This window comes from Achromobacter sp. ISS7 (assembly GCF_056523125.1).
The window spans coordinates 3,441,895-3,497,340 of sequence record NZ_JAWRZD010000001.1 but is presented as its reverse complement, the minus strand read 5'-3'; the positions used below and the strand labels follow the sequence as shown (position 1 = coordinate 3,497,340).

Annotated in this window: 51 protein-coding genes, 1 tRNA gene and 1 pseudogene (2 of these 53 cut by a window edge); 25 read left to right on the top strand and 28 right to left on the bottom strand. The window is 67.3% G+C overall.

What is annotated here, in order from left to right; all coding sequences use genetic code 11:
• Together AC1HFW_RS15545 and AC1HFW_RS15540 are read right to left on the bottom strand one after the other, a co-directional pair.
• Positions 1-856, bottom strand: the 5' portion of a protein-coding gene (locus tag AC1HFW_RS15545; RefSeq protein WP_479284245.1) for a zinc-binding alcohol dehydrogenase family protein. 158 nt of this gene lie to the left of the window's left edge; the window shows 856 of its 1,014 coding nt (coding positions 1-856); it begins with the start codon at positions 854-856; its stop codon lies off the left edge, out of view.
• A gap of 38 nt (positions 857-894) precedes the next feature.
• Positions 895-1,689, bottom strand: a complete 795-nt coding sequence (locus AC1HFW_RS15540; RefSeq protein WP_006390404.1) for an SDR family NAD(P)-dependent oxidoreductase — start codon at positions 1,687-1,689, stop codon at positions 895-897.
• A gap of 112 nt (positions 1,690-1,801) precedes the next feature.
• Here AC1HFW_RS15540 and AC1HFW_RS15535 point away from each other — a divergent pair, with 112 nt between their 5' ends.
• The gene (locus AC1HFW_RS15535) at positions 1,802-2,713 is read left to right on the top strand and encodes a LysR family transcriptional regulator (protein ID WP_479284243.1); all 912 of its coding nucleotides are present in this window, start codon (positions 1,802-1,804) and stop codon (positions 2,711-2,713) included.
• Positions 2,714-2,805: 92 nt separating this feature from the next.
• Here the strand turns inward: AC1HFW_RS15535 and AC1HFW_RS15530 are convergent, their stop codons facing one another.
• Positions 2,806-3,312: a DUF6496 domain-containing protein gene (locus tag AC1HFW_RS15530; RefSeq protein WP_006390402.1), complete on the bottom strand. Its 507-nt coding sequence runs from the start codon at positions 3,310-3,312 to the stop codon at positions 2,806-2,808.
• 190 nt (positions 3,313-3,502) lie between these two features.
• Here AC1HFW_RS15530 and AC1HFW_RS15525 point away from each other — a divergent pair, with 190 nt between their 5' ends.
• The gene (locus AC1HFW_RS15525; protein WP_006390401.1) at positions 3,503-3,721 is read left to right on the top strand and encodes a dodecin; all 219 of its coding nucleotides are present in this window, start codon (positions 3,503-3,505) and stop codon (positions 3,719-3,721) included.
• A gap of 968 nt (positions 3,722-4,689) precedes the next feature.
• On the opposite strand, the gene AC1HFW_RS15520 is transcribed toward AC1HFW_RS15525, so the two are convergent.
• Together AC1HFW_RS15520 and hpxZ are read right to left on the bottom strand one after the other, a co-directional pair.
• On the bottom strand, positions 4,690-5,244 hold the full coding sequence (locus tag AC1HFW_RS15520) for an NADPH-dependent FMN reductase (RefSeq protein WP_061073833.1): 555 nt from the start codon (positions 5,242-5,244) through the stop codon (positions 4,690-4,692).
• An 81-nt stretch (positions 5,245-5,325) separates the two neighbouring features.
• Positions 5,326-5,703, bottom strand: a complete 378-nt coding sequence (gene hpxZ, locus AC1HFW_RS15515) for an oxalurate catabolism protein HpxZ (RefSeq protein WP_238891439.1) — start codon at positions 5,701-5,703, stop codon at positions 5,326-5,328.
• 207 nt (positions 5,704-5,910) lie between these two features.
• On the opposite strand from hpxZ, the gene AC1HFW_RS15510 reads away from it, so the two are divergent.
• Positions 5,911-6,456, top strand: a complete 546-nt coding sequence (locus AC1HFW_RS15510) for an antibiotic biosynthesis monooxygenase (protein WP_479284239.1) — start codon at positions 5,911-5,913, stop codon at positions 6,454-6,456.
• A 38-nt stretch (positions 6,457-6,494) separates the two neighbouring features.
• On the opposite strand, the gene AC1HFW_RS15505 is transcribed toward AC1HFW_RS15510, so the two are convergent.
• From AC1HFW_RS15505 to AC1HFW_RS15480, 6 genes are read right to left on the bottom strand one after another with little or no spacing between them, the layout of a single operon-like run.
• Positions 6,495-7,202: a GntR family transcriptional regulator gene (locus AC1HFW_RS15505; protein ID WP_006390397.1), complete on the bottom strand. Its 708-nt coding sequence runs from the start codon at positions 7,200-7,202 to the stop codon at positions 6,495-6,497.
• A gap of 20 nt (positions 7,203-7,222) precedes the next feature.
• Positions 7,223-8,608 carry an AtzE family amidohydrolase gene (locus tag AC1HFW_RS15500; protein ID WP_479284237.1) on the bottom strand — a complete coding sequence of 462 codons (1,386 nt, stop codon included), beginning with the start codon at positions 8,606-8,608 and terminating at the stop codon, positions 7,223-7,225.
• A complete protein-coding gene (locus tag AC1HFW_RS15495) occupies positions 8,605-8,787 on the bottom strand; it encodes a DUF4089 domain-containing protein (RefSeq protein WP_006390395.1) in 183 nt (60 codons plus the stop codon). The genes AC1HFW_RS15500 and AC1HFW_RS15495 overlap by 4 nt, the downstream gene beginning before the upstream one ends.
• Positions 8,788-8,828: 41 nt before the next feature.
• A complete protein-coding gene (locus AC1HFW_RS15490) occupies positions 8,829-9,650 on the bottom strand; it encodes an ABC transporter ATP-binding protein (protein WP_006390394.1) in 822 nt (273 codons plus the stop codon).
• Between the two features lie 2 nt (positions 9,651-9,652).
• On the bottom strand, positions 9,653-10,525 hold the full coding sequence (locus AC1HFW_RS15485) for an ABC transporter permease (RefSeq protein ID WP_479284234.1): 873 nt from the start codon (positions 10,523-10,525) through the stop codon (positions 9,653-9,655).
• Positions 10,526-10,528: 3 nt separating this feature from the next.
• Entirely contained in the window at positions 10,529-11,536 is a 1,008-nt protein-coding gene (locus tag AC1HFW_RS15480) for an ABC transporter substrate-binding protein (protein ID WP_061073837.1), read from the bottom strand.
• Positions 11,537-11,820: 284 nt separating this feature from the next.
• Between AC1HFW_RS15480 and AC1HFW_RS15475 the strand changes: the two genes are divergently transcribed.
• The 8 genes from AC1HFW_RS15475 (at position 11,821) to AC1HFW_RS15440 (ending at position 21,268) form a co-directional block, all read left to right on the top strand.
• Positions 11,821-12,732, top strand: coding sequence for a LysR family transcriptional regulator (locus AC1HFW_RS15475; protein ID WP_006390391.1), 912 nt, complete (start codon positions 11,821-11,823; stop codon positions 12,730-12,732).
• Positions 12,733-12,854: 122 nt separating this feature from the next.
• On the top strand, positions 12,855-13,523 hold the full coding sequence (locus AC1HFW_RS15470; protein ID WP_061073838.1) for a DUF4286 family protein: 669 nt from the start codon (positions 12,855-12,857) through the stop codon (positions 13,521-13,523).
• A 43-nt stretch (positions 13,524-13,566) separates the two neighbouring features.
• A complete protein-coding gene (locus AC1HFW_RS15465) occupies positions 13,567-14,886 on the top strand; it encodes an MFS transporter (protein WP_479284231.1) in 1,320 nt (439 codons plus the stop codon).
• Between the two features lie 288 nt (positions 14,887-15,174).
• Positions 15,175-16,473, top strand: a complete 1,299-nt coding sequence (locus AC1HFW_RS15460) for an imelysin family protein (protein WP_006390388.1) — start codon at positions 15,175-15,177, stop codon at positions 16,471-16,473.
• A complete protein-coding gene (locus AC1HFW_RS15455; protein ID WP_479284228.1) occupies positions 16,470-17,987 on the top strand; it encodes a di-heme oxidoreductase family protein in 1,518 nt (505 codons plus the stop codon). Before AC1HFW_RS15460 ends, AC1HFW_RS15455 begins: the two co-directional genes overlap by 4 nt.
• On the top strand, positions 17,987-19,084 hold the full coding sequence (locus tag AC1HFW_RS15450; RefSeq protein ID WP_241075952.1) for an imelysin family protein: 1,098 nt from the start codon (positions 17,987-17,989) through the stop codon (positions 19,082-19,084). Before AC1HFW_RS15455 ends, AC1HFW_RS15450 begins: the two co-directional genes overlap by 1 nt.
• On the top strand, positions 19,065-20,276 hold the full coding sequence (locus tag AC1HFW_RS15445) for a DUF1513 domain-containing protein (RefSeq protein WP_479284226.1): 1,212 nt from the start codon (positions 19,065-19,067) through the stop codon (positions 20,274-20,276). Before AC1HFW_RS15450 ends, AC1HFW_RS15445 begins: the two co-directional genes overlap by 20 nt.
• Before the next feature lie 158 nt (positions 20,277-20,434).
• A complete protein-coding gene (locus tag AC1HFW_RS15440) occupies positions 20,435-21,268 on the top strand; it encodes a mechanosensitive ion channel family protein (RefSeq protein WP_006390384.1) in 834 nt (277 codons plus the stop codon).
• 109 nt (positions 21,269-21,377) lie between these two features.
• Here AC1HFW_RS15440 and AC1HFW_RS15435 read toward each other — a convergent pair whose 3' ends face one another.
• On the bottom strand, positions 21,378-22,139 hold the full coding sequence (locus tag AC1HFW_RS15435; RefSeq protein WP_006390383.1) for an IclR family transcriptional regulator: 762 nt from the start codon (positions 22,137-22,139) through the stop codon (positions 21,378-21,380).
• Positions 22,140-22,300: 161 nt separating this feature from the next.
• Between AC1HFW_RS15435 and AC1HFW_RS15430 the strand changes: the two genes are divergently transcribed.
• Positions 22,301-23,290 carry a Bug family tripartite tricarboxylate transporter substrate binding protein gene (locus AC1HFW_RS15430; protein ID WP_061073845.1) on the top strand — a complete coding sequence of 330 codons (990 nt, stop codon included), beginning with the start codon at positions 22,301-22,303 and terminating at the stop codon, positions 23,288-23,290.
• Between the two features lie 69 nt (positions 23,291-23,359).
• On the opposite strand, the gene AC1HFW_RS15425 is transcribed toward AC1HFW_RS15430, so the two are convergent.
• Positions 23,360-24,151 (bottom strand): RNA methyltransferase, encoded by a 792-nt coding sequence (locus AC1HFW_RS15425; protein WP_085943697.1) that lies wholly within the window; start codon positions 24,149-24,151, stop codon positions 23,360-23,362.
• A 121-nt stretch (positions 24,152-24,272) separates the two neighbouring features.
• On the opposite strand from AC1HFW_RS15425, the gene AC1HFW_RS15420 reads away from it, so the two are divergent.
• Positions 24,273-25,058, top strand: a complete 786-nt coding sequence (locus AC1HFW_RS15420; protein ID WP_006390380.1) for an inositol monophosphatase family protein — start codon at positions 24,273-24,275, stop codon at positions 25,056-25,058.
• Positions 25,059-25,459: 401 nt separating this feature from the next.
• Positions 25,460-26,626, top strand: a complete 1,167-nt coding sequence (locus AC1HFW_RS15415; protein ID WP_479284220.1) for a PDDEXK nuclease domain-containing protein — start codon at positions 25,460-25,462, stop codon at positions 26,624-26,626.
• 49 nt (positions 26,627-26,675) lie between these two features.
• On the opposite strand, the gene AC1HFW_RS15410 is transcribed toward AC1HFW_RS15415, so the two are convergent.
• Genes AC1HFW_RS15410 through AC1HFW_RS15380 form a run of 7 tightly spaced genes read right to left on the bottom strand, consistent with a single transcriptional unit; the run spans position 26,676 to position 35,394 of the window.
• Positions 26,676-27,686 carry an FAD:protein FMN transferase gene (locus tag AC1HFW_RS15410; RefSeq protein ID WP_479286510.1) on the bottom strand — a complete coding sequence of 337 codons (1,011 nt, stop codon included), beginning with the start codon at positions 27,684-27,686 and terminating at the stop codon, positions 26,676-26,678.
• A 37-nt stretch (positions 27,687-27,723) separates the two neighbouring features.
• Positions 27,724-28,224, bottom strand: a complete 501-nt coding sequence (locus tag AC1HFW_RS15405; RefSeq protein ID WP_061073848.1) for a nitrous oxide reductase accessory protein NosL — start codon at positions 28,222-28,224, stop codon at positions 27,724-27,726.
• Entirely contained in the window at positions 28,221-29,051 is an 831-nt protein-coding gene (locus AC1HFW_RS15400; protein ID WP_479284218.1) for an ABC transporter permease, read from the bottom strand. The genes AC1HFW_RS15405 and AC1HFW_RS15400 overlap by 4 nt, the downstream gene beginning before the upstream one ends.
• On the bottom strand, positions 29,048-29,953 hold the full coding sequence (locus AC1HFW_RS15395; protein WP_006390375.1) for an ABC transporter ATP-binding protein: 906 nt from the start codon (positions 29,951-29,953) through the stop codon (positions 29,048-29,050). Before AC1HFW_RS15395 ends, AC1HFW_RS15400 begins: the two co-directional genes overlap by 4 nt.
• A complete protein-coding gene (locus tag AC1HFW_RS15390; protein ID WP_479284215.1) occupies positions 29,950-31,260 on the bottom strand; it encodes a nitrous oxide reductase family maturation protein NosD in 1,311 nt (436 codons plus the stop codon). Before AC1HFW_RS15390 ends, AC1HFW_RS15395 begins: the two co-directional genes overlap by 4 nt.
• A 5-nt stretch (positions 31,261-31,265) precedes the next feature.
• Positions 31,266-33,182, bottom strand: a complete 1,917-nt coding sequence (gene nosZ, locus AC1HFW_RS15385) for a TAT-dependent nitrous-oxide reductase (RefSeq protein WP_061073851.1) — start codon at positions 33,180-33,182, stop codon at positions 31,266-31,268.
• 46 nt (positions 33,183-33,228) lie between these two features.
• Positions 33,229-35,394 carry a 4Fe-4S binding protein gene (locus AC1HFW_RS15380; protein WP_479284212.1) on the bottom strand — a complete coding sequence of 722 codons (2,166 nt, stop codon included), beginning with the start codon at positions 35,392-35,394 and terminating at the stop codon, positions 33,229-33,231.
• A gap of 455 nt (positions 35,395-35,849) precedes the next feature.
• On the opposite strand from AC1HFW_RS15380, the gene azu reads away from it, so the two are divergent.
• On the top strand, positions 35,850-36,299 hold the full coding sequence (gene azu / locus AC1HFW_RS15375) for an azurin (RefSeq protein WP_006390371.1): 450 nt from the start codon (positions 35,850-35,852) through the stop codon (positions 36,297-36,299).
• Between the two features lie 91 nt (positions 36,300-36,390).
• Here azu and hisI read toward each other — a convergent pair whose 3' ends face one another.
• From hisI to AC1HFW_RS15360, 3 genes are read right to left on the bottom strand one after another with little or no spacing between them, the layout of a single operon-like run.
• Positions 36,391-36,882 (bottom strand): phosphoribosyl-AMP cyclohydrolase, encoded by a 492-nt coding sequence (gene hisI, locus AC1HFW_RS15370; RefSeq protein WP_479284209.1) that lies wholly within the window; start codon positions 36,880-36,882, stop codon positions 36,391-36,393.
• 13 nt (positions 36,883-36,895) lie between these two features.
• Positions 36,896-38,278 (bottom strand): dihydroorotase, encoded by a 1,383-nt coding sequence (locus AC1HFW_RS15365; protein WP_479284207.1) that lies wholly within the window; start codon positions 38,276-38,278, stop codon positions 36,896-36,898.
• A 59-nt stretch (positions 38,279-38,337) separates the two neighbouring features.
• Entirely contained in the window at positions 38,338-38,898 is a 561-nt protein-coding gene (locus tag AC1HFW_RS15360) for a gamma carbonic anhydrase family protein (protein WP_006390368.1), read from the bottom strand.
• Positions 38,899-39,095: 197 nt separating this feature from the next.
• Here AC1HFW_RS15360 and AC1HFW_RS15355 point away from each other — a divergent pair, with 197 nt between their 5' ends.
• Positions 39,096-40,679 carry a TerC family protein gene (locus AC1HFW_RS15355; RefSeq protein ID WP_006390367.1) on the top strand — a complete coding sequence of 528 codons (1,584 nt, stop codon included), beginning with the start codon at positions 39,096-39,098 and terminating at the stop codon, positions 40,677-40,679.
• A 32-nt stretch (positions 40,680-40,711) separates the two neighbouring features.
• Complete coding sequence (locus tag AC1HFW_RS15350) at positions 40,712-41,575, top strand: undecaprenyl-diphosphate phosphatase (protein WP_006390366.1); 864 nt, start codon at positions 40,712-40,714, stop codon at positions 41,573-41,575.
• 90 nt (positions 41,576-41,665) lie between these two features.
• Here AC1HFW_RS15350 and AC1HFW_RS15345 read toward each other — a convergent pair whose 3' ends face one another.
• The 3 genes from AC1HFW_RS15345 to AC1HFW_RS15335 all read right to left on the bottom strand — a co-directional run bounded on the left by AC1HFW_RS15345 (position 41,666) and on the right by AC1HFW_RS15335 (position 43,756).
• On the bottom strand, positions 41,666-42,439 hold the full coding sequence (locus tag AC1HFW_RS15345) for a UDP-2,3-diacylglucosamine diphosphatase (RefSeq protein ID WP_479284204.1): 774 nt from the start codon (positions 42,437-42,439) through the stop codon (positions 41,666-41,668).
• Complete coding sequence (locus AC1HFW_RS15340) at positions 42,432-42,941, bottom strand: peptidylprolyl isomerase (RefSeq protein ID WP_026382011.1); 510 nt, start codon at positions 42,939-42,941, stop codon at positions 42,432-42,434. Before AC1HFW_RS15340 ends, AC1HFW_RS15345 begins: the two co-directional genes overlap by 8 nt.
• Before the next feature lie 131 nt (positions 42,942-43,072).
• Positions 43,073-43,756: a tetratricopeptide repeat protein gene (locus AC1HFW_RS15335; RefSeq protein WP_006390363.1), complete on the bottom strand. Its 684-nt coding sequence runs from the start codon at positions 43,754-43,756 to the stop codon at positions 43,073-43,075.
• Between the two features lie 323 nt (positions 43,757-44,079).
• On the opposite strand from AC1HFW_RS15335, the gene cysS reads away from it, so the two are divergent.
• The 8 genes and pseudogenes from cysS (at position 44,080) to AC1HFW_RS15295 (ending at position 53,554) form a co-directional block, all read left to right on the top strand.
• A complete protein-coding gene (gene cysS / locus AC1HFW_RS15330; RefSeq protein WP_061073855.1) occupies positions 44,080-45,534 on the top strand; it encodes a cysteine--tRNA ligase in 1,455 nt (484 codons plus the stop codon).
• A gap of 19 nt (positions 45,535-45,553) precedes the next feature.
• A complete protein-coding gene (locus AC1HFW_RS15325) occupies positions 45,554-46,198 on the top strand; it encodes a DNA-3-methyladenine glycosylase family protein (protein WP_006390361.1) in 645 nt (214 codons plus the stop codon).
• 36 nt (positions 46,199-46,234) lie between these two features.
• Positions 46,235-47,200: an acetyl-CoA carboxylase carboxyltransferase subunit alpha gene (locus AC1HFW_RS15320; RefSeq protein ID WP_006390360.1), complete on the top strand. Its 966-nt coding sequence runs from the start codon at positions 46,235-46,237 to the stop codon at positions 47,198-47,200.
• Positions 47,201-47,345: 145 nt separating this feature from the next.
• Positions 47,346-48,326: a tRNA lysidine(34) synthetase TilS gene (gene tilS, locus AC1HFW_RS15315; protein WP_479286508.1), complete on the top strand. Its 981-nt coding sequence runs from the start codon at positions 47,346-47,348 to the stop codon at positions 48,324-48,326.
• A 258-nt stretch (positions 48,327-48,584) separates the two neighbouring features.
• Entirely contained in the window at positions 48,585-49,850 is a 1,266-nt protein-coding gene (locus AC1HFW_RS15310) for an aspartate kinase (RefSeq protein WP_006390358.1), read from the top strand.
• Between the two features lie 88 nt (positions 49,851-49,938).
• A tRNA-Ser gene (locus tag AC1HFW_RS15305) sits at positions 49,939-50,031 on the top strand.
• Positions 50,032-50,304: 273 nt separating this feature from the next.
• Positions 50,305-50,886 (top strand): annotated as a pseudogene (locus AC1HFW_RS15300) (phage portal protein); the annotation flags it as partial.
• 643 nt (positions 50,887-51,529) lie between these two features.
• Positions 51,530-53,554: a DUF262 domain-containing protein gene (locus tag AC1HFW_RS15295; RefSeq protein WP_479284198.1), complete on the top strand. Its 2,025-nt coding sequence runs from the start codon at positions 51,530-51,532 to the stop codon at positions 53,552-53,554.
• Between the two features lie 211 nt (positions 53,555-53,765).
• Here the strand turns inward: AC1HFW_RS15295 and AC1HFW_RS15290 are convergent, their stop codons facing one another.
• On the bottom strand, positions 53,766-54,017 hold the full coding sequence (locus tag AC1HFW_RS15290) for a FixH family protein (RefSeq protein ID WP_479284196.1): 252 nt from the start codon (positions 54,015-54,017) through the stop codon (positions 53,766-53,768).
• Positions 54,018-54,039: 22 nt separating this feature from the next.
• Positions 54,040-55,446, bottom strand: partial view of a cytochrome c oxidase accessory protein CcoG gene (ccoG, locus tag AC1HFW_RS15285; protein WP_479284193.1) — the 3' portion only. It continues 84 nt past the right edge of the window; only the last 1,407 of its 1,491 coding nucleotides appear in the window; its start codon lies beyond the right edge, outside the window; its stop codon occupies positions 54,040-54,042.

Here is a 55,446-nt window from a genome sequence, read left to right as displayed (position 1 = left end):
CGTGCTGGGCGATCAGGTCGGGCGTGTCGTGCAGCGGCCGGGCGAACATGAATTCCCAGTGCAGCGAGGCCGACTTGCCCTTGAGCAGGCGCACATCGATGGCCGTGGGATCGTCGATCAGCGCGATCTTGCCTTGCGGCGCGATGGCCTCGGCCAGCTGCGGGAAGTGCTGGTCGGTCTGGGTCAGGCCGGCGATGAAGCTGACCTGCGGATGGCCGATGCGCTTGAGTTCCTCGGCCAGCGGGCGGGTGTGGTCGATGACGTGATGGGCGCCCAGCTCGGTGACCCAGGCCTGGGTCTCGGGCCGCGAGGCGGTGCCGATGATGGTCAGCCCGGTCAGCTGGCGCGCCAGTTGCACCAGGATCGAGCCGACGCCGCCGGCCGCGCCGACGACCAGCAGCGAGCCCTGGCTGGGGGCGGCGTTGTCGAGCACGCGCAGGCGGTCGAACAACAGTTCCCAGGCGGTGATGGTGGTCAGCGGCAGCGCGGCGGCCTGGGCGAAGTCCAGGCTCTGCGGCATGCTGCCGACGATGCGTTCGTCGACCACGTGCAGCTCGCTGTTGGCGCCGGGGCGCGTCAGGGCGCCGGCGTACCAGACGCGGTCGCCGGGCGCGAACAGGCTGGTCTTGGCGCCGACGGCGCGCACGATGCCGGCGGCGTCCCAGCCGATGATCTCGGGCTGGCCGTCCTTGGGCTTGCGGTTGGCGCGGATCTTCACGTCCACCGGATTGACGGAAATGGCTTTGACCTCGACCAGCAGGTCATGGTCGCCCGGCACGGGCTCGGGCGCGGTGATGTCCTGCAGCGATTGCGGATCGGTGGCGGGCAGGTTCTGGAAGTAGGCGATGGCTTTCATGAAAGGATCTCGGAATGGGAGAGAGGGGGCGTTGGGGATCAGGCGATGGTGCGGACCACGCCGCCATCGACGCGCAGGGCGGCGCCGTTGGTGGCCGAGGACTGGCGCGAGCAGGTGTAGACGACCATGTTGGCCACTTCCTCCACCGTCGCCAGCCGGCGCAGCAGCGAGCTGGGGCGGTGCTGGGCGATGAAGTCGCGTTCCATCTGGTCTTGCGGCAGGCCCTGTTCCCTGGCCATTTCGGCGAAGAAGTCGACCACGCCCTCGGAGCGGGTCGGGCCGGGCAGCACGGCGTTGACGGTGACGCCGCTGCCGGCGGTCAGTTCGGCCAGGCCGCGCGAGACGCCCAGCAGCGCGGTCTTGCTGACGCCGTAGTGGATCATCTCGGCGGGAATGTGCAGCGCCGATTCGCTGGAGATGAAGACAATGCGGCCCCAGTCGGCGGCCAGCATGCGCGGCAGGTAATAGCGCGACAGGCGCACGCCGCTCATGACGTTGGTGTCGAGCATGTAGCGCCAGTCGTCGTCGGTGATCTCGGTGAAGGACTTGGGCGCGAAGTAGCCGGCGTTGTTGACCAGGATGTCGATGTCGGGATGGGCGGCGCAGATCGAGGCGGCGCCGTCGGCGGTGGACAGGTCGGCCTGCACGGTATGGACCTGGGCGCCCGGGTGCTGGCGCGCGATGGCGTCCGCGGCCTGCTTGAGCTTGTCGGCGTTGCGGCCATGCAGCACCACCTGGGCGCCGGCCTCGGCCAGGCCCTGGGCGATGGCCAGGCCGATGCCGCCGGACGAGCCGGTGACCAGGGCTTTTTTGCCGTCGAGTTCGATTTTCATGGGGGACTCCAAAAGCGTTGCGGGGGTGACGCCATCATTACCCAGTGGCGGACGATGAAAAACCGGCTAGCATCGGACTCAGTTTCAATATTTCTTTGAAAATGGACCCCTCATGGTTCGGTTTGAAGACCTGCGCATCTTTGTCGCCGCGGCCGACCACGGCAGCTTTTCGGCCGCCGCGCGCGAGCTGGACCTGACGCCGGCGGTGGCCAGCGCCGCGCTCAAGCGGCTGGAGCTGTCGCTCGAAACCCGCCTGTTCGTGCGCTCGACGCGCAGCCTGCGGCTGACCGGCGACGGCGAGCGCTACCTGGAATACGCGCGCGCCGCGCTGTCGAGCCTGCAGGCCGGCCAGAGCGCGCTGGCGCGCGACAAGACCGCGATCTCCGGCACGCTGTCGGTGGCGATCCCGTCGGACCTGGGGCGCCACGTGCTGCTGCCCTGGCTGGACGACTTCCAGCAGCAGCATCCGCGCGTGAACTTCCAGGTGCGCATCAGCGATCGCCTGGCGGACCTTTACCGGCAGCCCGTCGACATCGCGCTGCGCTATGGCACGCCGGGCGACTCCGGCCTGGTGGCGCTGCCGCTGAGCGAGCACAACCGCCGCGTGGTGTGCGCGTCGCCGGCCTATTTCGCGCGTCACGGCATGCCGCGTTCGCCGGCCGACCTGCGGCGCCACAACTGCCTGTGCTTCGTGCTGGGCGAGTCGCTGCACGACCGCTGGGCCTTCGAGCACGAGGACGGCGCGCTGACCGTGCCGGTCAAGGGCGACCGGGTGGGCGACGACGGCGACCTGGTGCGGCGCTGGGCGCTGGCCGGCCATGGCGTGGCCTACAAGTCGCGCTTCGACGTGCTGAGCGACCTGCGCGCGGGCCGGCTGGCGCAGGCCTTGCCCGACTACACCGGCGAGCCTTCGCCGCTGTACCTGCTGTGCGTGCACCGCATGCTGCTGTCGCCCGCGGTCAAGCGCCTGCGCGAATTCCTGCAGGCGCGCCTGCGCGAGTTCGAGGCGGGCGCCGCCGCATGACCGGCGCGCATTGACGCGCGGGCCATGATGCGCGGCCCATGATGTGCGGGCGATGATGCGCGGGCGATGACGGTCACGCCATCGGGCGCCGCTCAGTGATGCGCGGCCGCGCGCTGGTTGGCGGCGCGGGTGCGCGCGGCTTTCTTGGCCGCGGCCGAGCGTCCCGCCGCGCCCTTGGTGGCGGCGGCCTTCTTCGCGGCGGCGGAGCGGTCCGCGGCCGTGCGCGTGGCGGCGGTCTTGGACGCCTGGCGCGACAGCGCGGACTTGGACGCCGGCTTGGCGCTTTCGCGCTTGAGCGCGCGCGTGGTGGCGCGGGCGCGGGTGCCGGACTTGGCGTGCCCGTCGTGCGCCGCCGCGCTGTCCTGCGCGGCCTTGCGGCGGGTCGTCGCGCTGGCCTTCTTCGGCGTCGGCAGGTCGACGCCGGCGCGGCGCGCTTTCGACAGGCCGATGGCGATGGCCTGCTTGGTCGAGCGCACGCCATGCTTGCCCTCGCGCACGTGCTCGATTTCCTCGCGGACGAATTCGCCCGCCTGGGTGGATGCGGATTTGCCTTGCTTCCTGTCGCGCTCGGCGCGTTGCAGCGTTTTTCGTTCCGGCATGACAACCTCCTGGCTTGCGTTGCGGAAAGCGGGTTCCGGGCCGCGGCCGAGGCCGCGTCGACGGAACTCGTAACACCACTCTATGCCCGCGGGGGTATCCTGTGTGTTCGAATGGATTGCCGGTCGTAAGCGCCGGAACCCCGTGCGCGGCCGGTGATTCGCAACGCTTCCCCCTCAACGGAGACGAGCTATGTCGAATCATGTCTACAAGCAGATCGAACTGGTGGGTTCTTCCACCAAGTCCACCGACGATGCCATCAGCAAGGCGATCGAGCGCGCATCGGAAACGCTGCGGCACCTGGATTGGTTCGAGGTCACCGAGGTGCGCGGCCATATCAAGGACGGCAAGGTGGCGCATTGGCAGGTCGGCCTGAAGATCGGCATGCGCCTGGAAGGCGACGACGTCTGACGCCTTTGGGTGGCGCGTGGCGCGATTCGCGGGCATGAACGCCGGCGGATCGCGCGCGGCTGCCGTGCGGCGATTGCTCCTTTTTTGAGCGGCCCTTCCAAGTGCTTGCCAGACAAGGTTTTTTTCAGCTTGTCATGAGCCTGTTCAGAGGTTTGTCCACATTCCGTGGGGACAAATCCGGCGGCGCCTGATTGTCTGCGCCTGTCCTGTCGGGCCGGCTCGTCGCCGAGCCCGGCCTGGGCGTTTATTGCCCGCTGCCCGCAAGGCCTTGGCGGCAAAGGGATTTTTGCGACTGCCCGCAGGCTGTCCTCAGCCTTATCCACATTTCCCGGGGACAACCTGGCGTCACCGGAGGGCGGTTTGGGCCTTTCTTGACCACCCCTTGCAGGTCTTTGATGTGCAAGGGAAAACCGTAGCTGCCCTCATTCTGTCCTCATGCTTGTCCACAGAATGCTGGGACAAATGCACAGGCGCGTCGGGCGGCGGCGGCGACGCCCCGAAAAGCGCCGGTTTGCGCCCCGCGACGGTGGATAAGTGCGCCAGAAATCATCCATTGGATGGATTGCGCATTTTTTGACCGCAGGGTGCAAGTGCTTGTTGCCACGGGGTTTTTCGCAACTCCCCCATGGCTGTCCTCAAGCTTCTCCACAGTTGCCGGGGATATGTGGGCCCCCACGCGGCGCGCTGCGCGCTTGCTGCCCCCCGAGGGGGCTGCCCGGCCTTCGGGCGGCCGGGCGGCCGGGCGGCTATTTTTGCGGCGAGGGGGCGCTGCGCGCGGTGGGGGGCGCCGTCGCGGCATCGGGGCATGGGGGCGTGGGCTTTTGTCGGCGCGGAAATCCGTTGTGGGTTGTCTTGGTCTCGCGCATAAAAAAAGCCCTCCGGCTTGGGCCGGAGGGCTTGATCGCCCGGAGGTAGACGGGCGATCGGTGCCGGGCGGGGAGGCGCCCCTGACCCGGCAACGGCGGCGATCAGCTGTTGAACTTCTTGATCCAGTCGACGTAGCGGTCGATCCAGCCTTGCAGGAACTTGCGCGTGCCTTCGTTGGTGATGTTGTACTGGTCATCGACCAGGCCATCGGTGTACTGCAGGAAGACTTCCGGCGTGGTCAGGGCCACGGCGCCTTCGGCGGCCAGGATGTTGCGCAGGTGCTGCTGCATGAGCGCGGTGCCGGCGGCGCTGGGCGAGGTGCCGAGGATGCCGACGGCCTTGCCAGCCCACGAATTCTGGCCCCACGGGCGCGTGCCCCAGTCGATCGCGTTCTTGATGGCGGCGGGCACCGAGCGGTTGTGCTCGGGCGAGACGAACAGGATGCCCTGGGCGTCGAGGATCTGCTGCTTGAGCTTGGCGGCCGGGGCGGGCAGGTTGTTCTCGTTGTCCTGGTTGTACAGCGGCACATCGCCAAGGCTGACATACTCGAACTTGAAGTCCGCGGGGACCAGCTTTTCCAGCGCACGGGCCAGGCGCAGGTTGATCGACGCGGCGCGCAGGCTGCCGACGAAGACAGCGATCTTGTAGGTGCTCATGGGGCGGGTGCTCCTGGGGACGGGGGAAGGCCCAGTGTAGACCCGTCCTCATGACCACTCAATGGCGGCGGATCAATAAGGTTATGGGCTCATCAGGCTGACGTGCGCCGAGACCACGCGCCAGCCTCGCGGCGTGCGCATCCAGGTCTGGCTCTGGCGGCCGACGCGGTCGCTGCCGTCGCGCTGGAACTCGATGTTGGTGGTGGCGAAGTCGTGGCCATAGGTGGTGATGGCGGTGCGCAGTACCTGGCGCGCCAGGCCCTGCGGCGAACGGCCGGCGCGGAAGGCGCGGATGGCGTCGTAGCCGTAGAGGTTTTCGCCGGCGCCGTAGCGCAGCGTGTGGGGGCTGTTCCAGAACAACTCGTCCAGCACCTCGACCTGGTTGGCGACCAGGGCGGCTTCATAGCGCGCAAAGGCCACGGTGACCTCGGCGACGACGTCGGGCAGGTTGATATCCATGTGAAGGTCAGGCTCCGTGTTGATGGCACCATTGTGGTGCGCGATTCAGGGTAATCACCAATATGGGGTGTGTTGCGGTGCGCAAATCCGGCCCCGTCGTGCCGTGACCACGCTGCGCGCGGGCGGATGCTGCGGTGCAAGGCTGGCACGCGGCTTGCTAGGGTTTACACCACATAACACGCTGCACGCCGCCCCAGGAGTTTCACCATGTCCAGTTCCGCCGTTCCCGCCCCGGTCACCATGCTGGTCACCCGGCACATTACGCCCGAACGCTACAGCGATTTCCTGACCTGGATGCGCCAGGGCGAGATCCTCGCCGCCGGCTTTCCGGGTTTTCTCGGCTCGGGCGTGCTGCAACCGCCCGAGGGCGGCGACCAATACCAGATCGTGCTGCGTTTCAATGACGAGGCCAGCCTCAACCGCTGGGAGCAATCGCTGCCGCGCCGCATGTGGCTCGAACGCGGCGCCGCGCTGGTGCGCGCCAGCCACGCGCGCCGCGTGAGCGGCATGGACAGCTGGTTCGGCCCGCAGGGCAACACCGGCGCGCCGCCTCGCTGGAAGCAGGCCGTGAGCATCTGGCTGGCGTACTTTCCGGTGCTGCTGGCGTTCACGCTGCTGGTGAGCGAACACCTGAGCGCCTTGCCGGTGTTCTGGCGCGCGCTGATCACCAGCGTGACCATGACGCCGGTGATGGTGTTCGTCTGCATTCCGTTCGTGACGCGGCGGCTGGGCCGCTGGCTGCGGCCGCGCTGACGCGGCCGCGAGCGGGCGCCGTGGCCCGGCCATGCCGGCTACGCCGCCTGCGCGCGCCGGCTGGCGTACAGCCGGTGCAGCGTGATCTTGCGCACGGCGGCCTGGCTGTCGCCGATGTGGTCGCGCAGCAGCGCGGTGGCCTGTTCGGCGTCACGCCGCAGGATCGCCTGCAGGATGGCGCCGTGTTCCGCGTAGGTGCGGGTGATGCGCTCGGGCTGGGTGAAATCCAGTCGCCGCACGATGCGGATGCGCTCGGTGGCGGCGCGATGCACGCGCGCGATCTCGGGGTTGCCGGCGGCGGCCACCAGGTCCGTGTGGAAGCGCTCGTCCAGCGCGGCCAGCCATTCGCCATCGTGCGACTGGTGGGCGCCGTCCACCAGCCACAGGTCCACCAGCGGCTGCAGCGCGCGCAGCGGGTCCGGCACCTGGCCGGGCGCGCACAGGGCCTGCACGGCCGAGATCTCCAGCACGCTGCGCAGCTCGTAGAAATGATCGAGCGTGTCGAAGTCCAGCGGCTTGACCAGCCAGCCGTTGCGCTGGCGCACTTCCAGGTAGCCCTCGCGTTCCAGGCGGAACAGCGCCTCGCGCACCGGCGTGCGGCTGACGCGCAGGCGGTCGGCGATCTCGGTTTCGGTGAAGCGGTCGCCGGGCGCCAGGCGGAAGTCGAGGATGTCGCGCTTGAGCGTGCCGTAGGCGGAATCGGCCAGGCTGCGGGGCGTGTCGATGACGGCGAATGCGGAGTCCATGGGCGGCCTCGGTTGACGGACTAGACGGGACGGACGGCGGCGACGCCGGCGTGTTCCAGCCGCTGCGCGGCCAGCAGGCAGTCGGCCTCGCGCCATGGCGCGGCGATCAGTTGCACGCCCAGCGGCAGGTGCGCGTCGGCGCCGATGCCGGGCCAGACGGGCGCGGCGCAAACGGGCAGGCCGAGGCAGGAGATGGGCTGCGTCAGCAGGCCCATGCTGGCGCGCGCCGGCAGCGTCTGGCCGGCCAGCGTCAGGCTGGTGGTGCCGATGGGCGTGGCCGGCACCGGCGTGGCCGGCGCGATCAGCACGTCGTAGCGTTCGAACAGCGACAACGCCTCGCGGTAGACGCGATGGCGGATGCGCTGGGCCTGCTGCGCCCAGGCCGCGGGCACCAGGCTGCCGGCGACCAGGCGGTCGCGCGAGTAGGGCTCGTAGTCGTCGTAGTTCGTGATCAGGCGTCGGCGGTGCAGGGCGCCGCCTTCGGCCGAGGTGATGATGAAGGCCGCGGCGCGGGCCTGTTCGGCGCCGGCCAGCTCAACGGTATCGGCGGCATCGAGCGCCTGCGCGGCCAGCTGCACCGCGCGGCGCGCCTCGGGGCCGGCCCAATGGTGGAAGTAGCCGCCCAGCACCGCCACGCGCAACGGCCGGTCCGAGCCCAGCGTGGCGAGCGCCGGTTCGGCGGCGCGTTGCGCGCAGGCCGGATCGTCGGCGTCGGGCCCTTGCAGCGCATCGTAGACGGCGGCCAGGCCGGCGGTGTCGGCCGCGAACGGGCCCAGATGGTCCAGGCTGCCGACGAAGGGAAACGAGCCGCCGCGCGGCAGGCGGCCGAAGGTCGGCTTGAGGCCGAACACGCCGCACAGCGAGGCCGGCACGCGGATCGAGCCGTTGGTGTCGGAGCCCAGCGTCAGCGGCACCAGTGCGCCGGCCACCGCGGCGGCGCTGCCGCCCGACGAGCCGCCGGCGATGCGGGTGGCGTCGTGCGGATTGCGGCAGGGGCCGTAGTGCGAGTTCTCGGTGGTGAAGCCGTAGGCATGCTCGTCCATGTTGAGCGCGCCCACCAGCACCGCGCCGGCCTCGCGCAGGCGCGCCACCAGCGTGGCGTCGCGCGGCGCGGCGGGATTGGCGGCATTGACGCGGCCGCCGGCCAGCGTCACTTCCTCGGCGATGTCGAACAGGTTCTTGACGGCGTAGGGCACGCCCGCCAGCGGCGGCAGGGCGTCACCGCGGGCACGGCGCGCGTCGATGGCGGCCGCCTCCTGGCGCGCGCGGTCCTCGGTGATGGCGGTGAAGCAGTTGTAGCGCGCGTCGGCGGTGCGGATGCGCGCCAGCGTGGCGTCGAGCACCGCCACCGCGCTGTGTTCGCCGCTGCGGATGCGGCGGGCCAGGTCGAGCGCGGCGCCGCTCACGGGCGGAACACCGAGGCCGATTCCAGTGCCACCGGCAGGGCCTCGTCGATGAAGGTCGAGGCGATGTCGTGGATGCGCGTGAATTGCTGCGCCACTTCGGCCGCGGCCGGCTCGCGCAGGGCGTAGCCCGCCAGCGCCAGCGCGCTGCGTACGTATTGGTCGATGGTTTCCTGGGTCATGGCGGACTCCCGGCGAAGGTGGATGGATGGGGCGAAGGGGGCTATCGGCGCACTTCGCGCTGGAAGATCTCCAGGCTCAGTTTCTTCATGCCGATGAAGCTGGGCTCGGACAGCGTCTCGACCGTGCGCGGACGGGCATCGCCGTAGTCCAGGATCTCGGCCACGCGCGTGGGACGCTTGGTCAGCAGCAGCACCTGGTCGGCCAGGTACACCGCTTCCTCCAGGTCGTGCGACACCAGCAGCATGGTGGTGCCGGTCTGCATGAAGACCTCTTGCAGCTTTTCGCGGATGAACAGCGTCATCTCGAAGTCCAGCGCCGAGAATGGCTCATCCAGGAACAGCACCTCCGGTCCCGGCGCCAGCGCGCGCATGATCGACGCGGTCTGCTGCTGGCCGCCCGACAATTCGTAGGGGTAGCGCTTGAGGTCGAACTTGACGTCGAACGAGGCCACCAGCTCTTCCACCCGCGCGTCGACCTCGGCCTTGCCGCGGCCTTCGAGGCGCAGCGGGTAGGCGATGTTGTCGATGGTGCGCAGCCACGGGAACATGGCCTCGCGGTAGTTCTGGAAGACGTAGCCGATCTTGGTCTGGGCCAGCGACTTGCCGTCGAACAGGATCTCGCCGGCGTCGATGGGAATCAGGCCCGCGATCATGTTGATCAGCGTCGATTTGCCGCAGCCGTTGGGGCCGAACACCGAGACGATCTTGCCCTTGGGGATGTCGAGGTTGAAGTCCTCGTAGAGCGGCCAGCCGGCGAAGTACTTGGTCAGGCCGCGGATGGTGATGTGGGTGCCGGCCGGTCCCGGCTGGAACGGCGCGGGCGCGGGCGAGGGGGCGATGGCGGGGTTGATGACGGTGGACATGATTATCGGCCGCTCCAGTGGACCACGCGCTTTTCCAGCACCAGGAAGAGAATGTTGAGGACGTAGCCGAGCGCGCCGGCGGCCAGGATCGCGGCGTACATGTCGCGCACGTTCAGCACCTGCTGCGCATTGATGATGCGGTTGCCCAGCCCGCTGTCCGAGCCGATGAACATCTCGGCCACGATCACGATGACGAGCGCCATCGACACGCCGCTGCGCAGGCCGACGAAAGTGGGCTGCAGGCTTTCCCAGATCAGCACGTCCTTGAAGATCTGCCAGCGCGAGGCGCCCATCACCCGCGCCGCCATCACGCGCTGCTTGCGCGCGTTGATGACGCCGTAGGCGCTGTTGAACAGGATCACCAGCACCGCGGCGAAGGCGGCGATGGCGATCTTGTTCATGTCGGTCACGCCGAAGATCATCAGGAACAGCGGGATCAGCGCAGACGACGGCGTCGAGCGGAAGAAGTCCACCAGGAACTCGACGCTGCGGTAGGCCTTCTCGTTGCTGCCGAGCAGCACGCCCAGCGGCACGCCGATCACGCCGGCGATGACGAAGGCCTGCAGCGTGCGGCTGACCGAGGCCAGGAAATCGCCCAGCAGCGGGCCGCCGGCCATGCCCTTGGCCAGGGCCACCAGCGTGGCGCCGGGCGTGGGCAGCAGTACCGGGCTGACCAGTTGCAGCCGCACCACCAGGTCCCACACCACATACAGCGCCAACGGCCCGATCAGCGGCAGCAGGCGCGCGGCGGTCCAGGTGCGCGGCGCACGCGAGGCCGGCGCGGCGGCCGGCTTGGCGGCGGCCGCCGCGCTGGCCGCGTGGCTGGCGCCGGCGGCCGGGGCCGCGCTGGCGCGGTTTGCGTTGATCGCGTCCATGGCTCAGCCCTTGTACAGCATCGAGGCCACGTCCACCTTCTGCGCGAAGATGCCCTTGTCGGCGAACAGGTCGAAGAATTTCTGGAAGTACTGGATATCGCTGGGGCTGAACTCGTTGTAGAGCGTATAGGCGGCCAGCGGCACGGCTTCGGTCATGGGGCCTTCGATGGCGGTGTAGCCCTTCATGAAGGGGCGCGCCTCGTCGGGCTTGGCGCGGATCAGCTCGATGCCGCGGGCGTAGGCGGCGATGAATTTCTTGCTTTCCTCGGGATGCTTCTTCAGGAACGCGGTGGTCAGCGAGGCCGAGCCGCCGAACCACGGCGCCATCGGATCGCCCAGCACGTACTTGGCGATCACGCCGGCCTCGAGCACGCGGGTGGTGCCGTTCAGGCGGCCGACCGTGCCGGTGGGCTCGAGCGTGTAGCATGCGTCCAACTGGCCGGCGGCGACCGCGGCGACGTGCTGGCTTATCGCCAGCTCGACCACGGTCGCCCCGGTTGCGCCGGCGCGCTCCAGCACTGCTTTGGCCAGCGTGGCATTCTGGATGCCGGGTCCAGAACCGACCTTTTTCCCCTTGAGGTCTGCGATGGATTGGATGGGACTGTCTTTCGCGACGATGAACTCGTCCAGCACGTTCTTGGCGTTGCTGGGGTTGGAGGCGAATATCTTGAACAGGCCGGGCGAGGCGATCTCGCCGATGGCCAGGTTGGCCGAGCCGGTGCCGTTGGCGCTGCCGTCGGCGCGGCCCGCGAGCATGGCTTCCATGACCTGCTGCGCGCCGGCGAACTTGAGCGCCTCGACGTTCAGGCCGGCTTCCTTGAAGTAGCCCTTTTCGATGGCGGCGTAGAACGGCAGGCCCGCCGCGACCGGCCAGTAGCCGATGCGGATGACCGGGCCCGACTGCGCCCGCACCAGGGCCGGCGCGGCCAGCGTGGCGGCGCCCAGCGCGGCGCCCTGCATCAGACGGCGGCGGGTGGCGTTGAAAGCGAAGGGCGCGGGGCGGTCGGTCATGCGTGACTCCTGGTCGGTAAGGGGACGGGCGCTTGGCTTGTAGACAAGCTTGCATACCAGTCATCAAGCAAGACCCGTGCCAACCTTCGCTGGCCCGGTTTTTCGCCATGGCGGGGCGATCATGGCGCGGCGCGTGAACCATGCTGGTGCATGCGGCACCGCGAGAGGGCGTGCATGGCGTCATGGCGCGGCCTGCCCGCAAGGCGTTAGGATGTGCACAGGCCGGGGCTTGCCGCCCGGGCGTTCTTGGAACCGCGCGTCGTCGGGCGCGCCGTGGCGTGGATATGAATACCCGTTTCGTCGAAGCATTCCTGTGGTCCGCCCGGCTGGGCAGTTTCCGTGCGGCCAGCGACCGCCTGCACATCACCCAGGCCGCCGTGGCCAACCGCATCGCCTCGCTTGAAGAGGACATCGGCGCGCGCCTGTTCGAGCGTGACGCCAAGGAGCTGCGGCTGACGGCGGTGGGCACGCGCCTGCTGGACTATGGCGAGCGGCTGATGCAGTTGCGCCAGCAGATCCTGTCGCTGGGTCGCACCGGCGACGAGGTGTTCGGCCTGGTGCGCATCGGCGCCATCGAGACGGTGGTGCACACCTGGCTGATCGGCTTCCTGACCAATCTGCGTTCCACCTATCCGGGCATCGAGGTGCAGCTGACTTCGGAGACCACTCGCGCGCTGCATCGCGGCCTGCGCGAGGGCACGCTCGACATCGCCTTCCAGACCGACCTGCTGACCGACACCGGCATCATCAGCATGCCGTGCCTGCCGATGGAAATGGGCTGGGTGGGGCCGGCCGGCGATGAAGAGGCGCTGACGGTGCAGCAGTTGCTGAGCGAACCGGTGCTGACCATGAGCCCCGGCTCGCAGCCGCACGAAGCGCTCAAGGGACTGTTCCGCGAGGCCGGCCTGCCGCTGGGCAAGGTGCACTGCGTCAGCTCGATCTCGGCGCTGGCGCGGCTGGTGCGCAGCGGCTTTGGCCGGGCGCTGGTGCCGCTGCCGCCGATCTACGAATACGTGGCGCGCGGCGAGGTGCAGATGATCCGCTGCGACGTGCCGGTGCCGCCGCAGCTGCTGGTGGTGAGCTATCTGGAGGGCGCGGGCTCGGAGGCGATCCGGCTGGTGGCCGAACTGGCCTGCCGCGCCTCGGATCAATACACCGCGTCGGTGGCGCCGCCAAAATTCGGCTCCGCGCAATAGCGTTATCCCTAGGTCGGCCCGCAATAATTTTATTGCCGACGCGAAAAATTACTCGTTTGTCGGACCTGGCCCCATCGGCCGAAGATGAGTCCCTTCCGTTATCGAAGGGATTTTTTCTTTCCATGAGCCAAGCCACCACTCCGTCCACGCCCAACGGCATGCTGTTCGTCGCCTGCGACGTCGATCCCGCCTTCGAGACCGATTTCAACCGCTGGTACGACCGCGAGCACGTCGAAGAGCGCGTGCGCATTCCGGGCTTCCTGTCGGGCGCGCGCTATTTCTCGCTGTCCGGCGGCCGCAAGTACCTGGGGCTGTACCGCACGGAATCGCTGGGCGCCTTCACCACCGCCGACTACCGCGCCGCCTTCGAGCGCCAGACGCCCTGGTCGGTGGCCAACCTGGACCGCATGCGCGATCCGATGCGCCGCGTCTGCGCGGTGCAGGCCGTGACGGGCTTCGGCAGCGGCAGCCACATCGCGGTGCTGCCGCTGGTGTTCGGTGGCGATGCGGCCGCGCTGCTTGCGCGCGCGGCCGAGGCCGGCGCGGCGCTGGCCCAGGTCGATGGCTTCGTTCAGTCCTATTTGTTGGCTCCGGATGCTGCGCTGAGCGGCCCGTTGCCGCGAGAATCCACCGCCAATCGCCGCCTGGATCCGCTGTTCGTGGTCGAGGCCAGCTCGGCCGACGCCGCGCGGGCCCTGGCCGAACAGGCCGCCGCCGCCTTCGGCACCCGCGCCAGCGACGCCTGGCTGCTCGAACTGGGCTGGAAGCTGGCGGCCGCCGACCTGCGCTGACACGGCGCCGCGTCCACACACATCACAAACATGGGGAATCACAGTGGCTGAAAACACCTTGCACGCTCCGGCGTCCGCCCACGGCGGCGCGTCGCCGGACAAGATGAAGAAGCTGGCCATGGCCAGCTCGGTCGGCACCACGCTCGAGTGGTACGACTTCACGATCTACAACCTGATGGCGGCGCTGGTGTTCAACGCCATCTTCTTCCCGTCGTTCGATCCGCTGACGGGTACCATCCTGGCGTTCTCGACCTACGCGGTCGGCTACGTCTCGCGGCCGCTGGGCGGCTTCGTCTTCGGCCACCTGGGCGACCGCCTGGGGCGCAAGTTCGTGCTGGTGGCCACGCTGGTGATCATGGGCGTGTCGACCGGCCTGATGGGCATGCTGCCGACCTACGCCAGCTGGGGCGTGTGGGCGCCGGTGGCATTGGTGGCGCTGCGCTTCATCCAGGGCGTGGCGCTGGGCGGCGAATGGGCCGGCGCGGTGCTGCTGTCGATGGAGCACGGCAAGCCCAACCAGCGCGGCCGCAATGCGTCCTTCACGCAGGTCGGGCCGTCGTGCGGCACGTTGATCGGCACCGGTTTCATCGCCCTGATCTCGCTGTGGCTCACGCCCGAGGAATTCCAGGCCTGGGGCTGGCGCGTGCCGTTCATGTCGAGCGTGGCGCTGGTGCTGTTCGGCCTGTGGCTGCGCCGCGGCGTCGAAGAGACGCCGGTGTTCCTGGAAATGGAACAGAAGCGCGAAACCGCCAACACCCCGATCAAGGAAGTGCTGGTGCGGCACTGGCGCCAGCTGCTGGTGGCGGGCGGTTCGCGCATCGGTTCGGACGTGCTGTATGCGCTGGTGGTGGTGTTCACGCTGACCTACGTGACCACGGTGCTGCACCTGTCGCGGCCGCTGGCGCTGGGCGCCACCATGCTGGGCGCGGCGCTCAACGCCATCGCGGTGCCGCTGTGCGGGCATCTGTCGGACAAGATCGGGCGCCGTCCGGTGTACGTGGCCGGCGCGGTGCTGGGCATGATCTGGGCGTTCGTGTTCTTCACGCTGATGGACACCGCGCATCCCGTCGCGATCTGCGCCGCCGTGGTGGTGGGCCTGCTGATCCACGCCATGATGTACGGCCCGCAGGCCGCCTTCATCACCGAGCAGTTCCCGGGCCGGGTGCGCTATGCCGGATCGTCGCTGGCCTACACGCTGGCCGGCATCGTCGGCGGGGGCTTCGCGCCGCTGATCATCGCCAGCCTGTTCAAGTCGTGGAACTCGACCGTGGCGGTGTCGCTGTACGTGGCCGCCGCGCTGGTGGTGACCGCCATCTCGGTGCTGGCCGCCAAGGAGACGGCCAAGGCGCCGCTGCAACGCTGAGCGGGGGGGCGGCCCGCCTGGGGCCGTCCGTCCCTTCTTCCGCCCGGGGTCTCCCGGGCTTTTTGCGCTTCCTTTTTTCGCCTGTCCGTTCCCGCGGGATTGCGGCCGTGAGGGCGAGGACGGGGCGCGCACGGTCCTGCCTTTTCATGCCTTTACGTTCGGAAAAACGTCAGGTAGCTGACTTTATTCTGAACAACAAACGAAAATTGTTTACACTCGCATCCACAAAATTCAAGTGTGGACGGCACCGCCGCGGGGCGGATTCCGTCCGAGTTACGGGAGAAAGTGATGCGCAAGTTGTTGTTGGGGGCGGTGCTGGCCGTCGCGGCATTCGGGGGGACGGTTCACGCCGCCACGCAGCCCAAGGCCGTGGTGACGAACTATTCGGATCTGGCGCTGGCCGGCTATGAAGACGCGCTGACTTCCGCCAAGACGCTGCGCGAGGCCATCAACGCCCTGGTCGCCAAGCCCAGCGCGGACACGCTCAAGGCCGCCCGCCAGGCCTGGCTGGATGCGCGCGTGCCCTACCAGCAGACCGAGGCGTTCCGCTTCGGCAACCCCATCGTCGACGATTGGGAAGGGCGCGTGAACGCGTGGCCGCTGGACGAAGGCCTGATCGACTACGTTGACGCCTCCTATGGCACCGAGAACGACGAGAACGCCTACTACGCCGTCAACGTCATCGCCAATTCCAAGATCTCGGTGGGCGGCAAGACCATCGACGTCAGCGAGATCACCCCCAAGCTGCTGTCCGAAGTGCTGCACGAGGCCGACGGCAACGAGGCCAACGTGGCCACCGGCTACCACGCCATCGAATTCCTGCTGTGGGGCCAGGACCTGAACGGCACCGGCCCGGCGCCGGCCGACCGCAAGGGCACGCCGCAGGAACGCCACTCGGGCAACCGTCCGCATACCGACTACGACGTCAAGCAGTGCACCGGCGGCAATTGCGAACGCCGCATCGCCTATCTGAAGGCCGTGACCGACCTGCTGGTGACCGACCTGGAAGAGATGGTCGGCAACTGGCAGAAGGACGGCGCCGCGCGCAAGGCCGTGCAAGAGGATCCCAAGGCCGGCCTGGTGGCGATGCTGACCGGCGTGGGCAGCCTGTCGTACGGCGAACTGGCCGGCGAGCGCATGAAGCTCGGCCTGATGCTGCACGATCCCGAGGAAGAGCACGACTGCTTCTCGGACAACACCCACAACTCGCACTTCTACAACCAGATCGGCATCCGCAACGTCTACCTGGGCGCGTACACCCGCGTCGATGGCAAGAAGGTGTCGGGCGCCAGCCTGTCCGAATTGGTCAAGGCGCGTGATCCCAAGCTGGATACCGAAGTGCGCGCCAAGCTGGACGCCACCGTGGCCGCCATGCAGGCGATGAAGACCCGCGCCGAGACGGTCGAGACCTACGACCAGATGATCGCGGACGGCAACAAGGAAGGCAACGCGGTGGTGCAGGCCGCCATCGACCGCCTGGTCGACCAGACCCGCAGCCTGGAGCGCGTGATCGCGCTGCTGGACCTGGGCAAGGTCGCCATCGAGGGTTCCGACAGCCTGGACAAACCCGACGCCGTATTCAAGTGAAGCTCGTATTCGCCGCCGTACTGGCGGCGTCGGCCCATGCCGGCGCCGCCGCCGCTCCCAGCGCGCCCGCCGGGCGCGATGACCTGAGCGCCGAAGACCTCAAGCGGGTCACCGCCATCACCGCGCCCACGCGCGATTTCTCCAAGGCCGAGACCTTCGAGAACATGCAGGCGGGCGCCACCACCACCAACAAGCTCATCAACGCCGACATCTTCTCGCAGCCGTCGGCCAACATGAGCTTCGAACGGCGCCAGGAATTCCAGGTCGGCAACGGCCTGTTCCGCAAGGACTGGGTGTCCGCGCCGGCCTCCACGCAGGCCTCCGACGGCCTCGGGCCGCTGTTCAACGCGCGCTCGTGCCAGGCCTGTCATACCAAGGACGGGCGCGGCTCGGTGCCGGGCTTCGATCCGCTGGAACGTCCCGACGCGGTGGCGCTGCTGCTGCGCCTGGCGGTGCCCGAAGGCCCCGACCGCGGCCATCCGCGCCTGGCGCCGGGTGAGATCGCCCTGTTGCCCGAGCCCGTCTATGGCGTGCAGCTGCAGAACTTCGCGGTGGCCGGCCTGCCAGCCGAAGGCCGCATGGAGATCGACTACACGCCGGTCACCGTCAAGCTCAATGGCGGCGAGACCGCCACGCTGCTGAAACCGGCCTACCGCATCGAGAACCTGGGCTACGGACCGATGCGCAAGGACACGCAGATTTCGCCGCGGCTGGCGCCGCCGATGATCGGCCTGGGCCTGCTGGAATCGATCCACGAGGCCGACATCCTGGCCAACATCGGCGCCGACAAGCGCGACGGCATCGTCGGCAAGGCCAACTGGGTCACCGACATGCGCACCGGCCAGCGCGCGCTGGGCCGCTTCAATCTCAAGGCCGGCCAGCCCACGGTGGAGCAGCAGAGCGCGGCCGCGTTCTCGAACGACATGGGCTTGTCGTCGCCGCTGTTCCCCAACCACTACGGCGACTGTACGCCGGCGCAGGTCCAGTGCCTGAAGATGCCGCACGGGGCGCAGCCGCGCTTCGGTCCGGAAGAGGTGCCGGCCAAGCTGATGGACTTCGTCACCACCTATTCGACCAACCTGGCGGTGCCGCAGCGGCGCGACATCGACGACGCCCGCGTGCTGGCCGGCAAGAAGCTGTTCTACGAGGCCAATTGCGTCGCCTGCCACGTGCCCAAGTACGTCACCAGCCGCAACGCCAAGCAGGCCGAGCATCGCTTCCAGCTGATCTGGCCGTACACCGACATGCTGGTGCACGACATGGGCGATGACCTGGCCGACGGCGTGTCCGACGGCGAGGCCAACGGCCGCGAGTGGCGCACGCCGCCGCTGTGGGGCATCGGCCTGACCAAGACCGTGAACCCCAACGCCACCTGGTTGCATGACGGGCGCGCCCGCACGCTGCTGGAGGCGGTGCTGTGGCACGGCGGCGCCGGCCAGCCGGCGCGCGACCGCGTGGTGGCGATGACGCCCGAAGAACGCGCCGACCTGATCCGTTTCCTGGAGTCGTTGTGATGAATCCCGTTGTCGCGCTGCGGCGCGCCCCGGCCAGGGCCCTGGCCGCCGCCTGGCTGCTGGCCTGGCCGCTGGCCGCGTCCGCCGCCAGCCTGCCCGCCGACCTGGGCGAGCGCCTGGCGCAAGGGTATGCGCGTCCGGCCGCCGCCGGCATGGCCGAGGCCGCCAGCGGCCTGGAAGGCGCGCTGGCCTCGTGGTGCGGCCAGCCCGACGCGGCCGGCGCCAAGCGGGTCGGCGACGCGTTCACCGGCCTGGCGCTGGCGTGGGCGCGGCTCGAACCGCTGCGCTTCGGCCCGCTGGTGCAGGCCAACCGCTACGAACGCCTGGCGTTCTGGCCCGATACCCGCGGCGTGATGCCCAGGCAGGTGCAGGCCGCGATCGCGGCGCAGGATGCCGAGCTGCTCAAGCCCGGCGCGCTGGCCGGCCGCAGCGTGGCGCTGCAGGGCCTGCCGGCGCTGGAATTCGTGCTGTATGGCGAGCCGGCGCTGCTCAAGCAGCAGGGCGCGCCGACGTTCGCCTACGCCTGCGGTTACGCCCGGGCGGTATCGGCCAACGTCGCCGCGATTTCGCGCGACCTGGCCCAGGCCTGGGGCCCGCAGGCCGAGTTCGGCCGCCAGTTCGCGCGGCCGCAGGCGGGCAATGATCTCTATCGCGATCCGCAGGAAGTGGCGGCGGAAGCCATGAAGGCGCTGTCCACCGGCCTGCAGTTCGCGCGCGACGTGAAGCTGCTGCCGGTGCTGGGCGAGTCGGCGGACGCCGCGCGTCCCAAGCGCGCTGCGTTCTGGCGCAGCGGCCTGTCGACCCGCACGCTGGCGGCCGGCCTGGATGGCCTGGCCGCGTTCTACCGCGCGGGCGGCTATGCCTTGCCGCCGGGCGACGCCTGGATGGGCGGCGCCGTGCTGGGCGAACTGGACAACGCGGCGCGCACGCTGCGCGAGGTGCCGGCGCCGCTGGAGCAGGCGCTGGCCGACACCGAAGGGCGCCGCCTGCTGGGGCTGGCGACGCTGACGTTGAAGAACGCCAAGGCCATCGTCGACCAGGACCTGGCGCCTGCGCTGGGCGTGACCATCGGCTTCAATGCGCTCGATGGCGACTGAACGCGACCGCGGAGCGGCCACCCACGGCGTGCCGGCGCGAGCGCTGGCCGGCGATGCGCCGGCATGGCCCGCGCGGCGTGGTTTCCTGGCCCGCAGCGCGGGGGGCGCGCTCGGCGCGGCGCTGGGGTGGCCGGGCCTGGCGTTGGCCAGCGCCGGTGACGGCGCGCAGGCACGCTATCTGGCGGCGCGGCAACGCGCTGGCCGCGACGAAGCGGTGGTGCTGGACGGCGCCGGGCAGGATCGGCGCGTGGTACCGATGCCGGCGCGCGGCCACAGTTTCGCGATCGACGCGGCGTCCGAACGCGCCGTGGTGTTCGGTCGCCAGCCGGGCTTTTTCGCCCTGGCCTTCGACCTGCGCGGCGAGCGCGCGCCGCTCGAACTGCCGTTGCCCGACGACCGCCATTTTTTTGGGCATGGCGCTTATTTCGACGGCGCCCGGCTGCTGGCCGCCACCGAGAACGATTTCGACGGCGGCCGTGGCGTGCTGGGCATCTACGATGCCACGCCGGGCGGCGCCTACCGCCGTATCGGCGAATACGACACGGGCGGCATCGGGCCGCACGAGGTGGTGTTGATGCCGGACGGGAGGACGCTGTGCGTGGCCAACGGCGGCATCCTGACGCACCCCGATTACGGCAAGCTGGAACTGAACCTGGACACCATGCGGCCGTCATTGGCGTACCTGGACGCGGCGAGTGGCGATCTGCTGGAAAAAGTGGAACTGCCCCCCGAGCTGCACCGGCTGTCGATCCGCCACCTGGCGCTGGCAGCGGATGACAGCGTCTGGTTCGGCTGCCAGTACATGGGCCCCGCCGGCGACCGGCCGGCCCTGGTAGGCCGCCACCGGCGCGGCGCGGCGCTGGAACTGTTCGCCGGCCCGGCGCCGGCGCTGCGCGAAATGCGCAACTACATCGGCTCGGTGACCGCGGATGCGGCCGGGGCCATCATCGCCACCTCCAGCCCGGTGGGGGGGCAGGTGCTGTACTGGGACGCGGCCAGCGGCCGCTGCCTGGGCGAGACGCGGCTGGCCGACGGCTGCGGCGTGGCGCCGGCGCCGGTGAGCGGCTTCCTGATCAATAGCGGCTTGGGGGCGATGCTGCACGCCGATGCCTCAGGCATCGAACGGCCGCTGCTGGCGCCGTCGCGTGAACGCGCCTGGGACAACCATTTCCGCAAGGTCGCGGGCACCTGACGTCCGCGGCTGGGCGATGGCGCGGACCTCGCATGCCGCGCCGTCTTCCGCGCCCGCTCCTTACAAAGCTTGACACACCGGACGCCCGCCGCGTCCCTTTCCGCAGGACGCATCTGATAAAGTTTTCGGTTGTCTTTTTGCAAGAGGGAGCGATAACGATGGAAGACGCCTTGAAAGAATTCAATGCCTGGGCCCCGCGCCTGGTGGACCTGGGCATCAATCTGCTGGTCGCCTTGCTGATCCTGGTCATCGGCTGGTGGGTCTCGGCGTTGCTGGGCCGCTGGGTGCGACGCATCGCCACCCGTTCCAGCAAGATCGATCCGACCATCGTGCCGATGTTCTACAGCACCGTGGTCTGGACGGTGCGCATCTTCACGTTGATCGCGGTGCTGGCGCGCTTCGGGGTGCAGACCGCCAGCCTGATCGCGGTGCTCGGCGCCGCCGGCCTGGCCGTCGGCCTGGCGCTGCAGGGCACGCTGCAGAACATCGCCGCCGGCATCATGCTGCTGATCCTGCGCCCGGTGCGCGCCGGCGAATACGTCGGCCTGAGCACCGGCGCCGAGGGCACGGTCGAAGAGGTCGGCCTGTTCCTGACGCGCCTGATCCAGGTCGACGGCATCCACCTGACGCTGCCCAACAGCACCGTCTGGAACGCCACCATCACCAACTACAGCCGCAACAAGACGCGCCGCCTGGATATCCCGGTGCCGGTGCGCTATGGCGACGACCTGAACGCGGTGCTGGCCAAGCTGCAGGGCATCGTCGATGCCAGCCCCAATGCGCTGAAGGATCCGCAGCCGCTGGTGAAGGTGGTGGACTACAAGGAAAACGGCGTGGTCGTGAATGTGCGCGTGTGGGCCGAGGCGGGCAAGTACTGGGACCTGCGCTGGGGCCTGTACCAGGAAATCCGCAGCTCGCTGGAGGCCGCCGGCTTCCAGGCGCCGATCCCGCTGCGCGAGATCCAGAATCCGAAGACTGGCGCGCCGGCCTGATCCTTTCCGCGCGCGATTGAAAAGGGCGTTCGCGCGATGCGCGGACGCCCTTTTTTCATCGGGGAGCCGGTTCGGAATGAAGGGGCCCTTCTTCGCGGGGAGGGCGGCCTCAGGCCTGCACCGCCAGGCGCGCCAGTTCGGCCTTGATCCAGCCGGCAATCTCGCGCTGGCGCTGGGCCGGCATGCGGTCGATGATGGCCGTGACGCTGACCGCCAGCAGCGGCGCGCCGTGCGCGTCGAGCAGCGCGCAACCCACGCCCAGCGCGCCGCGCACGGCGTGGTTGCCCACCACCGAATAGCCGCGCGCGCGGGTGTTCTCGATCAGGCGGAACATTTCCTGCGGCGTCATGCCGCCGTATTCGTCGAGCCGGCTGGAGTTGCGTTCGACGATGCCGCGGGCGACGTCGTCGGACAGCGCCGCCAGCAGCGCCATGCCGCCCGAGCCCACGCCCAGCGGCTGGCGCTTGCCGGCGTAGGTCGCCAGGATCTGCACCGGGTAGCTGCCGATCTCGCGATGCAGGCTGATGGAATCGTCCTCGTCGCGCACCACCAGGAACACGGCGTCGCCGGTGCGGTCGGCCAGGCGCCGCAGCACCGGCAGCAGCTGGCGCACGCGCGGATCGCGCGAACGGGTGTCGGGGTCCACCGCCAGCTGGGCGCGGTATTTCTTGGTGCCCGTCACCGGCAGCACCAGGCCTGCGTCGAGCAGGGCCGCCAGCAGCCGGTAGATGGTGGGGCGCTGAATGCCCGTCAGGCGGGCAATATCGGTCACGCTGAGGCCGTCAGGCCCCTGGTCCCGCAGGGCGGCCAGAACGGCCAGCCCGCGCCGCAATGTGCGTGGGCCTGCGGCCGCGGCATCGCTGTCTTGCATGCAACTCTCTGAAAACTTGGGGGTTATTGCGGAACGGTCAAGGGAAAACCATAGTCCGTAGCGTGGACTCTACCTTGATGCTCCTCTCGTGTATAGATCAGAATGCAGCATCCAATAATTCAAATCGTCCATGTAATGGACAGTATCAGCACGGAGACTATATGATGACCGGTCAAAAGCCTGGACTGCGGCGTCTTGCCGCCACGCTACTGGCTACCGCCGCAAGCGCTTTCGCCATGGGTTCCGCCCAGGCTGCCTATCCCGACAAACCTGTCCGCATCGTGGTCGGCTTTTCCGCCGGTGGCACCACCGACGTGATCGCCCGCATCATGGCCAAGGAACTGACCGAGGCCCTGGGCCAGTCGTTCGTGGTCGAGAACAAGCCGGGCGCCGGCAGCAACATCGCCACCGACATGGTGCAGCGCGCCGCGCCGGACGGCTACACGCTGCTGTTCGTGGCCGTCACCAGCGCCATCAACCAGACGCTGTACAAGAACGTCACGTTCGATCTGACGAAGGACTTCACCCCGGTGGCCTTGGGCGCCAAGGTGCCGAACATCCTGGTGGTCAACCCGCAGGTGCCGGTCAAGACGGTGCAGGAACTGGTCGACTACGCCAAGAAGAACCCGGGCAAGCTGGCCTTCGCCTCGTCGGGCAGCGGCACCTCGATCCACATGGCCGGCGAGCTGTTCAAGATGAAGGCCGGCATCGACGTGCTGCACGTGCCGTACAAGGGCAGCGCCCCGGCCATCACCGATCTGATCGGCGGCCAGGTGCAGTTCATGTTCGACAACATGCCGTCGGCCTGGCCGCACGCCCAGTCGGGCAAGCTGCGCGCGCTGGCGGTGACCACGTCCGAACGCTCCAAGAGCGCGCCGGACCTGCCCACCATGCAGGAATCGGGCTTCGCCGGCTTCGACGTGTCGTCGTGGTTCGGCCTGATCGCCCCGGCCGGCACGCCGCCCGACGTGGTCAACAAGCTCAACGCCGCCATGGTCAAGGCGCTGGACAAGCCCGAAGTGCAGACCAGCTTCGAAAAGCTGGGCGCCGTGGGCGTCAAGACCACGCCGGCCGAGTTCGGCCAGTTCATCAAGTCGGAAGTGGAAGGCTGGGCGCCGGTGGTCAAGGCGTCGGGCGCCAAGGTCGACTGAGCGCAAGCTTCGTGCCGCGGCGGGTCAACCGCCGGCGGCCGATGACGGGGGACGGGCGGATGCCCGTCCCTATTTTTTTGCGTCGCCGTCGCGGCGGGCCTTGGCCAGCATGGCGGTGCAGACGCCGCGCATCATGTCGACTTCGTCGCGGGTCAGGGCGACCCGGGAAAAAAGGTGCCGCATGCGCGGCAGCAGCTTCTTGGGATGGGCCGGGTCCAGGAACCGCACGCCCACCAGCGCCTCTTCCCAGTGCGCCAGGAAGGCCTGCACCGCCTCGCCCGAGGCCGGTTCGGCGCCGCGCGAGGGCGCCTGCGCGGTCGACGCCGGCAGCAGGGCGGCGCCCTGGTCCACCAGCAGCGCGTAGCGCAGCTCCCAGGCCGCCAGTTGCAGCGCCTGGGCCACGTTCAGCGAGCTGTACTCGGGATTGGCCGGGATGTGGCAGATGCGGTGGCACAGCCCGATCTGGTCGTTGGTGAGGCCGGCGCGCTCGGTGCCCAGCACGATGGCGGCGCAGCCCTCGGGGGCTTGCGCCAGGTGGGCGCAGGCCAGATCGGCGGCCTGGCGGATGTCGCAGGGCGGGGGGCCCAGGTCGCGCACCCGGGCGGTCAGGGCGAACGCCAGGGTCACGGGCGCCAGCGCCTCTTCCAGGGTATCGTAGATGCGCGCGTTTTCCAGCACGTCCAGGGCGCCGCTGGCCAGGGCCACGGCCTCCGGCTGGCTGGTTACATCGGCGAATTTGGGCCCCACCAGCACCAGTTCCGAGAAGCCCATGGTCTTGATCGCACGGGCCGCCGAACCGACGTTTCCGGGGTGGCTGGGGTTCACCATAATGAAGCGAACGCGTGAAAATGCTTGAGTCATTTAAAATGGCACGTTTGGCTTAGTGCCTTCCTGGTTTTTTGGGCCGTTTTCCCCCTGTCGGGGCGGCGGCGGACCCGGGAGGGCGGCTAGCGGCCTACCCACCGCATACGTACGGAATTTTATGCACCCGATGCTCAACATCGCCATCAAGGCGGCCCGGCGTGCCGGCACCATTATCAACCGTGCCAGCATGGATTTGGAACGACTCAGCGTGGCTCGCAAGGGGCCGCGCGATTATGTCACGGAAGTCGATCGCGCCGCCGAGGAGTCCATCGTCGAGACGCTGCGCGCCGCTTATCCGGATCACGCCGTCCTGGGCGAGGAATTCGGCTTGCAGGGCCCCGACCAGGCCGAGTTCCAGTGGATCATCGATCCGCTGGACGGCACCACCAACTTCATCCACGGCCTGCCCAACTACGCCGTGTCGATCGCGCTGACCCAGCGCGGCCAGGTCACGCAGGCGGTCATCTATGACCCGTCGCGCAACGAACTGTTCACCGCCAGCCGTGGCAGCGGCACGTTCCTGAACGACCGCCGCGTGCGCGTCTCGGGCCGCACCCGCTACCACGAGGCCCTGCTGGGCGCGCACTGGCCCAACTCGGGCGACCTGGAGCAGGGCTCGGCCCGCTTCCGCACCATGGCAGAAGGCAGCACCGGCGTGCGCCGCCTGGGCGCCACCGTGCTGGACCTGGCCTATGTCGCCTGCGGCCGCCTGGACGGCTTCTGCGGCGTCGGCCTGAAGCCCTGGGACCTGGCGGCGGGCAGCCTGATGGTGCTGGAAGCCGGCGGCCTGGTCGCCGACTTCGACGGCGAGCAAGGCTGGATGGACTCCGGCAACGTGCTGGCCGCCAGCCCGAAGATCTTCACGCAGATGCTGTCGGCGCTGAATCCGACGCCGGCTGCCTGAGCGCGCTTCGTCGTCTCCACAAAGAAACCGGCCTCGTGCCGGTTTTTTTTTTGCCGCCGGGCCGCCCCAAGGCAAAAACGCCCCCTCGGGGGGCAGCGACCCGCGTAGCGGCGGAGCGTGGGGGCCTTTTTGCCGCCGGGCCGCCCCAAGGCAAAAACGCCCCCTCGGGGGGGCAGCGACCCGCGTAGCGGCGGAGCGTGGGGGCTTTTTTTTGTTTTGGGTGATGCGGTTTCGTTGTGCCTTGCGAAAGGCCGGGGTGGACTGATTGCTCACGGTTCGGGCGGCCGCGGCTGGGCGCATGCGCTATGGTCATGCCAGGAGTGATGCGGTGTGCCCGGTACCGAACGAATGGTCTGCCGGTGAGGATGGCGCCTGCGTCTTCCTCACACGGAGGTGATCGCATGACAGGAAAAACGTCGATGCGGCATGGCCAGGCCGGCGCCTTGCCGGCCGGCTATGCCGGTATTCACGGCGATATCGTCGAACTGCTCGATAGCGCTCGCCGGATCGCGGTCCGACGGGTCAATGCACTGATGACGGCCAGTTATTGGGCGATCGGCCAACGGATCGTCGAAGCCGAGCAGAAAGGCAGGCGACGGGCCGGCTACGGGGAACAGTTGATTCAACGGCTGTCCATTGACCTGACCGCGCGGTTTGGGCGTGGATTCAGCGCCGACAACCTGGAGAACATGCGCGGATTCTTCCTCGCTTATCCTCCATCTTCAATTTCCGAGACAGTGTCTCGGAAATTGGAGGAAGGGGGGACGGCCACGATTTCCCAGACGCCGTCTCGGAAATCCGATCTCTCCCATCTGGCCCAGGCATTCACACTGCCATGGTCGGCGTACGTGCGGTTGTTATCGGTCAAGGACAGCCAGGCTCGCCGGTTCTACGAGGCGCATGCGCTGCGTGGCGGCTGGAGCGTGCGCCAGCTCGATCGGCAGATCGAAAGCCAGTTCTACGAGCGCACGGCATTGTCCAGGAACAAGGACATGGTGCTGGCCAAGGCAGCGCTCCCGATGCCCGGGGATGCTGTCACCCCGGATGATGCGATCAAGGACCCGTATGTGCTGGAGTTTCTCGATCTCAAGGACGAGTACTCGGAATCCGATCTGGAAGCCGCCCTGACGCAGCATCTGGAAGGTTTCCTGCTGGAACTTGGGGAAGGCTTCACCTTCGTGGGGCGGCAGCGTCGATTGCGCATCGACCAGACCTGGTATCGCGTGGATCTGCTGCTGTTTCATCGCAAACTGCGCAGCCTGGTCATCATCGATCTGAAACTCGGCAGCTTGTCCCACTCGGATGTGGGGCAGATGCACATGTACTGCAACTATGCGAAAGCGCACTGGGCGCTTGCGGACGAGAATCCGCCAGTGGGGCTGATCCTGTGCGCGGACAAGGGCCGTGCGCTGGCGCAGTATGCGTTGGAGGGACTGCCAACCCAGGTCATGGCCGCCAACTACCGCACCATGTTGCCGGAGGCTGCGTTGCTGCAGCGGGAGCTGGAGACCACGCGCAGGCGGTTCGAGGCGCGCAAATCGCGCGCTGTCCGAAAAGGACAGCCGTAACCGCCGGTTCAGTGTGTTCCCATTTGGCAGGACGTCCGTGCGCGTTGCGTCACCCTTCGCCGCCCTGCGACACCAATCCCCCCTCGAGCGGCACGAACCACGCCCGCAGCCCCAGGTCGCGCACGATCGGCGCGGTCGCCTGCGGCGGCATCTGCGAGAACGCGGTGGACAGCGCGTCGGCCATGGCGGCGTTGGGCGCCATCACCGACACGCTCTGGTAGCGCGGCTGGGCGCCGCCGGTGCGGGGATCGAACAGGTGCGTGTAGCGGCCCGCCGCGTCCAGGGCGGTGCCGTAGCCGCCGGAGGTGGCCAGCGCCTGGTTGCGCACGGGCACCGCGGCCAGGATCCGCTGCGGCGCGCGCGGGTCGGCCAGGCCGACCTGCCAGTCGCCGGGCGACGCGCGGCTGTCCAGCCCGCGTATCTCGCCCATGTCGACCAGCGCGCGTTCCAGTCCGCCCTGCCTGAGCAGGCGCGTGATGCAATCGGTGATGTAGCCCTGGGCGATGCCGTTGAGCGTGATGCCCATGCCGGGCCGTTGTAGTTCGATACGGCGGCTGTCCAGCGTCACGGCGCGATACGAGACGCGCGCCAGGGCCTGCGCCAGCTCGGCCTCGGACGGGCCTTGCGCGGCCGCGCCTGCCCGCGCGAAATGGCCGGCGTACAGCTGCCACAGCGGTTGCACCGTGGGGTCGAAGACGCCGTCCGTCAGGCGGCTGTAGCACAGGCTGTCGCCAAGCAGGCGCAGCAGGTCGGCGGGCGGATCGGCCAGGTAGCCCTGCCGGTTCAGCCGCGCCAGCGCGCTGTCGTCGCGGTACAGGCTGAAGATGCCCTCCAGGCGATGCAGTTCCCCCAGCGCCTGGGCGATCAGTTGGCGCGCGGCGCGCGGGTCGGGATGGTAGAGCCGCAGCTCGGCGTCCGCGCCCAACGCGACGCCCTGCCAGGTGGTGGGCGTGATCGCCGCGGACGCGCGGCGCAACGACAGGGGGGCGAGCGCCAGCGCGGACGTGGCGGCGGCAATGCCGATGAAACGGCGGCGGCGGGGATTCATGGCGATGGACATGGCGGAATGGGACGGCGTGGGGCGGCCGGCGGCCGCGCTACTGGGCGAAGACATAGGCTTCCGGAACATCGGCATAGGCCACGACGCGGCCGCCGTGCTTCTGGGCGAAGGCCTCGGCGGGCGCGCGCAGCGAGAACGGCATGGCGTCTTCGGCGCCCATGCCGCCGACGAAGCGGCCCTCGATGACGTAGAACGCCTGGCGCGCGTCGATCCAGGCGGCCGGATCGGGCGCGCCGTCCGGCCCGGCGGTGGCCATGTCGTTCACGTAGATCGCGGTGATGGCCTTGGGCTCCTCGGGCAGCAGGGTGTAGGCGAACACCTGCTTGATCGACGAGAACCAGACCGGCGCCGGCCGCCCCTTGATGAAGAGCTGCCCCTTCGGGCCGGCGTGGTCGGCCAGGGCCATGCCGCAGTAGTGGCCGACCGATTGCGACGTGACCGGCTGGGGCGGCGGCGGGGCGGCGGGCGCGGCGCCGTCGCCGCAGGCGGCCACGGCCAGCAGCGCGGCCAGGCAAAGGGAAAGCAGCAGGGGTCTCATAGCGGCAGGTTCCTGAAAGACGCGATCGCCAGCAGGAAGGGCGCGGCGATCCACAGCAGCAGCGCCGCCACCAGCGCGGGCACGGGCAGGCTGGCCTGGTCGCTCACGCCCGCCATGCCGGCGTACAGCGAAATGTTCTCGAAGCCCGTCAGGTTCAACAGGCGGTAGACGTCGGAGGGGTTGAGCAGCAGCAGCACGTTGAGCAGGCCCGGGCCGACATGACGGCCCTGGTCGGCGGCCAGCAGGCCCAGCAGCGCCATGTCGTAGATCACCACGAAGAACAGCCACACGCCGACGGCGATGCCGGCCGCCGTGGCGCGTTCCCGCACCCGCGTGCTGATCAGGTAGCCCATGGCCAGGAAACTCGCGCCCAGCAGCACGCTGGCGCCGATCAGCAGCGCGAACGGCTGCCAGGCGGCCGGGTCCAGGCCGCCATAGGCCCATTGCAGCGCCAGGCCGGCCGAGCCGTAGCCGGCGCCGGTGGCCAGCGCCAGGATCGCCAGGTGGCCGATGAACTTGCCCACCAGCACCTGCCAGCGCGCCACGGGGTAGCTCAGCAGCAGGGCCATGGTGCCGCGGTCGACTTCGCCGACCACCGCGTCGTAGGCCAGCAGCATGGCGATGAGCGGCACCAGGAAGATCGACAGGCTCGACAGGCTGACTACGGTGACGGCCAGCGGGTCGGCCTTGACGGTGCCGGTCGGCGAGCTGCCCAGCAGGCCCAGCGCCAGCGCCAGCGCGCCCAGCAGCAGGGCGGTGGCGAGTACCCAGCGATTGCGCAGGCCGTCGCGGATTTCCTTGCCGATGATGGTGCAGACGGCGTTCATATGTCTTCCCGTTCAAGCAGGTGGGCGTAGATGTCGTCCAGGCTGGGGGCCTGGATGTCGAGGTCGGCGATGGGCGCGGCGATGGCGCCGATGCCGCGGATGGCATCGACCTTGTCGCGTTCCAGGCAGGCCAGTTCGTAGCGGCAGGCGTCCAGGCGGCGCCATGGCCGCGCCAGCACCGTGCCGCTCTGCGGCGCGGCCAGCGTCAGCCGGATGCGGATCGGCAGCCCGGTGGACTGGCGCAGCGCCGACATGGCGCCGTCGGCGATCTTCCTGCCGGCCTTCATGACGATGATGCGGTCGGCGTGGCCGGCCAGTTCCGACAGCGCGTGGGTGCTGAGCAGGACGGTGGCGCCGGCGGCGCGCAGCTCATGGACGATGTCGTAGAACATCAGGCGCGAGGCCGGGTCCAGTCCGGTGGTGGGTTCGTCGAACAGCAGCACGCGTGGCTGGCCCAGCAGGGCCTGGGCCAGCGCCAGGCGTTGCCGCATGCCCTTGGAATAGCCGCCCACGCGGCGGTGGGCGGCGCCGGCGATGCCGACCTTCTCCAGCAGCGCGGGGTTGCCGGACAGCGGCCGGCGCTTGAGCCGGGCGTAGAACGCCAGCGTCTCCACGCCGGTCAGCGAGGGATGCAGCGCGACGGTTTCCGGCAGGTAGCCGATGCGGTCGCGCAAACGCGCGGCGGCGCGGCTGTGGGCGTCCTCGCCGAACAGCGTGACGCGTCCGTGGGTGGGGCGGATCAGCCCCAGCACCAGCTTGATCAGCGTGCTCTTGCCGGCGCCGTTGTGGCCGGCCAGCGCCACGCACTCGCCTTGGCGCAGTTGCAGGTCGAGGCCGTCGATGGCGCGCTGCGCGCCATAGTGCTTGCTGACGCCGGCCAGCGTCACCAGGTCGGTATTCATGGAGTCTCCTTGGCGCGGGCGGCGGGGCGCGGCGGCGGCTGCATCAGCGGCGCGCTGTCGATGACGCCGCCCGGCAGGATGGCGGGGAATTGGGATTGGGCCCAGCGCACGATCGAGATCGACGGGCTGTTGAGCAGGATGCGCGCGGCCGGCGCGCGCCACAGCAGCTGGTCGACCACGTCGTTGGGCCGGTAGGCGGTGTCGGCGATGCCGTCGCCGTTCAGGTCGAAGGCGGTGTTGTCGCTCCAGTAGTTGCCGCGGCCATTCACCGCCCAGTCGAGCGTGCGGGTGCCGACGTACTTCACCTGGTTCTTGTTGTTCAGGAAGGTGTTGCCCGAGATCTGGTTGCCGTCCGACCCGGCGGTGTAGTGCACGCCGATCTCGCAGTTGGCGAAGTGGTTGTCGAGGAACGCGTTGTTGTTGGCGTTGTAGATGAACACGCACTTGCCGGCGCCATCGACCGTGTTGCCGGTGATGCGCGACTGGTTGGCGTAGTTCAGCATCAGGCCTTGTTCGCGGCTGTTGCGCGCCACGTTGTCGCGCACCACCAGCCGGTGCGAATACATGATGGCGTAGGCGATGTCGTTGCCGCTCGAGACGTTGCCGCTGATCTCGCTGTCATTGGTGTACATGTAGTGGACCGCGTAGCGCAGGTCGTGGAAGTAGTTGCCGCTGAAGGTGTTCTGCTTGCTGGTGTTGACGAAGATGCCGTCGCGGCCGGCGGAAATGTCGTTGTCCAGCACCCGCGTGCCGGGCGTGTTCCACAGCGTGACGCCGTTGCCGCGCTCGGCCACGCGCAGCTCGCGGTTGCCGACGATGCGGTTGCCGGTCACCAGCGCGTCATTGGGGCCCCACACGTGCACGCCCACCAGGTTGTCGAGGATGTCGTTGTGTTCGACCCGGGCGCGGTGCGCGCCGCGGTCCAGGAACACGCCGGCGTCCATGTCCGACAGGCTCAGTCCGGAGCGCGTGACGGTCAGGTCGCGCAGCGTCACGTCCTCGGCCTTGACCCACAGCGTGCGGCCCTGGCGCGTGCCGGCGATGACGGCGGCGCGGTCGGGCGGCCCTTGCAGGGTCAGGGGCTTGTCGATGACGATGCCGCCGGCATAGCTGCCGGGCGCCAGCGCCAGCACGTCGCCGGGCTGGGCCGCGGCCACCGCCGCGGCCAGGTCCGCGCCCGCGGCGACGGCCACGGTGGCCGCCGCGCCGGGGGGCGCCCAGCCGAGCGTGCCTCCCAGCGCGGCCAGCGTGGCCAGCGCGGCGGCGGTCCTCCGGCCGCCCCGGGTCAGGTTCACGATGAACGTCATGCGCGCTACGCCGTCTTCTTGGGCAGGACCACCAGCTGGCCGGACATCTCCATGTGCAGCGCGTGGCAGAACCACTGGCAGTAGTACCAATGCACGCCCGGCCGGTCGGCGGTGAAGGTGACCGAGGCCGTGGCCTGCGGCCCGATTTCCATGGCGATGCCGTGGCCCTCGAGCGTGAAGCCGTGCGTCAGGTCCTCGATCACCTCCATGTTGGTGACCACCACGGTGACCTCGTCGCCCTGGTTGACCTCGATCCGCTTGAGGCTGAACATCGGCGCCACCGCCATCATGTAGACGCGCACCTTGTTGCCGTCGCGCACGACCTTGGCGGCATCCTCCAGCGTGACGCCGTCCTTCTTGGCCATCTGGCGCGCCTCTTCCCACATGGGGTCGTCGCGCTTCCAGATGCTGACGGGATGGACCTTGGAGCGGTGCACCAGGCACATGTCGTGCGGCTCGGCGAAGCTGGGGCCGTCGTGCACCAGCTTCATGGTGTCGCCGGAGATGTCGATCAGCTGGTCGTTCTCGGGCTTGAGCGGGCCGACGTTAAGGAAGCGGTCCTTCGAGAATTTGTTCAGCGACACCAGCCACTTGCCGTCGGCCTCGCGCGTCTCGCCCATGGTGGAGTGGTTGTGGCCGGGCTGGTAGTGCACGTCCAGCTTCTGGATGATCGGGTCGACCTTCTCGCCCTTGTAGGCGCGCTTGGCCAGGTCGATGTTCCACTTGACCATCTGGCTGTCGATGAACAGCGTGGTGTAGGCATTGCCGCGGCCGTCGAAGGCGGTGTGCAGCGGGCCCAGGCCCAGTTGCGGTTCGGCCACCACGCAATCGCGCGGCTTGATCTTGTCGTCGAACAGGTCATCCAGCGTGCGAACGTCCAGCACGGTCACCGTGGGCGACAGCTTGCCGTTGAGCACCAGGTGGATGCCGTCGGGCGCGGCGTTGCAGCCGTGCGGCGAGTTCGGCACCGGGATGTAGCGGGTGTACTTGGACCCGTGGCGGCCGTCGATCACCGGCACGCCGCCCATCATCTTGAAGTCGCCCTTCTTGACGGCTTCCTCGATGCGCTTGATGTTGAACACCACCACCCAATCCTGCTCGTTGGCCGAGGCTTCCTCCACCGTCAGGCCCTTCTCGGAGTTGTAGCAGGTCGAGAAGGAATATTTGCCCTGATAGTCGGCGTCGCCGTTGTCCAGGTTGCCGTCCACCAGCACCTGCCAGGCGACCTTCATGGTGTCGCCGTCCAGCGCGGTGTAGATGGCGAAGAAGTTCTTCTTGGGATCGTCGGTCACCTTGCCGTCGTTGGGCAGCGGGATGATGTGTTCGCCGTTGGCGAAGACGTAGCCGGTGCGCGGATAGCGCTGCGGCCGCAGGCCGTGCACGCCCGAGACGTTGGGCAGCTCGGTGATCTTGTCGGTCTTCATCACGTCCAGGCGGATGCGGGCGACGCGGTTGTTGGCCTTGTCGTTGATGAAGAGGTAGCGGCCGTCGTAGGTGCGGTCGGTGAACGACAGGTGCGGGTGGTGGGCGTCGCCATTCAGGAACACGCCGCCCTTGTCCTTGAGGTATTCGCGGGTTTCGGGCGTCAGGCCTTCGGTGAGGATCTTGCGGCTTTCGTTGGTGCGGCCCCAGCCGGTGGCGCTGCAGTGGTTGAAGACCGGGATGCGGACCAGTTCGCGCATCGACGGCAGGCCCAGCACGCGCACTTCGCCCGACTGGCCGCTGGAGTTGAAGGCATAGTATTCGTCCAGCTCGCCCGGCGCGACGTGGCCGCTCTGGCCGGCGGCGCCGGCCTTGGCGTCCTTGCCGTGGGCGGTGGACAGCTGCGCGCCGCCCACCAGGCCGGCGGCGCCGGTGATGGCGGCGGTTCCCAGGAAGCTGCGGCGGCTCAGGCCGGTTTTGTCGGGGTTCTTGTCGGACATGAATAACTCCTTGATAGGAACGGCGTCTCGCGCCGCGGAACGGAAATCAGGATTCGGAGGGCGCGGGCGGGTTCGGGTTGGGCGCGCGGTGCAGCACCACTTCCTGCACCGCCGGCTCGCTGTCTTCGGCGCGGCGCCGCTCGCGCTTGCCGTGCTTCTGGATCAGGTGCGGGCACTTCTGCTTGTGGTGGTAGAGCATCTGGCAATGCAGGCACTGGATGCACTCGTTCGGGTTGATCTCGCCGGTCGGCTCGATGGCTTGAACCGGGCATTCCTTGGTGCAGCGTTGACAGGGGTTGCCGCAGTCGCGGTAGCGGCGCAGCCAGTCGAAGATGCGCAGCCGCGCCGGAATCGCCAGCGCCGCGCCCAGCGGACAGAGGTAGCGGCAGAAGAAGCGTTCGATGAACAGGCCCGCCGCCAGCAGCGCCACCGCGAACAGCACGAACGGCCAGTCGCGCACGAAGCGCAGGATGATGGCGGTCTTGAACGGCTCGACCTCGGCCAGCCGCTCGGCCAGCGCCAGGTCGTACAGCGAGAAACCGAACAGCACCAGGAAGATCACGTACTTCAGCGTCGACAGGCGCTGGTTGACGCCATGGCGCACCGTGACCTGGCGCAGGCCCAGGCGCTTGGCGAAGCGGTTGGCCAGTTCCTGCAGCGCGCCGAACGGGCACAGCCAGCCGCAGAAGGCGCCGCGGTTCCAGAACACCATCGAGATGGCGGTGGCGCACCACAGGATGAACACCAGCGGGTCCATCAGGAAGTAATCCCAGCGGAAGTCGGTGCGTAGCGCCGAGAAGAACGTCAGCACGTTGACGATGGACAGCTGCGCCTGGCCGTACCAGCCGATCCAGAACAGCGCGAAGGCCAGGAACGCCAGGCGCAGCCGGTCATGCAACAGCGGCCGGCTGGTCAGCTGGTCCTGGAAGAAGAAGATGCCCACCAGCACGATCAGCGCCACCGTCAGGATCGCCACCTGCGCGGCCTTGCCGCGCCAGATCTGCTGCCACAGCGCGGGCGGGGCGGCGTCCTCGGCCGCCGTCTCGGGGGCCGGCGCCGAGGCGGCCGGCGCGGCGCCGGGCGCGACGCGGGTGTAGCGGTCGGGCAGGGCGTACGGCAGGTCGAACGTGACGAAGGCCTTGTCCGACACGCTCAGCACGCGTTGCACCATCAATTGCAGTCGCCACGGCTTGACCGGGTCGAACGCGGCGTCCTCCGGCACCACGAACAGCGCCACTTCGCGCAGGGCCGGCGCGCCTTGCGCGGCAACGTCGGCCAGGCGCTGGTGATTGCGGTCGCGGAAGCGGAAGCTGCCTTCGTCCTGGATGATCTCGATGCGGTCGAAGATGCCGCCGCGCACGTAGCCTGAGCCCTTGAACGAATAGGCGCCGTTGCCCGCCACCAGGATGGCCTGCTGGCCGGGCTTCAGGCGCTCCTTCAGGCGCTGCCATTCCGCGTCTCCAAGCAGGCTGCGGCCGATGGACGGCACGCTCGCCAGCGCCACGTACAGGTCGATGAAGACGTCGTCGTCGGCCGTTTCCTGGCCGCGTTCGGCCGCGTCCTGGCGGCCCGATTCGCGGAACACGCGGTTGACGTCCTCGGGCGCCAGCCGCAGGTTGCGCACCGCGCCGGCGTCGAGCAGGGCCTGCCAGGATTCGACCGCGTCGCGTGAACCGTCGATCTGCCGTGCAGGCGCAGCCGCGGCGGCGGGCGCGGCGCTGGCGGCGCCAGCGCCCTCCACGCCATAGGCGCGCGCCACCGCGATGGCCGAGCGCGTGATGCTGTCGCCGATCACCATGAGGGTGACGGTGGCGCCGCTGATGATGTCCACCGGCGGCGGCGCGCCGTGGCGCGGCGGGCTGTCGATGAAGTTCAGGCCGACGTAGCCCTGGATGAAGTGATCGACCTTGGCTTGCGGAATGCCGATCAGCACGATGGGCTCGTGGTGCTCCACCAGCCGGGCGCCGACGATGCGGCCGTTGTCCGCTAGCCCCACCAGCACGTCGATGGGCTTGCTGGAATAGCCGCGGGTGTTGACCACGTCGGAGGTCAGGTAGAGGCGTCCCACGGCGCGCTCGCCGGCATAGACGCGCGCGGTCATGGGCTTGCCCTCGGGCGGGCCGATGCGGTCGGCGCCGGGGAAGAGGTCGGCGACGGCGACGGTCTTCAGGAAGTCGGGCAGCCGTTGCGCCTGGACGGCGGTGGCGGCCAATGCACAGCACAACAGCAAGAGGCAGAGGAAGACCCGGACGGCAAGCGAGGATCCGCGCTGGACTCCCCGATGCGGCTCGTGCCGTGCGCCGCGATGCGCCCCGCCATTTGTCGCACCGCTTGTCGCGCCATTTTCCCCGCTACGTGCCTTGCCACCTGCCCCGCCACGTGCCCCGTAATGTGCCGCCAGACTGCCGCGCATGCTTCGACTCTTTGTTGGTGTTGGTTTGCAGCCATCCTACGAATCGATGCACGGGCCCACGTTGCGGATTGTCAAAATCGTCGGCGTAATCAGTAATAGCCCTATTGACCGTAGGGATGTGCGCAGGTAAGCGCGCTTCACTTGATGCGCATCAAGCGGCTTGCCGGGGGGCCCTCCTAGACTGGTGCGCGGTGGCGTTGCGGGCGGAGTCCGGCAGCGCGCAGATACACCGTTCAGTCATCGGAGAAGATTCAATGCTTGCCAAAACCACCCTGGCCATCCTGCTGTCGGCCGCCAGCCTGCCCGCGCTTGCCGCGCAATGCGAAGCCACCGTCGAAAGCAACGACGCCATGCAGTACAACGTCAAGGAAATCGTCGTCGACAAGAGCTGCAAGCAGTTCACCGTGCACCTGAAGCACGTCGGCAAGATGGCCAAGGTCGCCATGGGCCACAACCTGGTGCTGACCAAGGACGCCGACAAGCAGGGCGTCGCCACCGACGGCATGGGCGCCGGCCTGGCGCAGGACTACGTCAAGGCGGGCGACACCCGCGTCATCGCCCACACCAAGGTCATCGGCGGCGGCGAATCCGATTCGGTCACGTTCGACGTGTCCAAGATCGCCGCGGGCGAGAACTACGCCTACTTCTGCTCGTTCCCCGGGCACTGGGCCATGATGAAGGGCACGCTCAAGCTGGGCGGTTGAGTCCGTCCGGGCACGAGCGCGAAGCGAACCGGCGGCCAACGCCGGTTTTTTTTGGCGTCAGCAAGGCGCTCGCTTGTGCCACGGAGAAGGATCAGAGTTGCGTGGGGTTGGGGGCATCGCCGTACACCTCGACCGGATCGAACACCTTCTCGCTCTCGGTGAACGCCAGCGGCCCGGCCGCGTCCTGTCCGTGGGGCACGGCGCGGTAGAAGCAGGAGCGATAGCCGACGTGACAGCTCGCGCCGCCGTCGATGTCCACCCGCAGCCAGATCGCGTCCTGGTCGTCGTCCACGCGGATCTCGCGAACCTGCTGAATCAATCCGCTGGTGGCGCCCTTGTGCCAGAGCGCTTGCCGCGAGCGGCTCCAGTAATGCGCCTGGCCGGTCCGGATGGTCTGCTCCAGGGCTTCGCGATTCATGTAGCCCAGCATCAGCACCTCGCCGCTGCCGGCATCGGTGGTGACGCAGGCGATCAGGCCGTGTTCGTCGAACTTCGGCGCCAGCGCCCGGCCTTCTTCCACCTGTTCGATGGACAGGCGCGGCGCGAACAGGGCGTTGCGGGGTGGGGGCGTTTCTTGGCGCATGGGACACACTCTTTCAGGAATCGAGGGATGGCGAGGCCGGCGTGGCTTCCAGGAACCGCAACGGCTGTCCCGGCGGGACGGTATCGACCAGGGCCTCGTCGCGCACGACGGCATGGCCGCGCACGACGGTGTGAATGGGCCAGCCCGTGACGCGCAGGCCGTCATACGGCGTCCAGCCGCTGACGCTGGCGATCCAGTCGTTGCGGATGGCGCGGCATGCCTGGAGGTCGACGATGCTGAAATCGGCGTCATACCCCAGCGCGATGCGGCCCTTGCCTTCGAGGCCGAACAGGCGCGCCGGGCCGGCGCTGGTCAGGTCCGCCAGGCGCGGCAGGCTCAGGCGGCCGGCATGCACGTGGTCGAGCATCAGCGGCAGCAGGGTCTGCACGCCGGTCATGCCGCTGGGGGATTGCGGATAGCGCCTGGCCTTCTCCTCCAAGGTGTGCGGCGCGTGGTCGCTGCCGATGACATCGACCACGCCGTCGCGAATGCCTTGCCACAGCGCATCCTGGTGGCGCGGCTCGCGGACCGGCGGATTCATCTGCGCAAGGCTGCCCAGTCGTTCGTAGCAGTCGGGCGCGTGCAGCGTCAGGTGATGCGGCGTGACTTCGACGCTGACGCGTCGCTTGTGCTCGGCCAGGAAGGCGATTTCCTCGGCGCTGGAGACGTGCAGTACGTGCAGCCGCCGGTGGGCTTCAGCCGCCAGCCGCACGATGCGCCGCGTCGCGATCAGCGCGCTTTCGACGTCGCGCCAGTGGGGATGCAGGCGGACGTCGCCGCTGGGCAGCACGATCGATTTGCGCTCGCGCAGCCGGGCCTCGTCCTCGGCGTGCACCGCCATGCGGCGGCGGCCATGGCGCAGGATGCGGCGCAGCACCTCGGTGTCATCGGCCAGCAGATCGCCGAACGAACTGCCCATGAAGACCTTGACGCCGGCGCAGCCGGGCAGGTTTTCCAGCTCGGCCAGCCGTTCGGCATTGACGGCGGAGCCGCCGATGTAGAACGCATGGTCGCACCAGGCGCGACCGCGCGCCGCGTCGAGCTTGGCCTGCAAGTCGGCGGCCGTGAGCGTCAACGGGCTGGTGTTCGGCATCTCGAAAATGCCGGTCACGCCGCCCAGCACCGCGCCGCGGGTGCCGGCTTCGAGGGTTTCCTTGTGGGTCAGGCCAGGCTCGCGGAAATGCACCTGGCTGTCGATGACGCCGGGCAGCACATGCAGGCCGGCGGCGTCCAGCGTGGTGTCCGCGCGCCAGTCGTCCAGACTGCCCAACGCCACCACGCGGCCGTCTCGCGCCGCGATGTCGACGGGCGTCATCGTGCCGCCGGGCAGCAGCACGGTGCCGCCGCGCACCAGCAGGTCGGCCTGCCGCCGGGAGGATTGCTCGGCGTCGATCATGCGGGGGTTTCCTGGCGTGGCGTGACGGGGAGGGTGTTGGCGAGTGGCTGGGCAGTCATTCAGAACTCGTTCTGGATGTTCTTGTAACCATGCACCAGCGCGTTGTTGGTGCGCGCCACGTCTTCGGAAAACTCGCTGGCCGCGGCGGGCACCTGGGGCAGCGACGCAAGATCGGTGTCCGGGCCGATGCGCTCGGTCGATCGCACGTAGAAGCCCGGCGGCAGGTGGACGCCGTCGACCACCGCGTTGTAGCGCACCACGCAGCCGTCCTCGACCGTACAGTTGAACAACACGCTGTTGAAGCCGATGAACACGCCATCGCCCACCGTGCAGGGGCCATGCACGATGGCGCGGTGGGCGATCGACGTGCGCTGGCCGATGCGCACCCGCGCGCCCGACTTGGAATGGATCACCACGCCGTCCTGGATGTTCGAGTGCGCGCCGATCACGATCGGGTCGATGCGGCCCTGCGCGTCCATCTCGTCGGCGCGGATGACGGCATAGGGACCGATGAAGACGTTTTCCTCGACGATGACCAGGCCGCAGAGAATGGCGGTGGGGTCGACGAAGGCGCTGGGGTGGATCTGCGGCAGGTCGCCGCGCGGGTTCTTGCGGATCATGGGAGGTCTTGACGATGATGAGGGCGTCGTTAGATAGAACGTTATAATATAACAATATCGATCGCAAGCGCCCGCGCAAAAAGCGCCGGAGAGGGGGATGCAGGCCTCGCCCATCCGTCATCCGCACGACCCGTGTCACCGGCGTGTCACGCATTTTCCGGGTACGATTACCGGTCGTGTAACTTCTGGAGCTCCTGATGGAGTGGCTGCTGGACCCCGCTGCGTGGGTCGGCTTGCTTACCCTGGTCGTCCTTGAGATCGTCCTGGGAATCGATAACCTGATTTTCATCGCCATCCTGGCGGACAAGCTGCCGCCGTCGCAACGCGACCGCGCGCGCATCCTTGGCCTGAGCCTGGCGCTCGTCATGCGGCTTGGCCTGTTGTCGGTCATGTCGTGGCTGGTCACCCTGACCACCCCCCTGTTTTCGGTCGGACCGCTGTCGCCCTCGGGGCGCGACCTGATCCTCATGGCCGGCGGTTTCTTCCTGCTGTTCAAGGGCACCATGGAACTGCACGAGCGCCTGGAAGGCGGCCAGCACGGCGGCTCCTCCGGGCCGCGCGTGTACGCCAGCTTCTGGGTCATCGTGACGCAGATCGTGGTGCTGGACGCGGTGTTCTCGCTGGACTCGGTCATCACCGCGGTCGGCATGGTGGACCACTTGGCCATCATGATGATCGCCGTGGTCATCGCCATCGGCATCATGCTGCTGGCCTCCAAGCCGCTGACGCGCTTCGTCAACGCCCACCCGACGGTGGTGGTGCTGTGCCTGGGCTTCCTGCTCATGATCGGCTTCTCGCTGCTGGCGGAGGCCTTCGGCTTCAAGGTGCCCAAGGGCTACCTGTACGCCGCCATCGGCTTCTCGGTGGCGATCGAGGCCCTGAACCAGGTGGCGCGCCGCAACCTGCTCAAGCTGGACGCGCGCCGTCCCATGCGCGAACGCACCGCCTCGGCGGTGCTGCGCATGCTGGGCAAGCGCCCGCCGGCCGACGAGCCCGACCTGCCCAGCGCCGACGGCCCCGCCATCCCGGCCTTCGGCGTGGAAGAGCGCAACATGGTCAGCGGCGTGCTGACGCTGGCCGAACGCTCGATCCGCTCGATCATGACGCCGCGCACCGACGTGTCGTGGATCAACATCGACGACGACCCCGACACCATCCGGCGCCAGATCACCGAGGCGCCGCACAGCTTCTTCCCGGTCTGCCGCGGCTCGCTCGACGAGGTGCTGGGCATCGCCCGCGCCAAGGACCTGGTGGCCGACCTCATCACCGAGGGCCGGGTGCGCCGCAACCGCCTGCGCGACCCGATCATCGTGCACGAGGCCATCGGCATCCTGCGCCTGATGGACACCCTCAAGCGCTCGCGCGGCCAGCTGGTGCTGGTGGCCGACGAGTTCGGCGCCATCGAGGGCCTGGTGACGCCGATCGACGTGTTCGAGGCCATCGCCGGCGAATTCCCCGACGAGGACGAGCTGCCCGACATCGTCGCCGACGGCCCCAACATCTGGAAGATCGACGGCGCGGCCGACCTGCACCACGTCGAGCAGGTGCTGGAAACCGAAGGCCTGGTCGACGACGCGCAGGACTTCTCCACCCTGGCGGGCTACCTGCTGTCGCGCTTTGGCCACCTGCCCAAGCCGGGCGACGTCTGCGAATACGAGATCCACCACGACCATTTCCGCTTCGAAGTGCTGGAAATGGACGGCCGCCGCATTGCCCTGGTGCGCGTCGAGAAGCGCGCGCCGGAGCCGCTCGACGAAGACGCGTCGCTGACCCATGACTAGCCTCCGGGATTGCCCCAAGGAACTCCGCCATCGTGACTGACACCACGCTTTATCTCATCAAGGCCTTCATCCTCGGCATCGTCGAGGGGCTGACGGAATTCATCCCCGTGTCCAGCACCGGCCACCTGATCCTGATCGGCGACTGGATCAACTTCGAGTCCAGCCAGGGCAAGGTGTTCGAGGTGGTGATCCAGCTGGGGTCGATCCTGGCGGTGATGTGGATCTTCCGCGCGCGGCTGCTGCAGCTGATCCGCGGCACCCTGACCGGCGTGGCGAGCGAGGTGGCCTTCACCCGCAACCTGCTGATCGCCTTCCTGCCGGCGGCGGTCATCGGCGCCATCTTCATCAAGTCCATCAAGCAGGTGTTCTACCATCCCGGCGTGGTGGTGGTGACGCTGGTGCTGGGCGGCCTGATCATGCTGTACGTGGAGCGCCGCACCCGTCACACCCCCGGCGACGCGCCTGGCGCGGCCGACGACACCGCCTCGGACGAGCGCGCCACCGCCCGCACGCTGGAACAGATCACCTGGAAGCAGGCGCTGGGCGTGGGCGTGGCGCAGTGCCTGGCCATGATCCCCGGCACCTCGCGCTCGGGCGCCACCATCATCGGCGGCATGATCGCCGGCATCCAGCGCAAGACGGCCACCGAGTTCTCGTTCTTCCTGGCCATGCCGACCATGCTGGGCGCGGCCGTGTACGACATGTACAAGAACATGGACCTGCTGACCCAGCACGACCTGTCCGGCATCGCCGTGGGCTTCGTGGCGGCCTTCCTGAGCGCCATCGTGGTGGTGCGCGCGGTGCTGCGTTTCGTCGCCAACCACACCTACCGCGTGTTCGCCTGGTACCGCATCGTGTTCGGCGCGGTCGTGGCGGCCTGGATCTTCACCCGCTGAAGGCCCGGGCCCCGTTGCCGGGGCGGGCAAAAAGAAAGGGCCGCGCATGACGCGGCCCTTTGCTTGGGGCGGACAGGACGGGCGGGCCGCCTAGTCGGCCGTTTCCAGGTCGTAGAACTCCAGCCCGTCGCGGTCGATGACCAGCCAGCCGCCGCGCGGCGGCGACACGTGGTCACAGTCCCAGTCCGGCAGCACCCAGCGTTCGCGCTTGGCGCCGTCGACCTCCAGCACGTGGCGGGCGGGGCGGTGCGTGTGGCCGTGCACCATCAGCTTGACGCCATGGTCGCGGAAGGCCTGCTCGACGGCGCCGGCGTTGACGTCCATGATCTCCATGGACTTGGCCTGGTTGGCCATCTGGCTTTCGCCGCGGGCCTGCTGCGCCATGGCCAGGCGCTCGGGAATGGTCTTGGCCAGGAATTCGGCCTGCCATTGCGGGTTGCGCACCATCTGGCGGAACTGCTGGTAGGCCGCGTCGTCGGTACAGAACTCGTCGCCGTGGGTCAGCAGGATGTCGCCATGGTCGGTCTGCAGCAGCGCCGGCTCCGGCAGCAGCTTGGCGCCGACCGCGGCGGCCAGCTCCTCGCCGATCAGGAAGTCGCGGTTGCCGCGGCCCAGCCACACCGGAATGCGGCTGGCCGTGGCGCGCAGCGCCGTCAGCGCCGTGGCGAGCCACGGCGGCGCGGCGCGAATCACGTCGTCGCCGATCCAGGCGTCGAAGATGTCGCCCGGCAGCAGCAGGGCGGCGGCTTCTTCCTCGGCCGCCTGCAGGAAGGCCTGGAAGGCCTCCGAGGTGGCCGGCGTGGCCGGCCCCAGGTGCAGGTCGGAGGCCAGCCAGATCGGACCGGACAGGACGATCTTATTCAAGAACTTCGGCCTTCTCGATGATCACGTCTTCGTTCGGCACGTTCTGGTGGAAGCCCTTGTTGCCGGTCTTCACGCCCTTGATCTTGTCGACGACGTCGGTGCCTTCGGTGACGCTGCCGAACACGGCGTAGCCCCAGCCGTTCGGCGTGGGCGCGGTGAAGTTCAGGAAGTCGTTGTTCGAGACGTTGATGAAGAACTGCGCGGTGGCCGAGTGCGGGTCGCTGGTGCGGGCCATCGCCAGGGTGTACTTGTCGTTCTTCAGGCCGTTGTTGGCCTCGTTCTCGATCGGGGCATGGGTCTGCTTCTGCTTCATGCCGGGCTCGAAGCCGCCGCCCTGGATCATGAAGCCGTCGATCACGCGATGGAACACCGTGCCGTTGTAGAAGCCTTCCTTGACGTAGGTCAGGAAGTTCTCGACGGTCTTGGGCGCCTTGGCGGCGTCCAGGGTGATGACCATGTCGCCTTGGTTGGTGTGAAGCTTGACGCGGGGATTGGTGCTCATGGCTTTGGTGCCTTCAGAGGTGGAGTTGGAGGGGGCGGCCGCGGGCGCGGCGCTGACGAGCGCCGGGGCAAACGCCAGCGCGAACGAGCACGCCGTCAGGCGCAGCAGGTGGAGAGGGGAGTAGCGGGACATCATTTGCGTTGCTTATCCTTCAGCATGGTTTCGACTTCGCGGGCCTTGTCCTGCATGCCCGGCACGCCTTCGCCGGCGGCCTGCTTGTAGGTGCGCAGGGCCTGCAGCAGTTGCAGGTCGCCCAGGTTGGCGCGCGCGGCGGCGTAGCCCGGGTCGGCGCGCAAGGCCATTTGCAGGGCGTCCTGCGCTTTTTCAAGTTCGCCCCGGCTTGCATATAGAGCCGCCAGGTTGTTCCAAGGTTCCGGCAGCTCGGGGAAGCGGGTCGTCATCTCGGTGTAGATGTCGATGGCCTCGGCCTTGCGGTCGAGCGCGGCCAGGGCGCGGGCGTGCTGGAACATCAGCTGCACGTCGGTGCCGCGCTGGTCCTTGATCTCGGCTTGGCGCTTTTCGATCATCGCCAGCGCCTCGGCGTTGTCGCCGCGGTTCAGCAGGCGCTCGATGTGGGTGGTGATCTGCGAGGCGGACGGCTGCAGCCGGGTGTCCACACCGGGCTGTACCGCCTTGAGCACGTTCGACAGGCCGTCCCAGCCGCCTTCGGGCGGGATGGGGTCGAGGGTGGTCCGGTTGGCGTTCGGGTTCTCGCCCGAACCGCCGGCCATGGATTGGGCGTAGGCGCCGGCGAGCGGCGCTCCGGCCAGGGCCAGGGCGAGCAGGGTGACGCAAAAACGCGGCTTGATAGTCACGTGGGCATCCGTTAAAAGTCGTGGCCGGCCGGCGCTGACGCGCGCGGCCGGGCCGCTTGCTATACTTGACGACCGCCATTTTAGCCTTGGTTGAGTTTTTGGCTCGACAATGAGTAAAACCAATGGGTAAAAGATCGGGCGGACAGATCGGGCGGACCAACGGACGGACACAACGGGAAGACCGATGGGCGAACCCTCGGGCTGAAGTGAATCCCGGGCGTACCCCACGCCACCCGGCCGAACGGCAAGTCCTGAAGGTATCGTCCTTCGGGCGCAACTTTTTCCGCGGCCGCCACGGAAAGAACTGGACCATCACAAGCGCCATGCTGCAAATCTACAACACGTTATCGCGTACCAAAGAACCGTTCAAGCCGGCCCAGGCCGGTCAGGTGCGCATGTACGTGTGTGGCATGACCGTGTACGACTTCTGCCACCTGGGCCACGCCCGCATGCTGGTGTCGTTCGACGTGGTGCAGCGCTGGCTGCGCGCCAGCGGCCTGGCGGTCGACTACGTGCGCAACATCACCGACATCGACGACAAGATCATCCGCCGCGCGGTCGAGACCGGCCGCCGCATCGGCGAGGTCACCGAGTTCTACATCGCCGCCATGCATGCCGACGAGCGCGCGCTGGGCGTGGAAACGCCCGACCGCGAGCCGCGCGCCACCCAGTACGTGGGCGAGATGCTGGACATCATCGGCAAGCTCGAACAGAAGGGCCTGGCCTACCAGGCCGACGACGGCGACGTGAACTACGCCGTGCGCGGCTTCGAGGGCTACGGCAAGCTGTCCGGCAAGACGCTGGACGACCTGCGCGCCGGCGAACGCGTGGCGGTGGGCTCGGCCAAGCGCGACCCGCTCGACTTCGTGCTGTGGAAGTCGGCCAAGGAAGAAGAACCGGCCGACACCAAGTGGGAGTCGCCCTACGGCCTGGGCCGTCCGGGCTGGCACATCGAGTGCTCGGCCATGAGCAAGTCGCTGCTCGGCCTGCCGCTGGACATCCACGGCGGCGGTCCCGACCTGAAATTCCCCCACCACGAGAACGAGATCGCCCAGACCGAGGGCGCCTTCGGCGGCGTGCTGGCCAACATCTGGATGCATTGCGGCCCGCTGATGGTCGATTCGGACAAGATGTCCAAGTCGCTCGGCAACTTCCGCACCATCCGCCAGACCATCGCCCAGGGCGAGCCGGCGGCCGACGTGGCCGACTACCGCGTCAACCCGCGCGAAGCCGAGATGGTGCGCTTCTTCATCGTGCGCAACCACTACCGCAGCCCGCAGAACTACACGCCGGACAACCTGGTCGACGCCCAGAACGCGCTCGACCGCCTGTACCAGGCGCTGCAGAACGTGGCGGCCGACGACCAGGGCATCGACTGGAACGAACCCCAGGCGCAGGCCTTCAAGGCCGCCATGGACGACGATTTCAACAGCTCGGGCGCCGTGGCGGCCCTGTTCGAACTGGCCTCCGAGGCCAACCGCGGCAAGCGCGCGCGCAGCGCCGGCCAGCTCAAGGCCCTGGGCGGCCTGCTGGGCCTGCTGCAGCAGGATCCGGCCGCGTACTTCCAGTCGGCCACCCGCTATTCGGCGGCCGGCATGGAGCAGGGCGCGCGCGCCGAACTCGACGCCGACGCCATCCAGGCCCTGATCGACGCCCGCGCGGCGGCCAAGGCGGCGCGCGACTTCGCGGCGGCCGACCGCATCCGCGCCGAGCTGCGCGACGCCGGCATCGAGCTCGATGACAAGCCGGGCGGCCTGACGCAGTGGCGTCGGGCCTGACCCCCTGGATACGCCCGACATGTCCATCGCAGATACCGACATTCCCAAGCCGGATTATTGGGAAGCCGCCGTTGCCCACCTGATGCGGCGCGACCGCATCCTGAAAAAGATCATTCCCCAGCACCCCGAGGTCTGGCTGACGTCGCGCGGCACGCCGTTCGTGACGCTGGCCCGCGCCATCATCGGCCAGCAGGTCTCGGCCAAGGCGGCCGATGCCGTCTGGGACAAGTTCCTGGAAGCCGCCGGCAAGCGTCCCACGCCGGTGGCGGTGCTGCGCGTCGGCCTGGAAGGCCTGCGCGCGGCCGGCCTGTCGCAGCGCAAGGCCGAATACGTGCTGGATCTGGCGGTGCATTTCGGCGAACGCCGGGTGCATCCCGAGAAGTGGGCGGCCATGGACGACGAGGCTGTCATTTCGGAATTGACCGCCATCCGCGGCATCGGACGCTGGACGGCGGAGATGTTTTTGATTTTCAATCTGCAGCGGCCCGATGTTCTGCCGCTGGATGATCCTGGGTTGCTCAAGGCAATCTCGCTACACTATTTCAGCGGCGAGCCTGTCTCGCGCTTCGAGGCTCGCGAAGTCTCGTTGGCGTGGCAACCCTGGCGTACCGTGGCAACCTGGTATCTGTGGCGCAGTCTGGAACCGACGCCGGTCCAATACTGACGCAATCCAGGTCGCCCATCTACGGAACCACACTACATGCGCAATACATTTCTGGAATTTGAACAGCCGCTCGCCGAGCTTGAGAACAAGATCGAGCAGCTGCGCTATGTGCAGGCCGATTCGGCGGTAGACATCTCCGACGAGATCGGACGTCTGCAGCAGAAGAGCCAGTCGCTGGCCAAGGAAATCTACGCCAAGCTCACGCCTTGGCAGACGGCGCTGGTCGCCCGCCACCCCCAGCGTCCCTACACGCTGGACTACGTGCGCGAAATCTTCACCGACTTCCACGAACTGCACGGCGACCGCATGTACGCCGACGACCAGTCCATCGTGGGCGGCCTGGCGCGCTTCAACGGCTCGCCCTGCATGGTGATCGGCCACCAGAAGGGCCGCGACACCAAGGAACGCGCCGCGCGCAACTTCGGCATGCCGCGTCCGGAAGGCTACCGCAAGGCCCTGCGCCTGATGCGCCTGGCCGAGAAGTTCGGCATTCCCGTGTTCACCTTCGTCGACACCCCGGGCGCCTATCCCGGCATCGGCGCCGAGGAACGCGGCCAGTCCGAAGCCATCGGCCACAACCTGTACGCCATGGCCGAACTGAAGGTGCCCGTGATCGTCACCATCATCGGTGAGGGCGGCTCGGGCGGCGCACTGGCGATCGCCGTGGGCAACGCCGTGCTGATGCTGCAATACGCCACCTACGCGGTGATCTCGCCCGAAGGCTGCGCCTCGATCCTGTGGCGCAGCGCCGACAAGGCGCCCGAGGCCGCCGAGGCGCTGGCTATCATCGCCCCGCGCCTGAAGGACCTGGGCCTGGTCGACCGCGTCATCAACGAACCCGTGGGCGGCGCGCACCGCGACCCGCGCGTCATGGCGCGCCTGCTGCGCCGCGCGCTGGGCGACGCCCTGCGCCAGCTGCAGGGCCTGACGCCCGAGCAGCTCGTGGAACAGCGCGTGCAACGCGTGCTGTCCTACGGCGCCTTCCAGGAAGTGCGCGCCTGAGCGATGCGCGCGCGCCGGCCTGCGCCGGCGCCGCGGCCGCCACCGGCCCGCGCCCACCGCCATGACCTCCCCGTCCCCCGCGCCCGCTTCACCCGCCGCGGGGGGGGCTTTCCCCCATCCCGTCTCGCCTGACCTGATCGCGGCTCTGCGCCGCGCCCTGCAAGCCCTGCCGCAGCCGCCCGGGCGTTTCGCCGTGGCCGTCAGCGGCGGCGCCGACTCGGCCATGCTGGCGCTGCACGCGGCCGCCGTGGCGCGCGAGCTCGACGCCGGCCTGGTGCTGCTGCATGTGCACCACGGCCTGCAGGCCGCCGCCGATGGCTGGCAGGACCAGGTCGAAGCTCTCGCTGGCCTGCTGGGGCTGCCGCTGCGGCAGGCCCGGGTCGAGGTCGACGCGGCCGGCGGCAAGGGCATCGAGGCCGCCGCCCGCGACGCCCGCTACGCGGCGCTGGCGCGGCTGGCGGCGGACGAAGGCGTCGGCCTGATCCTGCTGGCGCACCATCGCAACGACCAGGCCGAGACCGTGCTGCTGCGCCTGCTGCGCGGCACCGGGCTGGCCGGCATGGCGGCCATGGCGCCGCTCACGTCGCGCGACGGCGTGGCTTATCTGCGGCCGTGGCTGGAGCAGGACCGCGAAACGATCCTGCGGGCCGCGCGGCAATTCGCCGACGCCAGCGGCTGGCAACCGGTGCAGGACCCCACCAATGCCGACCCGCGCTACACCCGCGGCGCGCTGCGCGCGCTGCTGGCGCCGGTGCTCGACGCGCGCTGGCCCGGCTGGCGCGCCATCGTCGCCCGCCATGCGCGCCACATGGCCGAGGCCGGCGAGATCCTGGACGAGGTGGCGCGCGACGACTTCGACGCGCTCGAGCCCGACGCCGACGGCGTCAGCTTTTCGCTGGCGGCCTGGCGCCAGCTGTCGCCGGCGCGCCAGGTCCACGTGCTGCGCCACTGGCTGGAACGCAATGGCGCCCGCATGCCGACCGAGGCGCGCATGAACGACCTGCTGCGGCAGTTGCGCGGCCTGCACAGCCTGGGGCATGACCGCCAACTGCGGGTGGAGCAGGCCGGCCACGTGATCCGCTGCCATCGCGGGCGGGTCTGGATCGAGCCGCGGCCGGCGCCCTGACCTCGGCGCCGAGGCGGGCTTGGTCCCTGACGGCGGTCGTCGCGCGATCTCCCCGATCCCGCGGCGCCGGCTGCCACCTGCCGCGCGAGAAACGGCAGCCGGTGAGGGAAAATCCCGGGCGAAACGACATTTTTCCCGAAAAAACGACCGTTCCCTGGAAAGAAAATTCCATGGCCTGCGCAAATTTTCACCGTCGGGATAGAATACGAGGTTTTGCCCGTCAACACTCTTGCGGCGGGTCCCCAGCCAGAGTACGAGATGTCCCTGATCGTTCATAAATATGGCGGTACTTCGATGGGCTCGGTCGAGCGCATCCGGAACGTGGCGCGACGCGTCGCAAAGTGGCACGCTGCCGGCCACCAGGTTGTCGTGGTGCCGTCGGCCATGGCAGGCGAAACCAATCGCCTGCTGGGCCTGGCGCGCGAGATTACGCCCCAACCCGACGCGCGCGAGCTCGACATGATCGCCGCCACCGGCGAGCAGGCCAGCAGCGGCCTGTTGGCCATCGCGCTGCAAGCCGAAGGCGTCGCCGCCCGCAGCTACGCGGGCTGGCAAGTGCCGGTGCGCACCGATTCGTCGTTCACCAAGGCCCGCATCACGTCGATCGACGACGCCCGCATCCGCGGCGACCTCGACGCCGGCCGCGTGGTCATCGTCACCGGCTTCCAGGGCGTGGACCCTGACGGCCACATCACCACCCTGGGCCGTGGCGGCTCCGACACCTCGGCCGTGGCCGTGGCGGCGGCGCTCAAGGCCGATGAATGCCTGATCTACACCGATGTGGATGGCGTCTACACGACCGATCCGCGGGTGGTGCCCGAAGCGCGCCGCATGGCCGTCGTTTCCTTCGAGGAAATGCTGGAAATGGCCTCGCTGGGCTCCAAGGTCCTGCAGATCCGCTCGGTCGAATTCGCTGGCAAATACCGTGTGCCGACGCGAGTGCTGTCCTCGCTGACCGACCCGCTCATCCCGCTCGACGAAGAAATGCGTTCGGGCACGCTGATTACTTTTGAGGAAGACGAAAAAATGGAAGCCGCCGTTGTCTCCGGCATCGCCTTCAGCCGCGACGAAGCCAAAATCACCCTGTTGGGCGTGCCCGACAAACCCGGCATCGCCTTCTCGATCCTGGGCCCGGTCGCCGCCGCCAACATCGACGTCGACATGATCGTGCAGAACCAGTCCGTGGCTGGCACGACCGATTTCTCGTTCACCGTGAATCGCAACGAGTTCGCGCGTGCCGTCGACCTGCTCAAGCGCGAAGTCATCCCTGCCGTGGGTGCGCGTGAACTGTCGACCGACGAGAAGGTCGCCAAGGTCTCGATCGTCGGCATCGGCATGCGCTCGCACGTCGGCGTGGCCAGCCTGATGTTCCAGACGCTTTCGCAGGAAGGCATCAACATCCAGATGATCAGCACCAGCGAAATCAAGACCTCGGTCATCATCGACGACAAGTACATGGAACTGGGCGTGCGCGCGCTGCACAAGGCCTTCGGCCTGGACCAGGCGCCCGCCGCCAAGGCCTGAGCGACGCAGGTCCGGCACGGTTTTTTTCACGTCCGCGGCATCGCGCGGGCAATAGTGTAAAAAGTCGTGCTAGAATCTCGTTCTCTTCGGAGATGTGCCCGAGAGGCTGAAGGGGCTCCCCTGCTAAGGGAGTATGTGGCTAAAAACTGCATCGTGGGTTCGAATCCCACCATCTCCGCCAGATTTCCAGCCTGGCATGCCAAGCTGGTAAGAAACCCGCAGAACGCAAGTTCTGCGGGTTTTTTCTTGGGCTCCCTTCTGTTGGTTCGATGTTGGGGCTTAACGATTTTCGGTGGTGCTGTCTGCTTGAGAAGCACCGTCGATTTCCTGAGGCTTGGCAATGTCTGCGCGATAGCGTGACGGGCAAATTGTTGGCCATGAAGCACGCATTGGCTAGGTAGACGCGTGGCGCGTGCTGTCTCGTCAATTCTTCTTGGTCCCCAGCTCTGGCCAGGAACATGAGTTCCGCACGGACACGGTATGCCAGCTCACGCAGCTGGACATCAGCCAGGAAATTTATGGCTTGCCCGAGTATCTGGCCGCGCTGAATGCGGCATGGTTGAACGAGTCCGCCACGCTCTTCCGGCGCAAGTACTACCTGAGCGGCAGTCATGCAGGGTTCGTCATGTACCTGACGGACACGGTGACGGACACCAGCTATGTCGATGACATCCGCAAGGCAATGAAGGAATCGAAGGGGCCGGGCAACTTCCGCAATCTGTTCGTGTACGCACCTGGCGGGAAGAAGGACGGGATGCAGATCATCCCCGTGAGCGAGGTCGTCGCGCGGGATGACTTTTTCAACATCAAAAACGTGTCGCGCGACGACGTGCTCGCCGCGCACCGCGTGCCGCCGCAGCTCATGGGCCTAGTGCCGTCGAATTCCGGCGGCTTTGGCACGCCGGTATCAGCGGCGCAGGTCTTCGCGCGCAACGAGCTGGAGTCGCTGCAGGTCAAGTTCTTGGAAATCAACGCTTGGCTGGGCCATGTAGTGGTCCGGTTCAAACCCTACGTCATCCAGGGCGTGAACGAGTAGCAGCGCAGCCAGTGGTCACGATCAGCCCCGCACTCGCGGGGCTTTTTTCGCCGGTGCTCCGGCCGTCGGTGGGCGACCGCGCATCAACGCTGTTCGCCACGCTTGCGCCCCTGCTTGACCGCGAGGGGGGGCGGTCAAACAGGGTTCGCCCTGCACGTACTCCAACAGCCCCGTGATGTGGTCGATGACGTCTTGTCGGTGACGTAGGGTGGCGGCTTTTCGCATGCCGGCTTCCAGCGCAATCAGAACGCGCTGCAGGCGCCAGATTTCCCAGGCCAGGGCAGAGCCTTTCGGCCGATGGATTGCGGCTGTATAGCTTGCGTATGCGAGCCGCAGGCATAGGCGTGGGTGGGGGACGGTCGAGCATGGTCATGATGGCACCTTAAGATGCTGTATAAATATACAGCAAAATTGTGTGTCAACACCTCTGCGCGCTATATCGGCAAAAAAGACTCGCCCCTGCGTCACCCGCTGCCACCAGTCTTTGAGCGCCTCTGAGGCCCGATTCGGAGCGTTGCCGGGTGACGCATAGCGACGCAGCACTGACGCGATGTACTCGTTGAGCTAATTCTCCACGGTCGATGGAGATTGTGTAAATTTATGTACCTGCCATCCCAACGAACTGCTACGAGGCTTCAGCTAAATGGACGATCAACTCGTTACTTTGTCCAAGATATTCACTGATCGGATATTTCGCATTCCCGATTACCAGCGAGGATATGCATGGACAGAGAAACAACTCAAAGATTTTTGGAGCGACGTTCAACAGTTGGAACCCCGGACGAATCACTACACCGGTGTGCTTACTCTTGAAGACGTGTCACCGGATATCTACAAAACTTGGGAAGACGATCTTTGGATCATCGAAGCGAAGAATTTCAAGCCCTATTTTGTGGTCGATGGACAACAGCGCCTGACCACCGCGATCATCTTAATTCAGGTGATCCTGGAAACACTGGGGGATGGAGAGAAGATAAATTTCACTTCCCGTGCGGATGTGCAGAAGCGATATATCTTTGATTCCAAAGATGGAGGCGGCATATCACGCTCCTATATCTTTGGGTACGAGAAAGACAATCCTAGCTACGAGTTTTTAAAGACCAAGGTCTTCGGTGAGCGCTCGTCGAGTTCTCAATCGCAGGAAACGATCTACACGCAAAATCTAGAGCGTGCTAAGACTTTTTTTGAGTCACGTGTGGGCGAGCTGTCGGTTGAAGAAGTTGAGGTTTTGTATCGAAAGATCACACAACAGCTTTTGTTCAACACGTTCACGATCACACAGGATGTCGAAGTCTGCGTCGCTTTCGAGACTATGAACAATAGAGGAAAGCCCCTTTCGTACCTGGAGCTTTTGAAAAACCGGCTGATTTATCTGTCGCTCAAGTTCGACGTTGATGACTACGAAAAATCGAAGCTCCGCTCGACCATCAACGACTGTTGGAAATCGATTTATCACAACTTGGGGCGCAATAAGGACAAACCGCTAGACGACGATCACTTTCTGCTTACGCACTATTTGACATATTTTGGTACCGATGTTTTGAGGGAAGACGCCGAGTCAGCTACTTCAGAGAGTATGTATACCTCGTATCGCCGTTTGTCGCGAGTTAATTATGCTGCGGATCTGCTCGAAAAGAGGTTTATCGCCAGAAACATCGGAGATGAAATCCCTGGTGAAAGGCGCGTAACTGTTGAAAAGATCAACCGTTATGTAAGCTCGCTTCAGGACTCGGTGCAGACCTGGTATAAGATGTGGAATCCACGGTATTCGGATTTTTCGCCAGAGGTAAACGTTTGGTTGGACAAATTTAGTCGGATTCGGATTGGGGGGGTAGACACCCTGCTATTGGTATGCCTCCAGACCGAGAGGAGCACTACGAAGCAGATCGAACTTCTAAAATCCGTGGAACGCTGCATCTTTCTGACTGAGTTGGGCTATGGCTACAGTCCTTTAGGTGGAAAGTTCGTAGATCAATTTTTGCGGTTGGCCATTGCCATAGGAGCCGGAAAGAGTACCGTCGAAAAGGTCACTCGGGAGGTGCGAGATATGGCGACAGAAGTCGCCAACGATCCACATTTCATTGAAGGCCTGATAAACGAGTATGCCGTGCAAGGCTTTTACAACTGGGAAGGGCTTCGGTATTTCCTTTATGAATACAATTTGAGTCTTCAAAATAAGGCACGGACAGAGCGTAGCAAGTTGTTCTGGCCTGAGTTCACGGAGCCTCCTAAGGATTTTTTGACTGTGGAGCATATCTACCCGCGACGGGCGCGCGCACCTAATTGGGGAGAAGCTTTTAGTTCTTTGCCGCAGAAAAGGAGGGATGCGTTGCGTGAATCGCTCGGCAATCTATTACCCCTTTCCCATGCCAAAAACGCGTCGCTGTCGAATCGCTCATTCAGTGATAAGAAGAGTTCGCCGAAGGACAATACAGTTGGTTTCGTCTACGGCTGCTATGCAGAGAATGAAGTGGCCAAAGAAAGCGATTGGACGCCCGACAGCATCCTGAAGCGCGGCTTAAAGATGCTCGCCTTCCTAGAGAAGCGTTGGGATCTGAAGATCGGTACGGACGCCGATAAAGCACGAATGCTTGGTCTGGATTTTTTGTGGGATGGCCCTTCTTCAGAAAGTCAGATCGCCGATGCGCCGGGCAAGGAGGCTCAATAGCTTCTTATGTTGATAACTATGTAGGTACTTTTAAGGGTATTTTTTGGTGTTTGTTGAAATCTCTTTATTTTTCAATTGATTGCGTCTATGGTTGCAATCCCACCATCTCCGCCAGATTTCCAGCTTGGCATGCCAGGCTGGTAAGAAACCCGCAGAACGCAAGTTCTGCGGGTTTTTTCTTTGGTGCCGGGCATTCCGTACGCCGGCCGCGTTACCCACCGCTGCTGCGATCAACGCCAGTCGCGGCGGGCGGGGAGGGCGCTGCATCCACCTGTTCGATCAGCAGGCCGCGCTTGACCACGCCTTCCTGGATCGGCTGGTCGCCGAACTGGGTATAAGCCAGGTAGATCGTGATCGAACAGCCGATCACCGCCAGGAACGGCCCGGCCATCAGGAACCAGGGCCAGAATTCGCGGTACCAGGGTTTCACCATCATCGGCGCGGCAGCATGGGCAGTAGTCATCGTCGGCATCCTTTTTCCCGAATCAATCGGGCACATAGAAACTTGCGGCTTCGTCGGTCTCGACCGGCCGGTTCTCTTGGTCATGGGCGCGGGCCCGCAATGTGATCGGGTGGGCGCCCGGCTCGACGCCGGCCGGCGCGCGGATCACCATCGGCACCAGCTTGTTGGCCGCCGCCTCGACTTCCACCACGTCCGACTCGCCCTGTCCGGCGCGCACCGCCAGCCCCGGCACGCCGTCGGCCGACAGCCGCAGCCGCAGCGGCGAATCCGAGGTGTTGATGATCTGCAGCCGGTACACGTTCTCGATCATGCCGCCGGACACTTCGCGCCCCAGCACGCCGCGGTCGCGGATCACGTCGACCCGCAGCGGGTTGCGCATCGCCAGCGAGGCCACGAACGCCACCGCCAGCGCCAGGATCAGCGAGCCATAGATCAGCACCCGCGGCCGCAGCAGGTGCGAGCGCGCGCTCTGGGTCGACAGTCCGTCCAGCATCGCCCGCTCGGAGGTGTAGCGGATCAGCCCCGACGGGTACTGCATCTTGTCCATCACCTGTTCGCAGGCGTCGATACAGGCGCCGCAGCCGATGCACATGTATTGCAGGCCTTCGCGGATGTCGATGCCGGTCGGGCACACCTGCACGCACAGGCTGCAATCGACGCAGTCGCCCAGCCCGGCGGCCTTGTGGTCGACCTTGCGCGAACGGCCGCCGCGCGGGTCGCCGCGGCGCTTGTCGTAGGTGACGACGAAGGTGTCGGGGTCGACCATCACGCTCTGGAAGCGCGCGTACGGGCACATGTACTTGCACACCGACTCGCGCATGAAACCGGCGTTGCCCCAGGTAGCGAAGCCGTAGAACACCATCCAGAACCATTGCCACGGCCCCAGCTGCAGCGTGAACAGTTCGTGGCCCAGCTCGCGGATCGGCGCGAAATAGCCGATGAAGGTCGAACCGGTCCACCAGGCCAGCGCGATCCACAGGACGTGCTTGGTGACCTTCAGGCGCGCCTTGCGCCAGGTCCAGGGCGATTCGTCGAGCCGGATGCGGGCGACGCGGTCGCCTTCGACCTTGCGCTCGATCCACATGAAGATCTCGGTGTAGACGGTCTGCGGACAGGCGTAGCCGCAGAACAGCCGCCCCGCCACCGCGGTGAACAGGAACAGCGCCAGCGCCGAGATCACCAGCAGCACCGCCAGGTAGACCACGTCCTGCGGCCACAGCACCAGGCCGAACAGGTAGAACTTGCGCGCGCCCAGGTCGAACAGCACCGCCTGGCGGCCGTTCCATTGCAGCCACGGCAGGCCGTAGAAGATCAGCTGGGTGAGAAAGACGAAGGCGATGCGCCAGCGCGCGAAGATGCCGCTGACCGAGCGCGGATAGATCTTGCCGCGCACGTCGGCCAGGGTCTGCTCCAGCGTTTCATGGCCAGG

What these genes read in the sequence shown, in the direction of transcription:
- AC1HFW_RS15410 (WP_479286510.1), bottom strand. Translation starts at nt 27,686, where the DNA reads ATGTCCATCGCCATGAATCCCCGCCGCCGCCGTTTCATCGGCATTGCC.
- AC1HFW_RS15365 (WP_479284207.1), bottom strand. Translation starts at nt 38,278, where the DNA reads ATGATCGACGCCGAGCAATCCTCCCGGCGGCAGGCCGACCTGCTGGTG.
- AC1HFW_RS15530 (WP_006390402.1), bottom strand. Translation starts at nt 3,312, where the DNA reads ATGCCGGAACGAAAAACGCTGCAACGCGCCGAGCGCGACAGGAAGCAA.
- AC1HFW_RS15490 (WP_006390394.1), bottom strand. Translation starts at nt 9,650, where the DNA reads ATGTCCACCGTCATCAACCCCGCCATCGCCCCCTCGCCCGCGCCCGCG.
- AC1HFW_RS15450 (WP_241075952.1), top strand. Translation starts at nt 17,987, where the DNA reads ATGAATCCCGTTGTCGCGCTGCGGCGCGCCCCGGCCAGGGCCCTGGCC.
- AC1HFW_RS15355 (WP_006390367.1), top strand. Translation starts at nt 39,096, where the DNA reads ATGGAGTGGCTGCTGGACCCCGCTGCGTGGGTCGGCTTGCTTACCCTG.
- hisI (WP_479284209.1), bottom strand. Translation starts at nt 36,882, where the DNA reads ATGCGCCAAGAAACGCCCCCACCCCGCAACGCCCTGTTCGCGCCGCGC.
- AC1HFW_RS15435 (WP_006390383.1), bottom strand. Translation starts at nt 22,139, where the DNA reads ATGCAAGACAGCGATGCCGCGGCCGCAGGCCCACGCACATTGCGGCGC.
- AC1HFW_RS15485 (WP_479284234.1), bottom strand. Translation starts at nt 10,525, where the DNA reads ATGGACGCGATCAACGCAAACCGCGCCAGCGCGGCCCCGGCCGCCGGC.
- AC1HFW_RS15395 (WP_006390375.1), bottom strand. Translation starts at nt 29,953, where the DNA reads ATGAATACCGACCTGGTGACGCTGGCCGGCGTCAGCAAGCACTATGGC.
- AC1HFW_RS15540 (WP_006390404.1), bottom strand. Translation starts at nt 1,689, where the DNA reads ATGAAAATCGAACTCGACGGCAAAAAAGCCCTGGTCACCGGCTCGTCC.
- AC1HFW_RS15360 (WP_006390368.1), bottom strand. Translation starts at nt 38,898, where the DNA reads ATGATCCGCAAGAACCCGCGCGGCGACCTGCCGCAGATCCACCCCAGC.
- hpxZ (WP_238891439.1), bottom strand. Translation starts at nt 5,703, where the DNA reads ATGGATATCAACCTGCCCGACGTCGTCGCCGAGGTCACCGTGGCCTTT.
- AC1HFW_RS15520 (WP_061073833.1), bottom strand. Translation starts at nt 5,244, where the DNA reads ATGAGCACCTACAAGATCGCTGTCTTCGTCGGCAGCCTGCGCGCCGCG.
- AC1HFW_RS15290 (WP_479284196.1), bottom strand. Translation starts at nt 54,017, where the DNA reads ATGACTACTGCCCATGCTGCCGCGCCGATGATGGTGAAACCCTGGTAC.
- AC1HFW_RS15320 (WP_006390360.1), top strand. Translation starts at nt 46,235, where the DNA reads ATGCGCAATACATTTCTGGAATTTGAACAGCCGCTCGCCGAGCTTGAG.
- cysS (WP_061073855.1), top strand. Translation starts at nt 44,080, where the DNA reads ATGCTGCAAATCTACAACACGTTATCGCGTACCAAAGAACCGTTCAAG.
- AC1HFW_RS15415 (WP_479284220.1), top strand. Translation starts at nt 25,460, where the DNA reads ATGACAGGAAAAACGTCGATGCGGCATGGCCAGGCCGGCGCCTTGCCG.
- AC1HFW_RS15420 (WP_006390380.1), top strand. Translation starts at nt 24,273, where the DNA reads ATGCACCCGATGCTCAACATCGCCATCAAGGCGGCCCGGCGTGCCGGC.
- AC1HFW_RS15495 (WP_006390395.1), bottom strand. Translation starts at nt 8,787, where the DNA reads ATGACCCAGGAAACCATCGACCAATACGTACGCAGCGCGCTGGCGCTG.
- AC1HFW_RS15425 (WP_085943697.1), bottom strand. Translation starts at nt 24,151, where the DNA reads ATGACTCAAGCATTTTCACGCGTTCGCTTCATTATGGTGAACCCCAGC.
- AC1HFW_RS15325 (WP_006390361.1), top strand. Translation starts at nt 45,554, where the DNA reads ATGTCCATCGCAGATACCGACATTCCCAAGCCGGATTATTGGGAAGCC.
- AC1HFW_RS15295 (WP_479284198.1), top strand. Translation starts at nt 51,530, where the DNA reads ATGGACGATCAACTCGTTACTTTGTCCAAGATATTCACTGATCGGATA.
- AC1HFW_RS15475 (WP_006390391.1), top strand. Translation starts at nt 11,821, where the DNA reads ATGAATACCCGTTTCGTCGAAGCATTCCTGTGGTCCGCCCGGCTGGGC.
- AC1HFW_RS15445 (WP_479284226.1), top strand. Translation starts at nt 19,065, where the DNA reads ATGCGCTCGATGGCGACTGAACGCGACCGCGGAGCGGCCACCCACGGC.
- AC1HFW_RS15510 (WP_479284239.1), top strand. Translation starts at nt 5,911, where the DNA reads ATGTCCAGTTCCGCCGTTCCCGCCCCGGTCACCATGCTGGTCACCCGG.
- AC1HFW_RS15390 (WP_479284215.1), bottom strand. Translation starts at nt 31,260, where the DNA reads ATGACGTTCATCGTGAACCTGACCCGGGGCGGCCGGAGGACCGCCGCC.
- AC1HFW_RS15400 (WP_479284218.1), bottom strand. Translation starts at nt 29,051, where the DNA reads ATGAACGCCGTCTGCACCATCATCGGCAAGGAAATCCGCGACGGCCTG.
- AC1HFW_RS15310 (WP_006390358.1), top strand. Translation starts at nt 48,585, where the DNA reads ATGTCCCTGATCGTTCATAAATATGGCGGTACTTCGATGGGCTCGGTC.
- AC1HFW_RS15505 (WP_006390397.1), bottom strand. Translation starts at nt 7,202, where the DNA reads ATGGACTCCGCATTCGCCGTCATCGACACGCCCCGCAGCCTGGCCGAT.
- azu (WP_006390371.1), top strand. Translation starts at nt 35,850, where the DNA reads ATGCTTGCCAAAACCACCCTGGCCATCCTGCTGTCGGCCGCCAGCCTG.
- AC1HFW_RS15460 (WP_006390388.1), top strand. Translation starts at nt 15,175, where the DNA reads ATGCGCAAGTTGTTGTTGGGGGCGGTGCTGGCCGTCGCGGCATTCGGG.
- AC1HFW_RS15430 (WP_061073845.1), top strand. Translation starts at nt 22,301, where the DNA reads ATGATGACCGGTCAAAAGCCTGGACTGCGGCGTCTTGCCGCCACGCTA.
- AC1HFW_RS15340 (WP_026382011.1), bottom strand. Translation starts at nt 42,941, where the DNA reads ATGAGCACCAATCCCCGCGTCAAGCTTCACACCAACCAAGGCGACATG.
- AC1HFW_RS15405 (WP_061073848.1), bottom strand. Translation starts at nt 28,224, where the DNA reads ATGAGACCCCTGCTGCTTTCCCTTTGCCTGGCCGCGCTGCTGGCCGTG.
- AC1HFW_RS15440 (WP_006390384.1), top strand. Translation starts at nt 20,435, where the DNA reads ATGGAAGACGCCTTGAAAGAATTCAATGCCTGGGCCCCGCGCCTGGTG.
- AC1HFW_RS15480 (WP_061073837.1), bottom strand. Translation starts at nt 11,536, where the DNA reads ATGACCGACCGCCCCGCGCCCTTCGCTTTCAACGCCACCCGCCGCCGT.
- AC1HFW_RS15525 (WP_006390401.1), top strand. Translation starts at nt 3,503, where the DNA reads ATGTCGAATCATGTCTACAAGCAGATCGAACTGGTGGGTTCTTCCACC.
- AC1HFW_RS15535 (WP_479284243.1), top strand. Translation starts at nt 1,802, where the DNA reads ATGGTTCGGTTTGAAGACCTGCGCATCTTTGTCGCCGCGGCCGACCAC.
- nosZ (WP_061073851.1), bottom strand. Translation starts at nt 33,182, where the DNA reads ATGTCCGACAAGAACCCCGACAAAACCGGCCTGAGCCGCCGCAGCTTC.
- AC1HFW_RS15470 (WP_061073838.1), top strand. Translation starts at nt 12,855, where the DNA reads ATGAGCCAAGCCACCACTCCGTCCACGCCCAACGGCATGCTGTTCGTC.